General features: G+C 62.2%; 43 protein-coding genes and 1 pseudogene (1 of these 44 cut by a window edge). 24 read left to right on the forward strand and 20 right to left on the reverse strand.

Annotation, left to right across the window (positions count from 1 at the left end; translation table 11 throughout):
- The 3 genes in view from KZO25_RS04825 to KZO25_RS04835 are tightly spaced (at most 32 nt apart) and all read left to right on the forward strand, a layout consistent with a single transcriptional unit that may run on beyond the window.
- Window positions 1-470, forward strand: partial view of a malonate--CoA ligase gene (locus KZO25_RS04825; RefSeq protein WP_223136076.1) — the 3' end only. The gene continues 1,048 nt to the left of window position 1, outside the view; 470 of the gene's 1,518 nt are visible here — the last part of the coding sequence; its start codon lies off the left edge, out of view; it ends in the stop codon at window positions 468-470.
- 32 nt (window positions 471-502) lie between these two features.
- Window positions 503-1,129, forward strand: a complete 627-nt coding sequence (locus KZO25_RS04830) for a 2-hydroxychromene-2-carboxylate isomerase (protein WP_223136077.1) — start codon at window positions 503-505, stop codon at window positions 1,127-1,129.
- Window positions 1,117-1,722, forward strand: coding sequence for an SHOCT domain-containing protein (locus KZO25_RS04835; RefSeq protein WP_223136078.1), 606 nt, complete (start codon window positions 1,117-1,119; stop codon window positions 1,720-1,722). The genes KZO25_RS04830 and KZO25_RS04835 overlap by 13 nt, the downstream gene beginning before the upstream one ends.
- On the opposite strand, the gene KZO25_RS04840 is transcribed toward KZO25_RS04835, so the two are convergent.
- Together KZO25_RS04840 and KZO25_RS04845 are read right to left on the reverse strand one after the other, a co-directional pair.
- The gene (locus KZO25_RS04840; RefSeq protein WP_223136079.1) at window positions 1,719-3,146 is read right to left on the reverse strand and encodes an amidase; all 1,428 of its coding nucleotides are present in this window, start codon (window positions 3,144-3,146) and stop codon (window positions 1,719-1,721) included. The genes KZO25_RS04835 and KZO25_RS04840 overlap by 4 nt on opposite strands.
- 161 nt (window positions 3,147-3,307) lie before the next feature.
- On the reverse strand, window positions 3,308-4,300 hold the full coding sequence (locus tag KZO25_RS04845) for a 5'-nucleotidase (protein WP_223136080.1): 993 nt from the start codon (window positions 4,298-4,300) through the stop codon (window positions 3,308-3,310).
- A gap of 172 nt (window positions 4,301-4,472) precedes the next feature.
- Between KZO25_RS04845 and recC the strand changes: the two genes are divergently transcribed.
- The 6 genes and pseudogenes from recC to KZO25_RS20215 all read left to right on the forward strand — a co-directional run.
- Window positions 4,473-8,174 (forward strand): exodeoxyribonuclease V subunit gamma, encoded by a 3,702-nt coding sequence (gene recC, locus KZO25_RS04850; protein WP_262488842.1) that lies wholly within the window; start codon window positions 4,473-4,475, stop codon window positions 8,172-8,174.
- Window positions 8,171-12,118 carry an exodeoxyribonuclease V subunit beta gene (recB, locus tag KZO25_RS04855; protein WP_223136081.1) on the forward strand — a complete coding sequence of 1,316 codons (3,948 nt, stop codon included), beginning with the start codon at window positions 8,171-8,173 and terminating at the stop codon, window positions 12,116-12,118. The genes recC and recB overlap by 4 nt, the downstream gene beginning before the upstream one ends.
- On the forward strand, window positions 12,115-14,637 hold the full coding sequence (recD, locus tag KZO25_RS04860; RefSeq protein ID WP_223136082.1) for an exodeoxyribonuclease V subunit alpha: 2,523 nt from the start codon (window positions 12,115-12,117) through the stop codon (window positions 14,635-14,637). Before recB ends, recD begins: the two co-directional genes overlap by 4 nt.
- 105 nt (window positions 14,638-14,742) lie before the next feature.
- Complete coding sequence (locus KZO25_RS04865; RefSeq protein WP_066444310.1) at window positions 14,743-14,997, forward strand: type II toxin-antitoxin system HicA family toxin; 255 nt, start codon at window positions 14,743-14,745, stop codon at window positions 14,995-14,997.
- Entirely contained in the window at window positions 14,994-15,329 is a 336-nt protein-coding gene (locus tag KZO25_RS04870) for a type II toxin-antitoxin system HicB family antitoxin (protein ID WP_223136083.1), read from the forward strand. Before KZO25_RS04865 ends, KZO25_RS04870 begins: the two co-directional genes overlap by 4 nt.
- Before the next feature lie 9 nt (window positions 15,330-15,338).
- Window positions 15,339-15,564 (forward strand): annotated as a pseudogene (locus tag KZO25_RS20215) (ATP-binding domain-containing protein); the annotation flags it as partial.
- A 480-nt stretch (window positions 15,565-16,044) separates the two neighbouring features.
- On the opposite strand, the gene KZO25_RS04875 reads toward KZO25_RS20215, so the two are convergent.
- From KZO25_RS04875 to KZO25_RS04890, 4 genes are all read right to left on the reverse strand, one after another.
- Window positions 16,045-17,439 carry a hypothetical protein gene (locus tag KZO25_RS04875; RefSeq protein ID WP_223136084.1) on the reverse strand — a complete coding sequence of 465 codons (1,395 nt, stop codon included), beginning with the start codon at window positions 17,437-17,439 and terminating at the stop codon, window positions 16,045-16,047.
- 83 nt (window positions 17,440-17,522) lie between these two features.
- Entirely contained in the window at window positions 17,523-18,161 is a 639-nt protein-coding gene (locus tag KZO25_RS04880) for a superinfection exclusion B family protein (protein WP_223136085.1), read from the reverse strand.
- 103 nt (window positions 18,162-18,264) lie between these two features.
- Complete coding sequence (locus KZO25_RS04885; RefSeq protein WP_223136086.1) at window positions 18,265-18,963, reverse strand: hypothetical protein; 699 nt, start codon at window positions 18,961-18,963, stop codon at window positions 18,265-18,267.
- 221 nt (window positions 18,964-19,184) lie between these two features.
- Window positions 19,185-19,517, reverse strand: coding sequence for a DUF427 domain-containing protein (locus KZO25_RS04890; RefSeq protein ID WP_223136087.1), 333 nt, complete (start codon window positions 19,515-19,517; stop codon window positions 19,185-19,187).
- Between the two features lie 141 nt (window positions 19,518-19,658).
- Between KZO25_RS04890 and KZO25_RS04895 the strand changes: the two genes are divergently transcribed.
- Window positions 19,659-20,468, forward strand: coding sequence for a potassium channel family protein (locus KZO25_RS04895; protein ID WP_262488843.1), 810 nt, complete (start codon window positions 19,659-19,661; stop codon window positions 20,466-20,468).
- 184 nt (window positions 20,469-20,652) lie between these two features.
- Here KZO25_RS04895 and KZO25_RS04900 read toward each other — a convergent pair whose 3' ends face one another.
- The 4 genes from KZO25_RS04900 to KZO25_RS04915 form a co-directional block, all read right to left on the reverse strand.
- The gene (locus tag KZO25_RS04900; RefSeq protein WP_223136088.1) at window positions 20,653-21,540 is read right to left on the reverse strand and encodes a DUF6544 family protein; all 888 of its coding nucleotides are present in this window, start codon (window positions 21,538-21,540) and stop codon (window positions 20,653-20,655) included.
- Between the two features lie 73 nt (window positions 21,541-21,613).
- Window positions 21,614-22,627 (reverse strand): sensor domain-containing diguanylate cyclase, encoded by a 1,014-nt coding sequence (locus tag KZO25_RS04905; RefSeq protein ID WP_066444283.1) that lies wholly within the window; start codon window positions 22,625-22,627, stop codon window positions 21,614-21,616.
- Window positions 22,628-22,766: 139 nt separating this feature from the next.
- A complete protein-coding gene (locus KZO25_RS19930) occupies window positions 22,767-23,057 on the reverse strand; it encodes a methyl-accepting chemotaxis protein (RefSeq protein ID WP_316935482.1) in 291 nt (96 codons plus the stop codon).
- 246 nt (window positions 23,058-23,303) lie between these two features.
- Window positions 23,304-23,702, reverse strand: coding sequence for a GFA family protein (locus KZO25_RS04915; protein ID WP_223136089.1), 399 nt, complete (start codon window positions 23,700-23,702; stop codon window positions 23,304-23,306).
- Window positions 23,703-23,854: 152 nt separating this feature from the next.
- On the opposite strand from KZO25_RS04915, the gene KZO25_RS04920 reads away from it, so the two are divergent.
- Entirely contained in the window at window positions 23,855-23,962 is a 108-nt protein-coding gene (locus tag KZO25_RS04920) for an antibiotic biosynthesis monooxygenase family protein (RefSeq protein WP_235588919.1), read from the forward strand.
- A gap of 292 nt (window positions 23,963-24,254) precedes the next feature.
- Here KZO25_RS04920 and KZO25_RS04925 read toward each other — a convergent pair whose 3' ends face one another.
- The 5 genes from KZO25_RS04925 to KZO25_RS04945 all read right to left on the reverse strand — a co-directional run bounded on the left by KZO25_RS04925 (window position 24,255) and on the right by KZO25_RS04945 (window position 28,932).
- Window positions 24,255-25,034 (reverse strand): M15 family metallopeptidase, encoded by a 780-nt coding sequence (locus KZO25_RS04925; protein WP_223136090.1) that lies wholly within the window; start codon window positions 25,032-25,034, stop codon window positions 24,255-24,257.
- Window positions 25,035-25,038: 4 nt separating this feature from the next.
- Window positions 25,039-26,316, reverse strand: coding sequence for a TRAP transporter large permease (locus tag KZO25_RS04930; RefSeq protein ID WP_223136091.1), 1,278 nt, complete (start codon window positions 26,314-26,316; stop codon window positions 25,039-25,041).
- Window positions 26,313-26,807: a TRAP transporter small permease gene (locus KZO25_RS04935; protein ID WP_223136092.1), complete on the reverse strand. Its 495-nt coding sequence runs from the start codon at window positions 26,805-26,807 to the stop codon at window positions 26,313-26,315. The genes KZO25_RS04930 and KZO25_RS04935 overlap by 4 nt, the downstream gene beginning before the upstream one ends.
- A gap of 59 nt (window positions 26,808-26,866) precedes the next feature.
- On the reverse strand, window positions 26,867-27,904 hold the full coding sequence (gene dctP, locus KZO25_RS04940; protein ID WP_223136093.1) for a TRAP transporter substrate-binding protein DctP: 1,038 nt from the start codon (window positions 27,902-27,904) through the stop codon (window positions 26,867-26,869).
- Between the two features lie 92 nt (window positions 27,905-27,996).
- The gene (locus KZO25_RS04945; protein WP_223136094.1) at window positions 27,997-28,932 is read right to left on the reverse strand and encodes a LysR family transcriptional regulator; all 936 of its coding nucleotides are present in this window, start codon (window positions 28,930-28,932) and stop codon (window positions 27,997-27,999) included.
- 247 nt (window positions 28,933-29,179) lie between these two features.
- Here KZO25_RS04945 and KZO25_RS04950 point away from each other — a divergent pair, with 247 nt between their 5' ends.
- Window positions 29,180-29,518, forward strand: coding sequence for a multiprotein-bridging factor 1 family protein (locus tag KZO25_RS04950; protein WP_223136095.1), 339 nt, complete (start codon window positions 29,180-29,182; stop codon window positions 29,516-29,518).
- Window positions 29,508-30,761, forward strand: a complete 1,254-nt coding sequence (locus KZO25_RS04955) for a type II toxin-antitoxin system HipA family toxin (RefSeq protein ID WP_223136096.1) — start codon at window positions 29,508-29,510, stop codon at window positions 30,759-30,761. Before KZO25_RS04950 ends, KZO25_RS04955 begins: the two co-directional genes overlap by 11 nt.
- Window positions 30,762-30,786: 25 nt before the next feature.
- Here KZO25_RS04955 and KZO25_RS04960 read toward each other — a convergent pair whose 3' ends face one another.
- Window positions 30,787-31,002 carry a DUF2945 domain-containing protein gene (locus KZO25_RS04960; protein WP_114479831.1) on the reverse strand — a complete coding sequence of 72 codons (216 nt, stop codon included), beginning with the start codon at window positions 31,000-31,002 and terminating at the stop codon, window positions 30,787-30,789.
- Between the two features lie 139 nt (window positions 31,003-31,141).
- On the opposite strand from KZO25_RS04960, the gene KZO25_RS04965 reads away from it, so the two are divergent.
- A complete protein-coding gene (locus KZO25_RS04965) occupies window positions 31,142-31,474 on the forward strand; it encodes an antibiotic biosynthesis monooxygenase family protein (RefSeq protein WP_066444243.1) in 333 nt (110 codons plus the stop codon).
- 21 nt (window positions 31,475-31,495) lie between these two features.
- Window positions 31,496-32,149, forward strand: coding sequence for a 5'-methylthioadenosine/S-adenosylhomocysteine nucleosidase (locus KZO25_RS04970; protein WP_223136097.1), 654 nt, complete (start codon window positions 31,496-31,498; stop codon window positions 32,147-32,149).
- A gap of 50 nt (window positions 32,150-32,199) precedes the next feature.
- Here KZO25_RS04970 and KZO25_RS04975 read toward each other — a convergent pair whose 3' ends face one another.
- On the reverse strand, window positions 32,200-32,562 hold the full coding sequence (locus tag KZO25_RS04975) for a DUF86 domain-containing protein (RefSeq protein WP_066444240.1): 363 nt from the start codon (window positions 32,560-32,562) through the stop codon (window positions 32,200-32,202).
- Complete coding sequence (locus KZO25_RS04980) at window positions 32,555-32,845, reverse strand: nucleotidyltransferase family protein (protein ID WP_201025346.1); 291 nt, start codon at window positions 32,843-32,845, stop codon at window positions 32,555-32,557. Before KZO25_RS04980 ends, KZO25_RS04975 begins: the two co-directional genes overlap by 8 nt.
- A gap of 228 nt (window positions 32,846-33,073) precedes the next feature.
- On the opposite strand from KZO25_RS04980, the gene KZO25_RS04985 reads away from it, so the two are divergent.
- Complete coding sequence (locus KZO25_RS04985; RefSeq protein ID WP_223136098.1) at window positions 33,074-33,715, forward strand: DsbA family oxidoreductase; 642 nt, start codon at window positions 33,074-33,076, stop codon at window positions 33,713-33,715.
- Between the two features lie 61 nt (window positions 33,716-33,776).
- Here KZO25_RS04985 and KZO25_RS04990 read toward each other — a convergent pair whose 3' ends face one another.
- Complete coding sequence (locus tag KZO25_RS04990; protein WP_223136099.1) at window positions 33,777-34,970, reverse strand: hypothetical protein; 1,194 nt, start codon at window positions 34,968-34,970, stop codon at window positions 33,777-33,779.
- Window positions 34,971-35,279: 309 nt separating this feature from the next.
- On the opposite strand from KZO25_RS04990, the gene KZO25_RS04995 reads away from it, so the two are divergent.
- The 8 genes from KZO25_RS04995 to KZO25_RS05030 all read left to right on the forward strand — a co-directional run bounded on the left by KZO25_RS04995 (window position 35,280) and on the right by KZO25_RS05030 (window position 44,211).
- Complete coding sequence (locus KZO25_RS04995) at window positions 35,280-36,689, forward strand: coniferyl aldehyde dehydrogenase (RefSeq protein WP_223136100.1); 1,410 nt, start codon at window positions 35,280-35,282, stop codon at window positions 36,687-36,689.
- Window positions 36,690-36,798: 109 nt separating this feature from the next.
- Window positions 36,799-37,293, forward strand: a complete 495-nt coding sequence (locus tag KZO25_RS05000) for a DUF962 domain-containing protein (protein WP_223136101.1) — start codon at window positions 36,799-36,801, stop codon at window positions 37,291-37,293.
- Window positions 37,294-37,557: 264 nt separating this feature from the next.
- Window positions 37,558-37,893 (forward strand): hypothetical protein, encoded by a 336-nt coding sequence (locus tag KZO25_RS05005; protein WP_066444233.1) that lies wholly within the window; start codon window positions 37,558-37,560, stop codon window positions 37,891-37,893.
- A gap of 381 nt (window positions 37,894-38,274) precedes the next feature.
- Window positions 38,275-38,799 (forward strand): phasin family protein, encoded by a 525-nt coding sequence (locus KZO25_RS05010; protein WP_066444230.1) that lies wholly within the window; start codon window positions 38,275-38,277, stop codon window positions 38,797-38,799.
- Window positions 38,800-39,071: 272 nt separating this feature from the next.
- Complete coding sequence (locus KZO25_RS05015) at window positions 39,072-39,638, forward strand: TetR/AcrR family transcriptional regulator (RefSeq protein ID WP_223136102.1); 567 nt, start codon at window positions 39,072-39,074, stop codon at window positions 39,636-39,638.
- The gene (locus KZO25_RS05020; RefSeq protein WP_223136103.1) at window positions 39,635-40,825 is read left to right on the forward strand and encodes an MFS transporter; all 1,191 of its coding nucleotides are present in this window, start codon (window positions 39,635-39,637) and stop codon (window positions 40,823-40,825) included. Before KZO25_RS05015 ends, KZO25_RS05020 begins: the two co-directional genes overlap by 4 nt.
- A gap of 187 nt (window positions 40,826-41,012) precedes the next feature.
- Window positions 41,013-42,458: a uracil-xanthine permease family protein gene (locus tag KZO25_RS05025; RefSeq protein ID WP_223136104.1), complete on the forward strand. Its 1,446-nt coding sequence runs from the start codon at window positions 41,013-41,015 to the stop codon at window positions 42,456-42,458.
- Between the two features lie 91 nt (window positions 42,459-42,549).
- A complete protein-coding gene (locus KZO25_RS05030) occupies window positions 42,550-44,211 on the forward strand; it encodes a methyl-accepting chemotaxis protein (protein ID WP_223136105.1) in 1,662 nt (553 codons plus the stop codon).
- A 156-nt stretch (window positions 44,212-44,367) separates the two neighbouring features.
- Here KZO25_RS05030 and KZO25_RS05035 read toward each other — a convergent pair.
- Window positions 44,368-45,773: OmpA family protein (locus KZO25_RS05035; protein ID WP_223136106.1), on the reverse strand; the 1,406-nt coding region annotated here is incomplete at its 5' end.

Raw genomic sequence — 45,773 nt, forward strand, 5'->3', positions numbered from 1 at the left:
GCATGCTCGAGATTCGCGGCCCCAACGTCTTCATCGGCTACTGGCGGATGCCCGAGAAGACCCGCGAGGAGCTGCTGGAGGATGGCTTCTTCGTCACCGGCGACCTGGCCATGGTCGACGAGCACGGCTACGTCCATATCGTCGGCCGCGACAAGGACATGGTGATTTCCGGGGGCTACAACGTCTATCCCAAGGAGGTCGAGCAAGTGATCGACGAGATCGAGGGGGTGAAAGAGTCCGCCGTGATCGGCGTGCCCCACCCGGACTTCGGCGAAGGCGTCACCGCCGTGGTGGTGCCGGAAGCCCACGCCCGACTCGACGAACGGGATGTCATCGACTTCCTCAAGGACCGGCTGGCGAAGTACAAGCAGCCCAAGCGGGTGCTCTTCGTCGACGCGCTGCCCTACAACACCATGGGCAAGGTGCAGAAGAATGAGCTGCGCAAAAATTACCAGGACATCTATCGTTAGGGGACATCGAGACAGCACCGGGAAGCATCGATATGTCCAAGCGCATCACCTACTACTTCAGCCAGGTATCGCCCTGGGCCTATCTGGGCCATGCCCGGCTGGGTGAGATCGCCGCCCGCCACGGCGCCACCATCGACTACGTGCCGATCACGATCAGCGCAATATTCCCCAGGACCGGCGGCCTGCCGCTGCCCAAACGGTCGCCCGAGCGCCAGGCCTACCGCATGGCGGAGCTGAAACGCTGGCCGCAGCAGATTGGCATCCCGCTCAACGTGGAACCGAAGTACTTCCCCACCGACGACCGTCCAGCGGCGCGCCTGGCACTGACCGCCAAGGCCCAGGGACACGACATTGCCAAACTGTCACTGGCGATATTCAGGGCCTGCTGGACCGAGGATCGCGATATTGCGGACCTCACCACCCTAGGTGATATCGCCGACACCTGCGGCCTCAGCAGCCAGGCGCTGCTGGAGGCGTCGGAATCGGAAATGGGGCAGCGTCGGCTCGATGACGCCTGCGAACAGGCCATCGCGGCCGGCTGCTTCGGCGTCCCTTGGTACAACGTCGAGGGGGAACCCTTCTGGGGTCAGGACCGGCTTGAGCTGGTGGATAAAAAACTGGCGGGCGAACTTGGAGCAGAACCATCATGCACTCACTAAATTCCCAGGTCGTCGATGCACTTGCCAAGCGGCATGATTTCAGTCGCGACGCCATTGCGCACATGGTTTCGGCCGTGGCCGACGGTGATGGCCAGATGGCGATGTTTTCGCACCCCGAGTTCGGCGGCCCCGGCCAATGGATGCAGGGCGGCATGCTGATGCTCAGCGGCCCCATCGACCATCCCTTGAACGCCCGTGTGGATGCGCTATGTCGAGAGATTGGCGAGATGATTGGCGAGATGAAGGATGCGTCAGGTGATGAATTGGGTGGTGAGTCAGGTGATGAGACAGCTGCCCAGCAGTCGGCTTGGGCCGCCGCGGAAGAGAACACGACCTGGTGGCCATCGGCACTCGGCGCACCCAACGCGACCGGCGAACAGAACGGTTTACGCTACGCCTACTTTGCTCAGGCTCGGCGCCTCGTCGTGCAGACCGGGGAGTCCGTCCGGGTTTATGACTGCCTGGACCATCGTATTGAGGGCATTGCCCAGCAGCAGGGAAGCCAAAGCCGATTGACGCTGACCAGCCAGCACGGGAACGTCGACCTCGCGGGCCTGCCGGTCATTTCCACCGACAGGCACCCGCCTAACTAGGAGACGAACGGATCTACCGGCGTGCACGGCCCGAATGCCGCTTCAATGACGTCGGCAGCCTCCAGCACCAGGTCGTCGCGAAAGCGGTCGGCGTAAAGCAGGACGCTCATCGGTGCGTTGTCGATAGGCCGGGTCGGCACCACGACGGCGGGGAAGCCGAGCAGGTTGCCGGGGGTCACGAACCACTGCATGCCCAGCATCAGGTCACTGCCGGCTGGCGAGACGACATCGGCATCGTGCATGAACGGTGCCGACGGCCAGACGGGCCCCAGGACTAACGGATACTCCGCAAAGAACGCCGCCCAGGCCCGGCCGAGACGCGAACGCTCCTGATGCAGCGCGGCATGCGTCACCGACGGATCGATCCTGGCGATCAGGGCATCCATGAGCATGGCGGCCTCCGCGCTGAGCGTGGGCCGTATCGACTCGGCCGTGAGGCTCAGGTCGGACATCTGGAACTGCGTCCAGAGATGGTTGATCAGCTCGATTTCCGGCGGTATCCCCTCCTCCACCTGGTAACCGCCAGCGGCAAGCGCCTCGCCTGCCGCCCGCACGCCAGCGACAATCGCCGGGTCGATCACACTGCCAGGCAGCGATGTCACCATGGCAACACGACGCGAAACTCGCGGGCCTTCCAGCGCCACCGTGACCGAGCGAGGATCGCGCACGTGCTGCCCGTGAACCTGCTCAAGAACGAGCCTGAGATCGGCAACGCTACGGGCGATGGGGCCATCGGTCAGCATTACCTGGGCGCTCAGGAAGCCGTCGCCGGAACTACCATAAGGTATGCGCCCCTGGGTGGGCTTCAGCGCCGCGACACCGCAGCAGAACGCTGGATTTCTCAGCGAACCGCCGATGTCGTTGCCGATGCCGAGCGGCGACATGCCGGACGCCACGGCCGAGCCCTCACCACCGCTGCTGCCTCCCGCTGTCAGTTGTGCGTTCCACGGATTTAGCGTCAGCCCCCTGAACGGGTTGCTGGTGGAAATCCGCAGGCCCATTTCCGGCATGTTGGTGCGCCCGATGGGAATGGCGCCAGCGGCACGCATCCGTTCGACCACCGGCGCATCCTGTTCCGGCAATGCCTTGGCGTTCGCGGCCAGGCCCAAGGTGGTCGGGGTACCGACGCAATCGATATTCTCCTTCACCGTGATCGGCACCCCGTGCAGAGGCGGCAGATCGCGCTTGCCCGCCTTCTTGCGCTGGGCATCCGCCGCGTCCGCCGCCTCACGGGCCGACGTGCGCAGCATCACAGTGACGGCATTGAGCTCAGGGTTCACCGCCTCGATCCGCGCCAGGTGGGCATCGATCACCTCGCGGCTCGACACTTCCCCGGATCTGATAAGGGCCGCCAGTGTCGTGGCGGACTGCCGCCACAGGTCCTGCGAACCGCTCGGGGCCTGGGGAGAAGAACGCTTTTTCATGTTTTCACTTCCTTTGTGGCCGTGACACCCGGAACTGTGGCGGCACGGGATGCGATCCTGCATCGTCAAGACGTGTTGGCATCGGCGTGGGCGAATCGTCCCGCGGATAGAGAGGAAAGATGGCGCTCTGCTAAGCGGTGCCTATCTAGCAGGATAGTCGCTCATGGAAAATTATCTTCAGACAGTGGAGGGAGTGGCCGGGCAGGCTCTTCATCGCCGACAACGAGGCCCTGATTGAGCTGCCCGAACGGCACATGCACCGACGGCAGGGTATCGCTGGTGGCCGAGAGGTGGGAGGCCTGGTCGTCGAAAAAGATATGCGGTTTGATGATGCCGAGAACATGCTCCTTGGCGATGCCGCCGAGGAAATAGGCCTCGTTGACGGTCACGCCCCAGCTACGCATGGTATGAATGACCCGCTCATGGGCCGGCGCGTTGCGGGCCGTCACGATGGACACCCTGACCCTGGGGCGATAGCCACCCCGGGTTTCCTCTTCGCGCTGCTTCTCCAGCATCTGGATGTGGGCCAGCTTGCGCAGGAATACCGCCAGCAGGCCCGCCTCGGACGGTACCTGGGCATTGGCCCGCTCGTATTCGCGGAATGCCTCGATTCCCTGCTGCTGGTAGATGGTTTCGGACTCATCCGTGACCAGCACGCCATCGAAGTCGAAGGCGATGCGCAACTCCTCCTCATCGGTCAGATCTAGATCACCCGATGACAGCACCTGCCCCGCCGGGTGCCCCGCCAGGATCGCCTGGTCGACATCCTGGCGATTGGCGGAAAGGAAGAGGCTGATATTCAATGCCGGAATGAAGCGATGGGGATAGCGCCCCTGCAGGAAGATCGCCCGCGTGATGCCCAGCTCATGATGCTCGATCGACTTCATGACACGCAGCCCGGTTTCCGGATCGTTGCGCGAAAGCAGCACCACCTCGATGGGCGGATTGTCCGGGCTGAGTTCGTTCAATGAAAGCAGGCGCTTGATGAAGGGGAAGGCAACGCCGGTACCGAGTGGCGTGTTCTCGTTATCGCGCTGGTAGACGCGATAGGACGCCTCCCCCTGCTCGCGGAAGACCCGGTCGGACTCGGCCAGATCGAACAGGGCGCTGGATGCCAGCCCGATTACCAGGCGTTCACTGAGGTCATAGGCCATGGTCGTCCTTGATGAAGGAGTGCAACACACGATCTCCAGACCATGCCTCAGAGTTTTCGGCCAGACAAGCGCCTATCCGTATAGACATCACGGCTTGGAACCGCATGACTGTAAATGCTTGAACCTGTAAAACTGCAAAACTGTATTTATGGCAACATGGCTGAGTTCATGTATGCAGCAAGGACCCGCCATGCCGTTCGCCGCCCCCCAGGAGAATGCCCTTACCCCCGGCTTCATGGTCGTTCACGGCAACCGCCTGGAGGACCTGCGCGGCGTGGCGGTGGAGTGGATGAAGCGCCACCCGCTGGCGCCGCTGGAGAACGAGACGATCCTGGTGCAGAGCAACGGCATCGGCCAGTGGATGAAGCTGGCGCTGGCCGCCGACGAGGCCGACGGCGGCAGCGGCATCGCCGCCGCGCTGGATGTCACCCTGCCGGCGCGCTTCCTGTGGCAGGCCTACCGCGCGGTACTCAACCACGTGGAAGGCGACCCCAACGCGGTGCCGGCCACTTCGCCCTTCGACAAGTCGCACCTGATATGGCGGCTGCTGCGCCTGCTGCCCGAGCTGATGCCGCGCGACGAATTCGCCCCGCTGCGCCGCTTCCTCGAAGGCGACAGCGACCTGCGCAAGCATCACCAGCTCGCCGAGCGCCTGGCCGATCTGTTCGATCAGTACCAGGTCTACCGCGCCGACTGGCTCGACGCCTGGGGCCGCGGCGAGGACGTGCTGATCTCCGCCCGCGGCCAGGCCAGCCCGCTTCCCGACACCCAGCGCTGGCAGCCCGCCCTGTGGCGGGCGCTCATCGAGGACGTGGGCGACGACGGCGTGGCCTCCAGCCGCGCCATGGTGCACCGGCGTTTCCTCGAGGCGGCGCGCCAGCTCGATGGCGATAATCGCCCCGTTGGTCTTCCAAGGCGGGTGATGGTGTTCGGCATCTCGTCGCTGCCCCAGCAGTCGCTGGAAGCGCTGGCCTCCATCGCCCGCTGCTGCCAGGTGGTGCTGTGCGTACACAACCCCTGCCAGCACTACTGGGCCGACATCATCGAACACAAGGACCTGCTCCGTGCCCAGCGCTACCGGCAGCAGCGCAAGGCCGGCATGCCCGCCCGGCTCGACGTGCTCGGCCTTGGCGACGCTGACGCTAATGGCGACGGAGCGGAAAGCCTGCACCTGCACGCCCAGCCGCTGCTGGCCGCCTGGGGCAAGCAGGGCCGCGACTACCTGCGCCTGCTCGACGAGCACGATGACGCCCAGCAGTACGAGCGCCTGTTCGCCGCCGACTCGCTGCGCATCGACCTGTTCGAACCCTTCGTGCGCGAAGGGGACGGCCGACTGCTGCAGCAGCTGCAGGACGACATCCGCGAACTGCGCCCGCTGCACGAGACCCGCGAGACCTGGCCGGCGGTGGACCCCAGCCGCGACGACTCCATCGTCTTCCACGCTGCCCACAGCCCCCAGCGCGAGGTGGAGATCCTCCACGACCAGCTGCTCGCCGCCTTCAGCGCCGACCCCAGCCTCAAGCCCCGCGACGTGATCGTGATGGTGCCGGACATCGACCACTACGCGCCCCACGTGCAGGCGGTGTTTGGTCAATATGCGCGGGGCCAGCTCGACCGCGACGACCCGCGCTACATTCCCTTTACGCTCTCCGACCAGGGCAGCCGCCACCGCCTGCCGCTGCTGATCGCGCTGGAGAAGCTGCTGCGCCTGCCGGAGCTGCGCCTCTCGGTGAGCGACCTGCTCGACATGATCGACGTGCCCGCCCTGCGCGTGCGCTTCGGCATCAAGGAAGACGACGTGCCGACCCTGCGCCGCTGGATCGAAGGCGCCGGCATCCGCTGGGGGCTCAACGCCAGCCAGCGTGGCAGCCTCGACCTGCCACAGGGCATGGAGCAGAACACCTGGGCCTTCGGCCTGCGCCGGCTGCTGCTGGGCTACGCCGTGGGCGAGGCCGCCAGCGGCCCGTGGCAGGGCATCGAGCCCTTCGACGACATCGGCGGGCTGGAAGCGGCACTGGCCGGCCCCCTGGCCGCGCTGCTGGAAACCCTGGAGCAGCAGTGGCGCAGCCTACGCGAGCCCACCGACGTGACCGGCTGGGTGCAGCGCCTGCGCGCCCTGCTGGAAGCCAGCTTCCTCGCCGACACGCCCGAAGACAGCCTGATGCTGGCCCAGCTCGAACAGAAGCTGCAGGAGTGGCAGGAGAGCACCGAGGAGGCCGGGCTGACCCGCGACCTTCCGCTCTCCGTGGTACGCGAGCACTGGCTGGGGCAGATCGACGAGTCGAGCCTGTCCCAGCGCTTCATGGCCGGGGCCGTCAACTTCGCCACCCTGATGCCGATGCGCGCCATCCCCTTCAAGCGCGTCTGCCTGCTGGGCATGAACGACGGCGACTACCCGCGCAGCCAGCCGCCGATGGACTTCGACCTGATGAACGGCGACTACCGCCCCGGCGACCGCTCGCGCCGCGAAGACGACCGCTACCTGTTCCTGGAAGCGCTGCTCTCCGCCCGGGAGCAGCTCTACGTCAGTTGGGTCGGCCGCAGCATCGTCGACAACGGCGAGAAGCCGCCCTCGGTGCTGGTCGGTCAGCTGCGCGACCATCTCCAGGCCGGCTGGCGCCTCACAGATAATGACGAAAACGACGGCAGCGACTTGCTCGATTCGCTCACCACCGCGCACCCACTGCAACCCTTCAGCCGCACCTACTTCCCTACCGAGGCGCAGCAGGCCCAGCGCAACGTCTCGGCCCGGCGGCTGTTTACCTACGCCCATGAGTGGCGCGACATTCATGGCCAAGCGCATGGACAGTCACATGGCGAAGCGACGGCGGAAGCAGCGCCCCTCGACCTGGAGGCATACACACAGGACACGCCGCTGACACTGCACCAACTGGGTAATTTTTTGCGCGACCCGGCGAAGGCCTTCTTTACCACCCGCCTCAAGGTGTTCCTGGAGCGCGAGGACATCGTCAGCCTCGACCACGAGCCCTTCGCCCTGGACGGCCTCGGAAACTGGCAGCTGCAGGACCTGCTGATCCGCGAGCAGCGCCGCGCCGTGGACGAGAACCAACCCCGCGAGCCAGCCATGCTGGCCACCCTCGACCGCCTGCAGGGCCAAGGCGTGCTGGCCATGGGCGCCTTCGGCGAGCGCATGCGCGAGCAGCTCACCGAACCGATGCCGGAACTGTTCGAAGCCTATGAGGCGGCGCTGGACGAGTGGCCCCACGCCATCGAAGAGCCCGAGCCGGTGCAGCTCAACGTGCCCGGTGCCCCGCCTCTAGAGGATTGGCTCGACGAGCTGCGCCGCGACGCAGAGGGCCGCCGCTGCCGCCTGGTGCTGGTCAGCAGCAGCCTGATCAAGAAGGGCAAGTACCACTGGCAACACATCCTGCGCCACTGGGTAGCGCACCTGGCCGGTCATCTGGAAGGCCACCCTTTGACGACGAGACTGCTCTCCAAGGCGGGCCACGTGACACTGCCGCCCCTCGACCCGGAACTCGCCCGCGACCACCTGCGCGAGATCGTCAAAGCCTGGCAGGCCGGCATGCGCGAGCCGCTGCCGCTGGCCTGCGATACCGCCTTCGTCTGGCTGAGCAAACTGGGTACGCCCGATTCCGAGCGCGACAGCGACGCCTGGCACGCTGCCCGCAAGACCTACGAGGGTGACGACTACAACGCTGGCGAAGTGGGCCGCAACGCCTACCTCGCCCACCGCTCGCCAACCTTCACCCGGCTCTACGAAGCCCGCCAGGACAGACTCGGTTTTGCCGAACTCACCGAACGGCTTCTCGCCCCGGTACACCTGGCCGTCAAAGGCGACAAGAAAGAGAGCGGGAAGAAGACAGAAGAGAAGAAAGCGGGGAGCAAGGGATGAGCGAGGTCACTCAGTTAGACCCATTGGCGTGCCCATTGCACGGCAGCCGCTTAATCGAAGCCAGCGCGGGCACCGGCAAGACCTTCACCATCGCCCTGCTCTACGTGCGCCTGGTGCTCGGCGCCCGCTCGGAGGCCGACGAGGCTGCCTTCGAGCGCCCGCTGACGCCGCCGGAAATTCTCGTCGTCACCTTCACCAACGCCGCCACCCAGGAGCTACGCGAGCGGGTTCGTGCGAGGCTAGTGGAAGCCGCCGGAGTCTTTCTCTCTCCACAGGCGCCCGAAACCGCGCCCGGCCTTGCCGAAGCTTCGGGAGCAGAACAGAGCGGAGGTCATTCTGCAGGGATGCAGAATGTAGCGCCCAGGGACGGGTTCACAGCGCCTCCGCGGAGTTCTGCTGGCGAAGCGGCTGACGATGCTGAACACGGGGCGCCGGGGTCAGCCCCGGTTGCCACCCAGCAGCAAGCAGATCCACTCCTCATCGCCCTCCGCGACCAATACGATCCCGCCACCTGGCCCGCTTGCGCCCGGCGCCTGCAGCTCGCCGCCGAATGGATGGACGAGGCCGCCGTCTCCACCATCCACAGCTGGTGCTACCGCATGCTGCGCGAGCACGCCTTCGACAGCGGCAGCCTGTTCTCCCTCGACCTGGAAAACGACCAGACCGAGCTGGAGCTCGAAGTGGTGCGCGACTACTGGCGCAGCTTCTACTACCCGCTCAACACCGACGAACTGGCTAGCGTAGTACGCCACTGGAGCACGCCCGAACAGCTGCACCAGGCGGTGCGCGGGCTGATGCCTGAAGCCGAGGCACTGAACAAGGGCGCCCCGCCCCCGGTCGAAACGGTCGCCAACGCCCAGCACGAGACCGCCAAGCGCCTAGCAGAGCTCAAGGCGCCGTGGGCCACGTGGATCGAGCAATTGGGTGATTTGTTCGAAGAGGCCGCCCAGCAGAAGGCCTTCAAGGGCCAGAGCTTCAATGCCCGCAGCCGCACCAACTGGCTCGGCGCCCTGCGCGACTGGTCTCAGGGGGATGCCACCTGGCCCAGCCTCACTGACGCCGCCTGGAAACGCCTCACGCCCCAGGGCATGGCCGATATCTGGCTCAAGGGCGAGCCGCCGAACCACCCGGCCCTGGCCGCGCTGGAAGCGCTGCAGGACGAACTCAACGCCCTGCCCGATCCCTACGCCGACCTGCTAACCCACGCCGTGCACTGGTGCCGCGCGCGGCTCGACCGCGAGCAGGAACGCCGCGCCGAGATGGGCCCCAACGAGCTGCTCACGCATCTCGACCGGGCGCTTGCCGGCCCCAACCGTGAGGCGCTGGGCGCGCAGATCCGCCGACAGTTTCCCGTCGCCCTGGTCGATGAATTCCAGGACACCGACCCGGTGCAGTACCGCATCTTCGACTGCGTGTACCGCATCCGCGAGAACTCGCCTGAGACCGGCGTGTTCCTGATCGGCGACCCAAAGCAGGCGATCTATGCCTTCCGCGGCGCCGACATCCATACCTACCTGCGCGCACGCCGCGACACCCAAGGCCGCCACGTCACCCTGGGCACCAACTTCCGCTCCAGCGAGGCGATGGTCGAGTCGGTGAACCGCTGCTTCGAATTCGCCGAGGCACACCCGCCCGGTGCCTTCCTGTTCAAGGAGGCTGATGGCAGTAACCCGGTTCCGTTTCTTCCCGTGGGCGCGAAAGGACGCAAGGACTCACTTACCCGCCAGGGTCAGCCGCTGCCAGCCATGACCCTGTGGCAGCTCGACAGCGACGAGCCGCTCTCCAAGACCGCCTACCACGGCGTGATGGCCGAGCGCTGCGCCTCCTATATGGTCGAGCTGCTCAACGAAGGCCAGGCGGAGCGTACCGGCTTCAAGGATGAGGACACCCTCAAGCCGCTCAAGCCCTCCGATATGGCGGTACTGGTCAACGGCCTGGGCGAGGCGCGGGCGATCCGCCAAGCACTGGCCCGGCGTGGGGTGAAGAGCGTCTACCTCTCCGACAAGGACAAGGTGTTCGCCTCGCCGGTCGCCCCCCAGCTCGACGCCTGGCTGCGCGCCTGTGCAGCGCCTGAAGACGACCGGCTGCTGCGTACCGCCCTGGCCACCCCGGTGCTGGGGCTCGATATCGCCACGCTGGACAAGCTGAACGAAGATGAACTGGCCTGGGAAAGCCGCGTACTGCAGTTCCGCGACTACCACCGCCTGTGGCAGCGCCAGGGCGTGCTGCCGCTGGTGCGCAAGATCATCCACGACTTCGACGTGGCGACGCGACTGCTGTCGAGCGGGCCTGCCAGCGAGGGTGAACGCTTCCTAACGGATTTGTTACACTTGGGCGAATTGCTACAGCACGCCAGCCAGGAGCTCGACGGCGAACACGCGCTGATCCGCTTTCTCGCCGAATCCATCGCCCACCCCGAAGGCCAGGGCGACACCCACAAGCTGCGCCTGGAGAGCGACGCCGACCTGGTGCAGGTCATCACCATTCACAAGTCCAAGGGGCTGGAGTACCCGCTGGTGTTCCTGCCCTTTATCTGCAGCCACCGCCCGACGAAGAAGGACGACTCGCCGCTGCGCTGGCACGACGCCGAGGGCCGCCTGCGCATCAGCCTGGAGGCCGATGAGGAAACCCTGGCCACCGTCGACCGCGAGCGCCTGGGCGAGGACCTGCGCAAGCTCTACGTGGCGCTGACCCGGGCGCGCCACGCCAACTGGCTCGGCATGGCCCCGCTCAAGGGCGGCGAAGGCAGCGCCATCGGCCAGCTGCTGGCCAATGGCGCGCCCATCGGGCCCAGTGTTTTTGAAGAAGCACTGAAGCAGCTCAAGGGGGACTGCGCCGCCATCGAGATCGCCCCGGCACCGCCGGCCCACGCCCAGATCGTCACCCAGACAGAGCGCGACGATGCCCTGGGCGAAGCGCGCACGCCCGCACGCCCCGCCCGCGAGCACTGGTGGATCGCCAGCTACTCGGCGCTGCGCCTCTCGGGCGAAATGGTAAGCGCCCCAGTAAGGGCTGACTTACGTTCTACCCCCCATGACAGCGAAGCGCAGCGAAACGGCAGCCTGCCCGAGCCGGCCACCGCTATGGAGGCCACCGCGCTGGAAGTGATTGAAGAGCCCCATGACAGCGGCCAGAGCGAACCGCTGCCCTCCTTGCACAGGTTTCCGAGGGGCCCCGGCCCCGGCACCTTCCTGCACGGCATTCTCGAATGGGCCGGCGAGCTGGGCTTCGCCCGCGTGGCCCGCGATCCGGCCCTGCGCGAGGAGACCCTGGCCCGCCGCTGCCAGGTGCGCGGCTGGCAGCCGTGGCTGAATACCCTGCATTCCTGGTTCGGCACCCTGCTCGCCGCCCCGCTGCCGCTGCCCAATGGCGCAGGCAGCCTTACGCTCGAGACGCTGACGAGCTATCAGGTGGAGATGGAATTCTGGTTCGCCGCCAGCAAGGTCGACACCCGCCGGCTGGACGCCCTCGTAAGTGCTTACACACTCGCCAACCCGGATGGCAGCGAAGGTGCCAGCCTGCCGCGCCCCGCGTTGGATGCCGACACCCTCAACGGCATGCTCAAGGGCTTCATCGACCTGGTGTTCGAGCATGAAGGGCGCTACTACGTGGCCGACTGGAAATCGAACCACCTGGGGCCGGACGACAGCGCCTACAGCCCCGAGGCGATGCGCCAGGCCGTGGCCGAGAAACGCTACGACCTGCAGTACGCGCTCTACCTGCTGGCCCTGCACCGGCTGCTCAAGGCGCGGCTGCCGGGCTACGATTACGACCGCCACATCGGCGGCTCGCTCACCGTATTCCTGCGTGGCGCCAATACCGAGAGCCGCGGCGTGCACGCCGAGCGCCCCCCGCGCCAGCTGATCGAAGCGATGGATGCGCTCTTCCGGAGCGACACTCAAGCGGCGAGCGCCGCCACCCAGGCAACGGAGGCGTCGGCATGAGCAAGCGCAGCAAGAACCACGATGACGCCACCCCGGACCTGTTCGCCGATCTCGGTGAGGAATCAGGCGCCAGTAACGAGGTAGGTATTAGCAACGAATCAAACGCTAGCACCGAAGCAGGCATTGGCGACGCACCAGGCAAGAGCGAACCCACCAGGCCGGAACCGCCCCTAACCGCGCTTCACGACACCCAAGCGCTGTTCGCCCTGCTCGACCGCTGGGTGGAGCGCGGCTGGCTGCGTGCGCTGGACCGGGCACTGGCCAGCTTCTTCCAGCGTGAAGTGAGCGACGCCCCTCCCCTGCTGCTGCTCGCAGCTGCCCTTGCCAGCCATCAGCTCGGCCGCGGCCACGTCTGCCTCGATCTCGCCCAGACCCTGGCCGCGCCCGACCTGGCGCTCTCGCTGCCGCCGGAAGGCGACGACTTCAGCGACCCGCCGCCGCTGCCCAGCGACCTGCTGGCAGACCTCGACCTCGCCACCTGGCGCGCCGCCCTGAACCATCCCGCCCTGGTGGGGGACGGTAGTGGCCCCGGCAACACGCCGCTGGTGCGCAGCGAGCGCGACGGCAACGTGCGACTCTACCTGCGCCGCTACTGGCAGTACGAGCGGGATATTCGCCACCAAATCTCGGCAAGACTGGGCACAAGCGACGACGCCTTACCCTCCAGCACAAGCGGCGAAATCTGCAGGAGGAAGCTTCAGCCCACGACTGGCGCCGACAGGCGCCCGGATGATGCCTTACCCTCCAGCACAAGCGATGAAATCTGTAGGAGGAAGCTTCAGCTCACGACTGGCGCCGATAGGCGCCCGGATAACGCCACCGACACAGCAACCCTCTCCACCGCCCTCAACACCCTCTTCCCAGAGCAACATCAGCTGGACTGGCAAAAAATCGCCTGCGCCCTCGCCGCCCAGGCACACTTCGCGGTGATCACCGGCGGCCCCGGCACCGGCAAGACCACCACTGTGGTCAAGCTGCTCGCCCTGCTGCAGGCACTGGCCCTCGGCGAGCCCGCCACCAATCAGGCCCCACGCCCGCTGCGCATTCGCCTGGCCGCCCCCACCGGCAAGGCCGCGGCACGCCTCAACGAATCCATCGCCAAGCAGGTGCAGGGGCTTTCGCTGGTGGAACTGGCCGCCGCCGTGGGCCAACAGGGTGTGGATATCTCAACCCTGCGCGACAGCATCCCCACCGAAGTGACCACGCTGCACCGCCTTCTGGGCTCGCGACCGGACACCCGTCACTTCCGCCACTACGCCGGCAACCCGCTGGCGCTGGACGCCCTGGTGATCGACGAAGCCTCGATGGTGGATATCGAGATGATGGCCGCCGTGCTCACCGCCCTGCCGCCCAGGGCGCGGCTGATCCTGCTCGGCGACAAGGACCAGCTCGCCTCGGTGGAAGCCGGCGCCGTACTCGGCGACCTCTGCCAGCGCGCCGAAGGCGGCCACTACACCCCGGCCTCCTGCGACTGGCTGGAACGGGTGACTGGCACGCCGATTCCTGAACGATACCGAGACGAGAGCGGCCTGCCGCTGGACCAGGCCATCGCCATGCTGCGGGTAAGCCATCGCTTCGATGCGAAAAGCGGCATCGGCCAGCTCGCCGAAGCGGTCAACCGCCCGCTTGGTCCCGATCATGGGCAGAAGGAAAAGAAGCGCGCCGTACGGAAGATCTTCCAGCAGGGCTACGCCGATATTGCCCGTCTCGCCCTGGCGGATGCCGACGACCCAGCGCTGGACCGCCTCGTGGTGAACGGCAACCCGACAGGCTTCGCCAATAGCAGTGAAGGCCGCCACGACCGCCGTAGCGAACCCATCGCGCCACCGGTCGGCTACGGCCACTACCTTGAAGTGATGAAAGCAGCGCGCCCCGCACAACCCTTCTTCGGCGAAGGCGAAGCACGCCAGCCCTATGACGACTGGGCCCGCCAGGTGCTCGCCGCCCATGGCCACTTCCAGTTGCTGTGTGCGCTGAGGAAAGGCACCTGGGGCATCGAAGGACTGAACCCGCGTATCGGTCGCGCCCTGCGCCGCGCCGGCTGGCTCAAGGCCAGCGACCTGGAGCTGGAACAGGGCTGGTTCGAAGGCCGCCCGGTGCTCGTCACCCGCAACGACTACGGCCTGGGGCTGATGAACGGCGATATCGGCATCACCCTCACCGTGCCTGAGGCCCGCAGCGTCATTGATCCGCCCGGCCGCTCCCTGCTACGCGTCGCCTTCCCGGCAAGCGACGGCAGCGGCGACATCAAATGGGTGCTACCCAGCCGCCTGCAGGCGGTGGAAACCGTATTCGCCATGACGGTACACAAATCTCAGGGCTCGGAATTCACCCACACCGCCCTGCTACTCCCCGACGCGCCCAACCCAATCCTCACCCGCGAGCTGGTCTACACCGGCATCACCCGCGCACGCGATTGGCTAACGCTGGTGGAGACGGGCCGCGGGATGCTGGATGAGGCGGTGACGAGGGAGGTAGTGAGGGTGAGCGGGTTGGGGATAACATCAGGCCAAGATTAAGCGCCATAATCTTGATTGTGCTGCAAAGCTCCCCCTCATCCTATCGCAGGCCAGCTGTTGTGGCGCGCCCTGGCCTTTGGTACTAAAATTCAGTACCATTGGAGCATGAAACGAAAACACGCCAAGACGCTGGCCGCCATCTTCAGCCGACCTACGCCGGGATCGATCCCCTGGAGCGACATCGAGTCGCTGTTTAGGGCGCTGGGCGCAGACATCCAGGAACGGGAGGGCTCGCGTATCGCCGTTGTGCTGTTTGGCGAGGTGCGCGTGTTCCATCGGCCCCACCCCTCACCGGATACCGACAAGGGCGCAGTGGCCAGCATCCGCAAGTGGTTGGAAGAGAACGGAGAGACCCCGTGAACAACATCATGATCATCGACGGCTATCGCGCCGTCATCCAGTACGACCCGGATATCGAGATGTTCCGCGGCGAGTTTACTGGCCTTAACGGCAGTGCCGACTTCTACGCCGACAGCGTGGCCAAGCTGCGTGAGGAAGGCGGTGTTTCGCTGTGCGTTTTCCTTGATGAGTGTCGGGAGCGAGGCATCGAGCCCACTAAGTCCTACTCCGGTAAGTTCCAGGTGCGCCTGTCTGAAGAGCTGCACAAAAACGCCGTTGATGCCGCCACGGCCAAGGGACAAAGCCTTAATCAGTTCGTGGCCACCGCCATCGAGCACGAGCTTTCGACGTAACTTTAACTCCAGAGCCAAGGCTCGGATTTCACCCACACCGCCCCGCCCTGCTGCTCTCCGACGCCCCCAACCCCATCCTCACCCGGGAGCTGGTCTACACCGGCATCACCCGCGCGAGGGACTAGCTCACACTGGTGGAGACGGGGCGCGGGATGCTGGATGAGGCGGTAACGAGGTAGTGGTGAGGGTGAGTGGGTTGGGAGGTTGTAATCAAAGCCGACATCCTCAGTATTGATGATGTCGGCTTTCGGCCATAAGCGGCCATTGAGATTTTATTGATATACAACAACGACAAAGCCGCATAGCAGGCTAGTCGTACGACTGGAGCGACTTGTTAGGCACCTCGTCACTTGGTGCTCCCGGGTTCGACAGATATTAATATAAGTGATTGATTTTTAGTGATTTTGGTTTTCTTGTAGTGACACGTTTTGGCCTTCAGAGTTGCCATCTTGGCTAACATCACAGTATCGTGATGTTGTAAAGCGACGCTTCAATGGAGCTTCTATAGGCAGGTATATCAATAGGTTACTGATTCAAACAGTTGTTGTAGTGCCAATCCTGGAACCCGACTTTCAGGAAAAACAGTCACTTACGCGGTTATCTGTCGAAGTCGGGGGTGCTCATGCCCAGCTCCATCAGAAAGCTTCTATGAGTGCGCTATATATTTCCTCCGGCAGGCTTAACGCAGGCCTGTTAATACAGCCAGAGGCTTAAATCACTCATAAGGAAATCTAAACGCAAACATAATGGCTATCATCACCAAGGCTATCTCTTCTAGTTTTTCATATCTATTCTCATGTATGGCTTTTCTAACTTCAGGCAATACCATCTCTAAATCAGCAACATGGAAGTAGTGAACATCGTCGCCAACCTCCAAGACTGCCAACCTCGTCTCTATTGGCCATTTTTTAATTTCCTTTTCTTTAAACACACTACAAACCACATCGTCGTCAAATGAGTAAACAGCCCCTGCCGGAATATGGAATCTAGTTCGACGCTTAAGTTCCTGAGGCGGAGTTTCTCTTTTATCAGAACTTAGTGAAGCAGACTCAAAAATTTCACAAAAAATCTTAGCGGCCTTAATTTCCTTTCTATTCGCATGTTCTTTAAATCTGTGGAATGAAGAAAACCTAGTGCTCACTGATGCAGGATGAGAAACCAACGAGGGAATATGAATTTGAAACCAATAATTAAAAATCCCCCCCTTTATCCCGAGGTCTGAATTAGACTCCAAGTGGCTAACCACCTTTTTCAAATCTTTTTGAATCGTATCTTTAGCATGATCACCAGTAACGGCAAACGTTAAACCATTATGTTTATATGCAACTTTAGTTACATCAGCAGCAACGCAGCCAAAGACGTTCCTCCCATCACGTTTTTTGGGCATTCGTTTTAGCAGCTGAGCTTCAGCATCTCTTATTCTTTTTCTCAATTGCTTACTGCTGGCAATTCTCTTGCATTCAATATAAAAGGCTGCTTTTTTTGAAAAAGCAATAACATCAGTTTCGGTAGTAAGATCTACATGGCAGCCATATTGCAAAAAATAACTAGCGATTCTAAGCTCAAACTGAGCATTCCTAGAGTCAGAGTCTTTATCTAGTGCAGCAAAGTCACTTCCTCCTATCATGAGCTCCAACTTCTCATCACCACCTAAAGGCTCTTTGCATTTCAACCCCCTCAATATCCACATAAGCTCGTGAACTTCCCGCAACACATAAAGCTCCCAATCCAATGGGCTTTCAAACGGCCCTGCCAATGAATTTTTAAACACTCTCCAAGGATCTGCATCTTTCTCCAAAACCAAAGAAAAATAGTCCAAATATCTCTCGATTCTTGTATTTTTTAACTTTATCCCTTTTAAAGAGAGGTATTCATTAAGTTCGACTAGGTCCTGATAGTGATGGAAGTACTCTAGTGAAGGAAGCGTTTGCAATGGCAAGTTGTATTTTTTTTCTTCCATGCTTATCAATCTCTCAAACTTTGCACAACAATTAATGAAGAATTTCAGAAAACCATACAGCGGATTTGAGAAGTATTTTAGTGTCCGCTTTGGGTCGTCAACTGCCCCTACCACCTCATCAGCATAGAGAAAAATTCCACATCCGGCCATTATGCATAGCACCCAAGTATGAATAATGATACAGCGGCGGCGCACAGTACCGTCCGTTACATGCTGTTGTTGGACAACAGCTACTACATCATCCGCTCCTCAAACAGCGCAAAGTGGCGCTCTAACTCTCCCATAAAGTGCGGTCGGTTTGCCATCAGCCAAACCCTTCCGTCTTCCGTCAAATCCCATTTACCATCATCGGTATGTACAACGAAAGGGCCAAGGTCTACGAGCGTGGGGCTTAGCAACTCTTGAGTTGGTTTAGACAAAGAAACGGAGAATACAGACCCAACAGTGGTGCGAATTCCGGAAGACGCCGCCCGAACGAGAACGCCAGCGTTCAACAAAGACGCGACTGCCGGCTGCTCAAGCGGAAGCCTCAGGTTCTTCGCCCCCGCAATGAAGAATTCACGTAGAACCGCCTTTTCAGCACCATCTAGCTGCAGCATGAATTCCTGCAGAGCCGTTTCAGCAGCTTTCCTTCGGTAGTGGCTCCGGACTTTTCCATAGGACCAAATTCCAACCTCAACCGCCAGCAAAGAAAAGGATACAACGAAGATAACGCCCGCATAAGGAGCAAAATCTTCCCGGAGCTGAGCCAGAGCAAGCCGTTCCAACCAAGCCGATGGCAGGAAAAGCAGCAGCCCGGACGAAAAGGCCAACACGGCCACAAACCGCGTCGGCACCTTGGCCAAATCTGCTATCCGGGAAATCCACTCCATTCGTTCTCCTATCGCGCTGAACGCTCAGTATCGGCCGCGTATTTGCCGCAGCGAAGCGTAAGAAAATACGTCGACTGGATGCACTTGTTGGGCCCTTATTGGCTCATGCCCGCCCAGGTTTTTCAAGCTTTGATGCTTTTTCTACCACATCGTCGATCAGAATTTTTGCCCTGTCTTGAAGCTTACGCTTCTCTATGTACGCAGCTGATGCTTGGACCGCGCAAAGTCGAGAGGCCCACTCACCGTGAGCGCTATCCTGCGCGCGGTAATCTTGGGCCATGCGCATCAACAAATTGATGTACTCTCCCAAGTCACCGCCTTTTTTCGAGAACTCCTCGATAGAGCCATGCCTATCGGAGAATCCTTTTTGTAGCATCTCCAATGTAGTGCCTATCAAAGCAATACTTATCGGGTCTGCCTGTTTGATCCCAGCTTCGAGCTCATCTAACTCTTGCTCTAGTTTCGCCTCGACATCATCAGCTTCCTTTTCCTCAGAAGACTTGTGTTGTCCTTCCTTATCAGTTGAAACTGATGATTCTTGAGTGTGCGCTTCTTTTATTTTTCGCCCCCATATCTCTAACGCATTTTCTAAACGTTGCTTCTTATATGCATACTTCCTTTTCATATCCTCGGGTGGGTTTTCAAGAGTGTTGTATCTTTCAATCCAGTTCTGTAGCAATTTAACGTGGCGTGCCATCTGGTCCGCTGATAGCGTTTCAAGATCGGGGTCTCGAGCCAGGAGCTTAAAGGCTACTACGACTACGCCAATAACGATCATAGCTAAGAGTATAATTTCCATCATCAGTCACCAATTTCCCAACATTAGACGGCACGTTCTATGATTCGAAAAACGTGGCGGAACGCTTTCTTGTATTACACGCATACGGACCTCCCTAATCTTCTGAAAAAACAATACAATTAACTATAAATTGGCCATATAACACTGGCCAACGTGCCGGCCGCATAACCTCGGCGAACACGCATATTTACTTTTCCGGCATGTCCGCTTTGGGTCGTCAGCTGTCATTCCACTATTTCCTCATAGAATGCCAACCTACCCGCAATCTCCTCCATACCTTCCAACGGCCGCTCATAACTCCACGCCACGTCCTGGTGTTCGCCAAGCGAAAAGTACGCGGCATCGCCCTTGAAGGGGCAGTGGGTCACGGTGTCGGAGCGGGTCAGCAGGTCCATCCTTACATCGTCGCGAGGTAGATACTGCCGCGGCGGGTAGCCGCGTTCGCGGAGTTCAATGGCGCGGGTGGTGTCGGCGAGTGGGGTGCCATCAAGGATGACTCGCACGCGTCGGGCGTGCGGGTGCAGGGTGATGCGGGGCTCGGTGGAAGCCGTGGCCATAGAGCCATCCCTTGCGTATTGGCTGTATCGTTATGTTGCGTTGTGTTTCACACTAGCACTTAAATATGGTTTGTCCCATTCTAGCCATCAACGGGCGCCTAGGTATCCGCTCTTCGGGCTGGCGACGGGATAGGGGGATGCATGCAGCCATCGGATAGCCACAAAACCAGCCCCTATGCGGGTTGGCGCCGTCGCCTTTACCTGATGCTCGAGCCCACCGCTCGTGAGTCCCCTGGGCTATCGATCACCAACTGCATCATCTCCGGTCTGATACTCCTCGCAACTGCACTGACTGTTCTGGAGACGGAGCCGGTAGTCCGAGCGCTCGCTCCAAGCCTCTTCGTTACCGCCGAGGCAGCGCTGGCCTTGGCTTTCCTGGTCGAGTACGTCGCGCGCGTGATCGCGGCTGGTGAAGATCCTCGCTATCGCGGGCTGGCTGGACGTTTACGCTTCATGGTCAGCCCATGGGCGATCATCGACCTGCTCGCTATCTTGCCGTTCTTCCTTACCATGGGGGCAGTCAACGCCTTCGCGTTACGTCTGCTCAAGTTGATCCGACTGCTCAGGCTTGCGCGACTGGGACGCTTCTCCAACGCGATCGGCGATCTCTACCTGGCGGTGCGCGGACGCCGCTACGAACTCACGGTAAGCCTGATGGTGGCGGTGGCGCTGCTGATCGTCACCAGCAGCGTGATCTATGTCCTGGAAGCCAGCCATCAGCCCGAGGCCTTCGGGAGCATTCCCAGGGCGCTCTGGTGGAGCGTGGCCACACTCACCACGGTGGGCTATGGGGATGTGACGCCGGTGACCGCGGCTGGGCAGCTGTTTGCGGGCCTGACCGCCATCGTCGGCATTGGCATGATCGCCATGCCGACCGGCATCCTGGCTGCCGCCTTCAGCGATGCCATGCAGAAACGTCGGGAGCAGGCTGAAAGCGACAACAGCGAGTGACAAGAAAGGGGGCGGCCCCTCGATACTGCTAGTAGTGAGGGTCACGCATGACTTTCAACTCACCGCGCGGGCATGACCATGTGCCGGCCGCGCCAAGCCCCAAGCAATGACACTCATCCGAATGGTACAGAAGAATCCTGAAACCCTTGAGCATCCCGCTGATCTTGCCGAGTACCATTGAGCACTACCGCACCGGAAACCGCACCTCCTCCACCCTCGCCCTGAAGAACGGAAAGTACGCCTCCGTTCCGAAGTGATTGCCACCGTCGACCTTGGTGGGCAGGGTGAAGCCTTCGAAGTCCTGGAAGCCGTCCAGGTAACCTCCGAAGGGCTGGAACCGCCACTCCTTCTCGGCGTTGGCATTGCTCCATCGTGGGAACTTCACCCAGAACGGTTGGCCGTTTTCGGCTACGGCGATCTCTATCGATTGCTCCAGGGTACCGTTCCTAATCACCGCTCGTGCCAGGTTGGGCTCGCCGGTCTCTTCCCAGCGCACGCCGGCCTCTTCCCAGCGCACTCCGTGCTGGGGCAGCAGAGCTGCCGGGGCCCAGAAGGCGGCTTCCGCCACGGCTCGGCCGAACGAGGCGCGCAGGTGGTTGTCGTCGCCCCCGGCCCTGGCGACGGGCAGCGTGCCGTCGAGCCAGAAGCGCGTCCAGGAGCGGCCTTCCGCCATGCCGTCCGAGCCGCTCATCTGCATCAGCCCGGCTCCGGCCCGTTCGAGACGCCAGATGAAGCCGTGCGGCGGGGCGAGTAGCTGCCGTGCCCGCATAGGGCGGTAGCCAGGTGCCTCCTTGGTGCCGAGACCGATCTCGCCCGTCATGTGGATTTCGCTGACGACGTGAAGCGGCGTGCCCGGGGCGATGGTATAGCGGAAGTAGCGCCGGGCGGCGTCGGGAAGGCCTTCCACCATGGCGGGGTCGAACACGTCAACGCTGGCTGGCGCCTGGGCTTGCAGCCAACTCCAGGCCTGCTCCATCGCACGGTTATCGGCCACTCGCCAGGCCTGCATGGCCAGTACGCCGGTGAGTATCAGCGCCAGCAGCAGGGCTGCGACCGTTGCCAGGAATGCCATTTGCCTGCTCCTTCGCTCCACTGCCGTTCTCGTTTCAGCTTTCAGAAACGTCCACCTGCTTCATGGAAAGCGTTTAACCGGATGCTTTTCGATGATACTCCCGCTTGGCTGCGAGTAGCCTTTGGTCGGCGCGGGCGGCGAGGCTTTCCAAGGTGTCGTCGCGGCGCAGCGTGGCAATCCCCACGCTGATCGTGATGTCGGTCTGCTCGTGCGTTAGCTGCTGCAGGCGCTTGGCGGCGACGCGAGCGTCTTCATTGTTGCTCTCGGGCAGCAGGATCAGAAATTCATCGCCGCCGAAGCGGCCCAGCAGGTCGTTTGCACGCAAGGCGTTCTGCAGGCTCGCGGCAACGCACTTGAGCGCAGCATCCCCGGCGTCGTGGCCTTGGGTGTCGTTGACCTGCTTGAAGGCGTCGAGGTCGACCATCAATACGCTGAGCGAAGTGTCATAGCGCCTTGCCCGTTCAATTTCGCGCTGGCCCAGGGTCTCGATATGTCGGCGGTTGTAGCAGCCGGTAAGGAAATCGCGGGTCGCCATCTCCTCGAGCTGGGCATTGAGCAGCCTGAGCTCGCGGTTGGCGTGCTGCAACTCCGCGGTGCGCTGCTCCACGCGAGCTTCCAGCGCCTGGTTGTGGCGTTCAAGCGCTTCCCGGGCCTGGTGCAGCTCGGTCACGTCTTGAGAGATGCCAAAAATATGGGTGACGCGCTGCGGATCTTCGGCAGCATTGTGCAGCGGCACGATCAGCGTCAACCAGTAGCCGTACTGCTCGTTGCCATGCTCGTCGAAGAAGACGGCATGCTCTTGATAGCGCATCGGCTTGTCCCGCGCCACGCATTCGCGATAGCGCGTATAGATCGCCTCGGCCGAAGCAGCGGGCATGAACGCCGGCAGCGGCTGGCCCAGGCACTCACGGCCAACGGTGTCGAGCTGTGCGGGGTTGGCTGCCTCGACCGTGAAGTGGCCGTCGTCCTCGACACGTACCAGGAACATGTTCTCGGGGAAGTGATTCCACAGCTCGCGAATCAGCGGATGCCTCATGAGGGCATCGTGGAAGGATTGCAGTGTCTGCTGAGGGGGTTCAACAGCCATGGGATCATCCGCGGCGATATTTTCACTACCTTTACAGTAACCACCTGGCCTGGCAAGTGTCGCCAACTGGCGTTGCGCCAGCGTTGGAGTGCATCCAGAGCCGGCGACCGTCCCTGGCCGCGGCGGGACAATGGGTACGTTACATCTTCAACTGGTCCAGCCGCTTCATCAGGTCGGTGATCGTTTTCGCTGAGCTGCTGGTGTCGTCAGCTAGTCGACGCACATTATCTGCCACGACGGCAAACCCCTTGCCCGCCTCACCGGCACGCGCCGCCTCGATACCTGCATTGATGCTCAGCAGCTGCAGCATTTTCAATGCGCTGACGATCTGTTCAGTCTCCTTGGCCATGTTCCTGCTAAGCGCCGTCAACTGCTCTTCGTTCTGCTTGCGCGACTGAATGTCCGTCACAACGCCTTCCAGGTAGATCACGTTGCCGTCGGTATCCTTTATGCCACCGCCATACTCGCTCACCCACCATTGAGTAATCGCTCACCGCTCCATGATCGCGATAAAACTGCCTCCTGGGATATTGTCCGGAGGTACCGGACACCGGTCTGGAGCTGTCGCCCGTGTCGCAAATATTTCACTGCCAGACCCGCCAAACAGCACTATGCCGAGGCAACTGCTGGCAGTCCAGCTCGATATATTGAACGCCTGTGCTGGCACCCTGCGGGTTCAACGGGAGGATTCAGGGTACTTCGGCAGCGCGTCTTCGAGATCGAACCACTCCGCCTTGGACGAGACCCAGGCGTGGTAGCGCTTGCTTGGCGATATCGGCGTATCCAGGGTGCCCAGCCGTAGCCGCTTGGCTTCGGGCCGGTCGTCACGGGCGCTGTAGAGCGGACTGCCGCATTCGGCGCAGAACACCCGCGCCTTGTTCGGCGTGGCGCGGTACTCCTTGAGGTATTCCGCGCCCTGGGTGATGCGAAAATCGGCCGAGCAGATCGGCGCCACGGCGGCGAAGGCGGAGCCCTGGGCCTTCTGGCACTGCTGGCAGTGGCACATCGAGACTTCATCAATTTCTCCGCTGACTTTGTAGCGGACCTTGCCGCACAGGCAGCTTCCCTTGAGCATCGGCCTCTTCTCCCCGGTGGCTTTCGCTTACGATACCCGTTTCGGTATCGAGCGCTACTTTCGCCGTGAATGCCGATGCCCTTGCCCCTTGTCGACGTCGGTGTCATCGTCAAACGGTCACCATCAGCCGCCTGACCGCAAGGAGCATTATCGTGTTCATCGCCATGAATCGTTTTCGGGTCAACCCCGAGAGAGTGGAGGAGTTCGAGCAGATCTGGCTGGAGCGGGAGAGCCACCTGCAGGGCTGCCTTACCATTTGATCGAACTCGATTCGCTCGAAGCGTCGAGATGGGGCGGCCTAGCCAGATCTTTGCCAGCGCCGGCTTCGATGGGAGTGACTGGGTGATTCGGATTGCTGGAAAAGCGGTGGTCGTTGGCACCGGCATGCTGAAAAGCGCGCCAGGCAAGACGCTGCCAGGCCAGTTGGATTAATGGATGATGCCTTGCGTTCACCTCATAGTGCGATGGGCAAAACCTCGCAGCTCGCTTCACCGCGGTCAAGTCTTAGCTATCACGCGAGGGGTCACGAATGATCGTCGCTGATGGTAAACGCTACCCATCTGCAAACTGCCGGCGCCAGCGGTTTTCGATCGTGTCGAGCTCGGCCGGGCCGTAACGGGCGACACCGCCCCCGCTGTAGTGTGCCCAGAGCTGATCGCCGTAATCGTAGTGCCACCACTCACTCGGCAGGTTGGTAAACCCCGCTTCATGCATCACGTGGTAAAGCAGGCGTCGGTTGTTCCGAGCCTGGCGCTGTGCCGCGCTCGGCGCCTTTAGCGTCTCGAAGTGATCGGTATGCGAGGCCGGGATGGCTTCATCGAATTGCGTGCCCATGTCGAGGGGCATGCCGTCAGCATCGCAGAGGGTGACATCCACGGCGCCCCCGGTTAGATGCGGGCTCGGTGCCAGCGGATCGCGACTCGGCAGCGACACGAACTCACGCGTACGCACCATGAGCTCACCCTCGTCGAGAGACGGATGATGATGGTGGATCGCTTCATGCAGCGTATCGAACAGATACTGCTGCACGCGCCACGGCCGCCAGCCATCGAGCACCACCATGCCGATTCCCTCGGGTAGCCGCCGGGCGGCCTGAAGCAGCGCCCGATAGACCCCTTCGCGCACGAAGCACTCGGGCACGGCGCCGGGGATGCCCAAGCGAGCATAGGCGGGGAATACCTTGATGGGTTCGGGTGCGAGACTCATCGGAATGAGACGCTCACCGCATTCGGTGATCGGGAGCGCCGACACACGCTCCCACTCGGGAGCGTCCAGGCTGGGGACCCTGTGCAATGGGATGCCGTCGGCAGTTGGGGAGTTGGAGGTCGGCATGGTCTTATCCAAGGACATTAGGCAGCCACAAGGTGAGCGGCGGGAACAGGATCAGCAGCAGTTGGACCGCGATGGCCGTCAACACGAACGGCCAGATGGTCCGAAACAGCGAGACGATCTCCAGCCGGCTGACTGCCGCTGCCACGAACACGCAGGCCCCCATGGGTGGCGTGATCAGGGCGATGGTAATGTTGAGCGTGATGACGATGCCCAGATGCACGGGGTCGATCCCGGCCATCATGGCGACCGGCGTAAAGATCGGCGTGAGCAGCATCAGCGACGAGACCTCCTCCATGAACATTCCGGTGATGAAGGTGATGCCGCTGAGCATCAGCAGGATCAAGAAGGCGTTATCGATATAGGGCGAGAGCAGTGAGACGAACTGCGCCGGTACCTGGGCGTAGGAGAGTAGCCAGCTGATGGTGGCCGATGCCGCCATGATCAGGAAGATCGCCGAGGTGAGACGCGAGGTATCGACAATCGCCTGCCAGAATTGAGGCAGCCTGAGCCCTCCCAACACGATGCCACACAGCGCGACATACAGGGCGGTCAAGGCACCCGACTCGGTCGGTGTGACAAAGCCCATGACGATGCCCGCCACGATGATGAATGGCGCCACCAGTGCCGGCAGGGCGGCGACCGCTGCCAGACCCAGCTCCTTGGCCTTCGGCAACTGGCCGCGCTTCGGCAGGCCGTTGCGCCACGCATACCAGGCGTTCATTGTCATGAACGCCACTCCCAGCAGCAGGCCCGGGATCACCCCGGCCAGGAACAGGTCCCCCACCGAGGTGTTGGTCAGCGACGCGTAGAGAATCATGAAGATACTGGGAGGAATGATGGGCCCGATCAGCGAGCTGCCCGCCGTGAGACCAGCCGCGAAGGCGCGCGAGTAGCCTTCCCGCTCCATTGCCGGTACCAGCAGCGAGCCCAGCGCCGAGGTGTCGGCCACCGCCGACCCATTGACGCCGGCAAAGAACACGCTGGAGACAACGTTGACATGGCCCATGCCCCCGCGGAAGTGCCCCACCAGCAGGCGGGCCAACCCCATCAGGCGCTCGGTCAGCCCACTGACGTTCATCAGGTTACCCGCCAGGATGAACAGTGGAATCGCCATCAGCGAGAAGACATTGATGCCACCAAAAAACTGCTGAGGCATCATGCGCGGAATCATGCTCGGGTCGACGAATAGAAAACCGACCAGCGCCGTTGTGAGCAGTGCGATGAACAAGGGCAGGCCGAGCAGCACATGGCCCAGAAATACCGCCAGCATGGTCAGGATCATGATGCGGCATCCTCCGTCGCGACCCGCAGGGGGGCGGGGCCGTACCAGAGCACATGCCAGGCCAGCAAGGCAAAACCGATGGGCAGCGACATGAGCGGTACCGTGCGGCTGACGCCCAGCCCCGAGGTGGTAAACAAGCTGACAGAGTGGGCGTAGCGATAGCTGACCCAGGCGCCTCCCAGCGCAATGCCAAGCGTCAGCAGCCACTGGTAGATATTCAGCAGGCGGGTCAGTGAAGACGGCAGCAGTCGCTCGATCAGCGCGACACGCATATGACTGCCCTCTACCCAGACAGCACCTGCGGCAAGCATGACGGTGCCGATGATGAGAAACCGGGCGAGCTCATCGGTCCAGATCGGTGCGCCACCGGCGAAGTAGCGCATGAAGACGCCATACAGGATGACGCCCAGGTTGATCAGCAGCAGGCTGGCGGCGATTGTCAGCGACAAAGGTCGGCTGATCGCCAGCACGCGATGGCGCAGTGACGACATGGAAAGGTCCTGTGGTGAAAAGGGGCCGAGTGCCCGGCCCCGAAGGAAACCCGCTGGAATCAGTCGATCAGGTCGCTCATGCCGGCGTCCTCGAGCGCCATGTCGATCCAGCGCTGCTCGATGCCACGTTCGGCCAGCCACTCAAGGTAAGCCGGCTGGCCAATGTCACGGAAGGCTGCCAGATCGTCCTCTGAGGGGCGGATCACCTCCATGCCCTGCTCTTCGAGGAAGGCGATACGCTCCTCCACCTGCGACTCGTTGTGAACGCGGGCGTTATGGTTGGCCTCGGCAACGGCTTCCATGAAGGCGTCACGCACGTCGTCCTCCCAGCCTTCGATCATCTGGCTGTTGCCGACCAGGAACTGGTTGGAGTACTGGATGTTGGCCAGTGTCAGGTAGTCCTGCACTTCGTAGAGGCTGCCCAGGATGATGTACATCGGCGGGTTCATCTGGCCGTCGGCCACGCCGGTGCGCAGCGACATGTACACTTCGGTCCAGGGAATCGGTGTGCCAGATGCCCCGAAGGATTCGTACAGGGCGACCTGGCTGGGATCCATGGCACGGAAACGTAGCCCCTCGAAATCATCGGGATGGGTGATCGGCTTCTCGTTATTGGTGAAGGCCAGGAAGCCCCCCTCCTCTACCACCGCCAGCATATCGACACCGGCACGCTCTTTGAGCGTCGCCTCGACCTCACGCCAGTAGTCGCCCTCATCGAAGAAGGCACGAGCGTCGTCGAAGTCATCGAACAGGAACGGAATCGCACTGACGAAGATTTCATCGACCAGCGGGGAGACGCCTGCGAACGACGCCACGTTCAGCTTGGGCGTGTTCATGGTCTGCTCCATGCGGTCCTCTTCTTCCCCCAGCATGCTGTTGGGATAGAGTTCCAACTGGATTTCGCCACCGGTCTTGTCTTCTACCAGCTCCTTGAGGTTGGTGGCAAAGACGTGGACGGCGTTCTTGTCGGGATCGGGTGCGCCGTTGTAGCTCAGGTTGATGGTGGTCGCGGCCATGGCCTGGCCGGTGAGCAGCACGCTGCCCAGCAGGCAGGCAGACGCCAGGGCAGTCAGCGGAAAAGGCTTCGAGACGGTCATCGACAAGCTCCTTGTTATTGGAAAGACATTAGCAGGGTATGGATTGATCCGTTGACTATGCAATACCCAAAGCGTTGTTAAAAAAGCAACGATCAGGCCTGCTCGGCCAACAGCCTTGGCGCATCGCCGCGGAAGAACCGCATCCCCTGGCTGAGGTGGGTCAGGCAGGTTTGAGCGGCCACGCTCAGCTCGCGTCCGTCCAGGCTCACTATCTGGGCACGCGCCTCGCTCATGATGGGATACGACAAGGGCAGGTGCCGAATTTCATCGCGCTGAATTTCATCCAGCACCGACAGTTCCGGCATGAAGGTCACCCCGATGCCGGATCGAACGAAGTTTTTCAGCACCGCCACCGAATTGGTATGCAACCTGGCCTTGAGGTGCACACGCTCCTGATGGGCCACCATGTTGACCATCTGGCGCATCCCGAAGGGGTTGTCCATCAGGGCCAGGGGCCAGTTCGCCAAATCCCGTAACGTTAGAGGACGCACCAGTTCCAGGAGGGGGTGGTCGGGGGGAACGATCAGATCCAGTGGCTGACGCGTCTCGACATGACAGTGAAGCGATGGATCGACGGGCGGGGCATAAAGCAAGGCAAGGTCCACCTCGCTGTCCTTCAGCAGCGACATGGCCTCATTGACACCGGCCATGCGGATTTCCACTTCGATGCCGGGAAAGGCGTTCATGAAGGCATTCATCGGGGCGTCGATGAGATCGGCAATAAAGCCTTCACCGACGGCAATGCGCACCTCACCACGGGCCACGCCCTGCAAGGCAACCAACTGCGATAACACCGCCTCCTCCGCAGAGCGCTGCGCGTGAAAATGCTTAACCAGCAGCTTGCCGGCTTCCGTGGTACGCATGCCGCCGCCATAGCGCTCGCATACCCGCACACCCAGGTCCTCCTCGAGCTGCTTGAGCTGGCGACTGATGGCCGAGGGATCGATATTCAGGTGAGCAGCAGCACGTCGCAACGAGCCGCGACGAATCACTTCGTTCAGGTAGGCAAGCGCACGGGGATTCAGCATGAAGGATCTTCCTGGTGACGATGTGGGGTTGAGCACGCTGTTGCGCTCGACTGCCGCTTACCCTATACCAAGATCCTCGCCCCCGCCGTCGACCGCCTGGGTGAGGCGATAACCGGTGGCCTGTTGGCGCGCTGAGCGCTAGCGGAATCAGGACAGCTTGATAGCGAAAGCGGCACAGCTGGTGCAAGGTGAGCGGCAGTGACATTAAATTATCGATAATGCCATAAACCGACACTATACTGTCGGAATGAAAACCAGACATGTCACCCTCTGCCCCCAAGCTTCCCTCTCGTTGCGCCTGTTCGCCGGCTTGATCGAGGAGGGGCGGCTACGCAAGGGTTGGACCCGAGACGAACTCGCCGAGCGGGTGGGCGTCGGCGTGGTCACGATCCGGCAAGTGGCCAAAGGATCTCCCCGGGTGGCTATCGGTACCTACTTCGAAGCAGCCGCGCTGGTCGGTGTCTCGCTTTTCACCGACAACGTCGACACCCTACGGCGCGAGCACGCCACCCAGTTGGAGCGGCTGACGTTGCTGCCCAAGCGCGTCAACCGACAGCAGCAAGAGCCCATCGACGATGACTTCTAGCCAACGCGCCTATGTCTGGGTCTGGCTGCCCGGCCAGACGATGCCAGTCGCTGCCGGTCTCGTGGAGCGCGACGACCAGGACCGTTATCGCTTTGCCTATGGCCGACGCTATCTCGCACGCGACGACGCCATCGGTCTTTTTCCCCGCGAGCTTCCCCTGCGGCCAGGTAGCCAGGAACAGGCCGACGGCACGCTGCCTTCCTGCCTGCGCGACGCCTCACCAGACGCCTGGGGGCGCCGTGTCATCATCAACCGCCTGACCGGCAAGTCAGGCGATAGCGCCGCTGAGGCCGACTTCAACGAAATGGTGTACTTGCTTGAGTCCGGGTCGGATCGGATCGGCGCGCTCGACTTCCAGCTCTCACCCACCGAATACCAGCCACGGGAGCATCAGGACGCCACCTTGGCGGAATTGCAGGAAGCCTCCGCCTATGTCGATGCAGGAGAACCTCTACCCCCCGCTCTAGAACAGGCAATCCAGCACGGCAGCAGCATCGGCGGTGCTCGCCCCAAGGCCCTGCTGAATGACCGAAATCGCAAGCTGGTGGCCAAGTTCTCATCCAGCACCGACCTCTATAGCGTGGTGAAGGCCGAATTCGTTGCCATGCGACTTGCCAAGCTGGTAGGGCTCGACGTGGCCCCCGTGGAAATGACCCGCTCGCTGGGCAAGGACGTACTGCTGGTGGAGCGCTTCGACAGGATGAGAGTCGCTGGCGGATGGTCCAGAAAGATCGTGCTCTCGGCCCTCACACTGCTCGGCCTGGATGAGATGGCGGCTCGCTATGCCAGCTATGAAGACCTCGCCCATCGCATTCGCGCGGAGTTCGACGCGCCCGACCAATCACTACGCGAGCTATTCGGACGCATCGTCTTCAACGTGCTGTGCGGCAATACCGATGATCACGCGCGCAACCATGCCGCCTTCTGGGATGGCGAGACCTATCGACTGACACCGGCTTATGACATTTGCCCGCAATCACGAACCGGCGGCGAAGCCTCGCAAGCGATGTTGCTGCACGGGCAGGAGAGGCGCAGCCAGCTTGTCCACTGCCTGGCAGCGGCAGAGCAACTTGGCCTGGCCCAAATGCAAGCCAAAGCGATCATCGATCATCAACTCGCCACGATCCGCGAGCAGTGGGACAGCGTGTGCGATGAAGCCGAGTTTAGCCCGGTCGATCGTGCCTTCCTCTGGGGCAGGCAGTTTCTTAACCCCTTCGCGCTGGAGGGATATACGCAGTCATGACCCAGGCGCCTCAGCAATAACTTCGCTATTCATCGATCTTGGTCAGCGCCGAGTCCTTGTGCATGGCGATGTGATCGGTCTTGTCGCTCTTGATCTCGTACTGCGGTTCCTCTTCGCTGGCATGGCGCTTGTGTCCCTTGTACTCCGTGTCCTTGGTATGCACGCGGATGATCTTCCCGCTGACGTGCCCCGCCTCGGAGTTCCATTTGACGTGGTCGCCTACCTTGAAGCGCTTGGCCATGGTTCGCCTCCCATCACTAATGAGCGGTTCACCGTGCTGGTAGCGTAACCCAGCGAATGGCGGTGATCTTGCCCCTCATCGGCGAAGGTGTCATCGTCAAACGGTCACCATCAGCCGCCTGACCGCAAGGAGCATTATCGTGTTCATCGCCATGAACCGTTTTCGGGTCAACCCCGAGAGAGTGGAGGAGTTCGAGCAGATCTGGCTGGAGCGGGAGAGCCACCTGCAGGGCCTGCCCGGTTTCGTCGAGTTTCATATGCTGCGCGGCCCCGAGAAGGAGGACCACGTGCTCTACGCCTCGCACACCATCTGGCGCTCGCGCGAGGACTTCGAGGCCTGGACGCACTCCGAGGCGTTCCGCGCAGCGCATGCCAACGCCGGTCAGAGCAAGCGCGAGGGGCTCTACCTGGGCCCGCCGAACTTCGAAGGGTTCGAGGTCATCCAGACGGTCGGCAACGCGAGCGATGCCTGAGGCAAAGATGAGGATCGAAGCATGAGCGCGGCTCAGCACACGCCACCACTGACGCAACTGGGCGGCCACAACGTCCTCTTCGCGATGGCTGCCAACGCCGAATACGGCCCGCATCTCAAGCAGCGTTTCACACCGCTCATAAGTGGCGTGGGCCCCGTGGAGGCGGCCGTCGAGCTTACCGCTGCTCTTGCAGCCCTGGCCCAACGCGGGCATCTGCCGGATCTGGTGGTGTCGCTGGGCTCGGCGGGCAGCCGGGTGCTGGAGCAGACCGAGGTCTATCAGGCGACTTCTGTCTCCTACCGCGACATGGATGCCACGCCGCTGGGCTTCGAGAAGGGCGTCACGCCCTTTCTCGACCTGCCGGCGACGCTCCCGCTGCCACTGCGCATTCCCGGCATTCGCGAGACCACGCTCTCGACCGGCGCCAATATCGTCTCAGGCTCGGCCTATGACGCCATCGCCGCCGAGATGGTGGACATGGAGAGCTACGCCTGCCTGCGAGCCTGCATGCGCTTCGACGTGCCGCTGGTCGTGCTGCGCGGCATTTCGGACGGCAAAGCGGAGCTGCACCACGTCGACGACTGGACGGAGTATCTGCATGTCATCGACGAGAAGCTGGCCGACGCCGTCGACCGCCTGGGTAAGGCGATAGCCGGTGGCCTGTTGGCGCGTTGAGCGCTAGCGGAATCAGGACGGCTGGGTTGAGAAGAACGGCGACACTTGCATTACTCGCCTGCTTGCTGAGCTTTGATTACACGTAATTGCTCCAGCAACTCGGGGATATTGTCCTGGATGATGCTCCATACGGTATCGTCATCAATACCCAGATAGGCATGAATAAGGCGATTCCTGGTAGCAACGATCATCCGCCAGGGGATATCCGGATACTGCTGACGAACCTCTTCGGGAATGCGGGTTGCCGCTTCGCCGATCAGCTCAAGGTTACGCAATGTAGCGTCGTAGGTAAGGTCGTGGGCGGTGAAGCTATCCTGATCCAGGCCTTCCGTATAGGACAGGATTTTCTCGGCAAAGCCGATCATGTCAACGATGTAGAAGCGCCATTCGCGCATGGTGCGGGCTTCAGACACGTACAGCCTCACGCTCGATATAGGGCCTGAGTTCAGGACGTAGCGCCTTGTCAGTCACCAGGTCCACTGGATGGCCCAGCAGGTCCTCCAGGTAGAACTGCACCCCGAAATAACGAGCCGAGGTCGCTGGGCCATCAAAGCTCACCAGGATATCGATATCGCTGTCTTCACGGGCCTCATCGCGAGACATGGAACCAAAAAGTGCCAACGAGGTTACGCCGTATTCGCTGGACAGCGTCGTCAGGTGATCTCGTAATAGTTGCAAGGTCTTGGTTCTGTTCATGTCCCGATCCCTCAGAAACGTCGAGGTTTCTCTCTGGTTCAATTCACCGCTCTAGGCATAGCCTAACATGGGGTAGCGCAAGTCCCCAGCAGATAGCCTTGCGACCCCCGATGTCTCGCAGTGCTTCCAACTCAGCCTGCGTCAGGTGCCCCGCTGCGTTAAGGAGGCGTCAATCACGACCTTGAGATGGTAGGGTTCGAGGGAACCCTACCCAATGGCTCAGCGACCATGCCCCACGTCGACATCACCGTGATCTCCGATGCCATCTGCCCATGGTGCTTCATCGGCAAACGCCACCTCGACCTCGCCCTGGCCGAACTGCCCGAGGAATTCAGCGTATCGGTGGCCTGGCACCCCTTCGAGCTCAACCCCGACATGCCCGCCGAGGGCCTGCCGCGGCGTGACTACCGTACCGCCAAGTTCGGCTCCTGGGAGCGCTCCCGGGCGCTCGACGCCCAGGTGGAGGCCGCTGCCGAACAGGCCGGCATCACGATCCACCACGAGCGCATGACGCGAACACCCAATACCTTCGACGCCCACCGGCTGATCTGGCTCGCCGGGGAACATGGCGTCCAGTCGGCGGTGGTCGGCGCGCTCTTCCGGTGCTACTTCATCGAGGGTGAGGACATCGGTGACAGCGCGGTACTGGCCAACGCCGCACGAGCCGGCGGGCTAGCGGATATCGACATCCCCGCCTTTCTCGCCAGCGACCAGGGCCGGGCCGAGGTAAACGCCGGCCTCGACGAGGCTCGGCGCCTGGGAGTGAGCGGTGTGCCCACCTTCATCTTCAACGGCACCACCGGCCTGTCGGGCGCCCAACCGCCCGAGGCACTGCGCCAGGGGATTCTCGAGGTGGCCGGCAGAAGTTAAAGGGCGGTGCCAGCGTCCCGATGGCCCACACCACCCGGCTAGGTGAACTGGAGCAAGGACATCAGGATGTCGGCTGCTGCTTAAGTCGATACAGCACCTTATCCGGGTGCCCGTCATCGTCGGTGTAGACCACAAAGGCCTTGTAGTGATCGAAGAAGGTGCCGGTGAAGAAGATCCACTCGTCGGGGCGGAAGTTGATGATGTTGTCCAGTTTTACGTCCTCCTCCTCGAAGAAGTCCTCGCCAGTCAGGGTCATCAACAGCTCGCGGAAGTCGTCGGCGGTGGCCTCGTCGAGCACGAAGCCGGGGTCGAGCAAGCCGCCGAAGAAGGCACTCAGGTCCGTATCGCTTGAGGGACGCTGGAAGGGCCGCAGTCGATCACCATCCTGGTAGAAGAAATGCTCACGAGTGCTCCGCCAACCACTGTCGTCGGAGAGCGAGGCAAAGGTGTCGTAGTCGTAGCGATAGACGGTGCGCTGCACAATATCATTGTTGTCCGGCGTCACGACCGGCTCCACCTCCAGGCGCATATCCTCCATGAACAGCGCCTTCACCTCGGCCAGCTCTTCCTCGCTGACGCTTGGCGCGGAGGCATCCACTAGATCGTCACGCCCCCAGTCGACAACCCGCATCGAGGAGTCCCGGCTCAGCTCGCCCTCTAGCCTCAGGGATATCTCGGTTCCTTCCTGCGGCTGCTCATCTATCCCTGTCAGGCGGCCATCGAAAGTCAGGCTCCATTCCAGGGTATCCTCTGCCGCCTGCTCGAAGTGAACGCTTCCGGCATCGGCCAGCACCTCACCCAGTCCTTCGCGACGTTCTCCCAGTATTCCCATCGCCATGAAGGTATCACCATCGATGGTCTCGACGTCCGGGCCTACCAAGGCTGCCTCACCTTCCACCATCGCGGTCTCAGCATGGGGTGACAGCACCATGCACAGGTACTGCAGTTCGTCGCCTTCGCTTCTCAGCATGAGCATGGTGCCAACAACCAGTCCGCTGCTGCTGTCGTTGAACCAGCCCTGGCCGTAAACGCGCCAGCGCTCGTCCTGTCGCTCCCAGGCGCCAACGATGGGGGGCGCCATCTGCGGATCGTCGCTATCGAGCATGGCGATGATCTCGGCATCAGACATCTCCTCTGGCGGCGGCGAACAGAGCGTCGGGTCCACCATCTCGATCAGCATACCCGGGGGCATTCGCTCCTCGAGCGGGTCGGCACTGGCTGGCGCCATCACTGCCACCAGCAGACCAGCACCCATAAGACTGGTGGTCCAACGGGCGCCTGTAGATGAAAGAGCTGAAAACGCCATCTTACACTCCTCATTGTTATTGGCCGGTAAGTGCGCTCTTCAGCGGCAGCGCACTTGTGATAAAGCTACCAATGCACTGCGGATCACTCCCCGTTCAAATGAACGGTATCTCTGGGGCCAGCTTCGGCAAGAACCTTACGGATCTGACGTTGCTCGGGAGGCAGATCAGCCTCGATGGGGATACTGTGGTAGTACTGACGCATCGAGCGGACTGCAAGGGTGCTGCCGCGCCTTGGTGGCGATATAAGGAGTTATCACATGACCTCTGAGCCTGCCGTCGACCTGGCTCCGTTGCTCACCGCTCAGCGTGCGGCCTATCGCCGGGACGGAGCGCCATCACTCGCCGAACGCCGCGCCGATCTTTCACGCCTGCGCGCCGCGCTGATCGAGAGCCGCACCCGGCTGGAAGAGGCCATCAACGCCGATTTCGGTCATCGTTCGCGCCACGAGACCAGCATCATGGAGCTCGGGAGCACGATCAGCGGGATCGACTATCTGCACAAGCGCCTGCGCCGCATGATGCGCCCGGAAAAGCGCCATGTGGCCATTCACCTGCAGTTCGGCTCGGCACGGGTGGAGTACCAGCCGCTGGGGGTCGTCGGGGTCATGGCGCCGTGGAATTACCCTCTCGTGCTCGCCTTGATGCCGCTGGCAACGGCGCTCGCGGCCGGCAACCGGGTGATGTTGAAACTGTCGGAATTCACCCCGACGATCAACGCGCTGCTCGAGGAGTTACTCGGCGCGCTGTTTTCGGCGGAACAGGTGGCGGTGGTCAACGGCGATGCAGCGGTTGGCGCTGCCTTCTCCGCCCTGCCATTCGATCATCTGGTCTTCACCGGCAGCACGGCGGTCGGACGCAAGGTCATGCAGGCGGCCAGCAAGCACCTGGTACCGGTGACGCTGGAGCTGGGCGGCAAGTCGCCCGTGATCGTCGAGAAAGGTCATCCACTCGACCATGCCTGCACCGGGATCGTGTTCGGCAAGCTGGTGAGCGGTGGCCAGACCTGCATCGCGCCCGACTATGCCCTCGTCCATGAGGGTGACCTTGCCGGGTTCCTCACCCGTTACGAGGCGGCCGTGGCCGCCGCCTACCCCGACGGACCGGCGAGCGAGGATTACACCTGGGTGATCAACGACCGGCACCTGGCCCGCCTGAACGGCCTGCTGGAGGATGCCCGCACCAAGGGCGCGACGGTACGCGAGATCGGCCGCGAGGCGCCGGGTGCGAATCCCCGCGCTATGCGCCCGACGGTGGTACTCGGCGTCACCGACGACATGACCATCGCCCATGAGGAGATCTTCGGGCCGATCCTGCTGGTGTTCCCCTACCGCACGCTCGATGAGGCTATCGACTTCGTCGAGGCGCTCCCCCGCCCGCTGGCGCTCTACTACTTCGGACACGACAAGGCGGCGCAGCGCCAGGTACTCGACGGCACGACGTCGGGCAATGTGACCATCAACGGCACGCTCATGCACATCGCCCAGGACGACCTGCCGTTTGGCGGCGTCGGCGCGAGTGGCATCGGCGCCTATCACGGCATAGAAGGTTTCCGCCGGCTGAGCCATGCCAAGGGTATCTACGTGCAAGGCCGCTGCAATGTAGCGACGCTGCTGCGTCCGCCATTCGGCAGGATGGCAGAGTGGCTGCTGCGCTTCGTGCTGCGTTGAACCTGGGTGGTGCCGTACCGACTCGGCTGCACATACCCCACGGCAAGGCCATGCAAAAGTCTAGAATGAACATGACTCAGAGGCTTCCGAGTATAACGAGGGCAAGACCATGCGTAGCCTGCAGCAATTTCTCGACGACTACGGCGAGAGCCATCGCCATCCGGTGAACCAGTGGGTGCATATCGCCTGTGTGCCGGCAATCCTGTTCTCCACCCTGGGCTTGCTATGGCTGGTGCCGATTGGCCGCTGGCTGGGCCTGGAAACCGGAGCGGCCGAGTGGGTCAACGGGGCCACCCTGCTGGGCCTGCTTGCCGGAGTGATCTACCTGCGCCTCTCCTTCGGCGTATTGCTGATGATGGTCGTCTGGTTCGCCCTTTCCGTAGGAGGCATCCTCGCCATCCAGGGTGCGGGGTGGTCGCTGTTCTGGATATCGCTGATCACCTGGGTTGCGGCTTGGGCGGCGCAGGTGTGGGGCCACAAGGTGGAAGGCAAGAAGCCATCCTTCATCGAAGACCTGGTCTTCCTGCTGATCGGCCCGATCTTCGTCACCTTCGAAGTGGCGCACAAGCTGGGGCTGCGCGTCCCTCGCCCGGCCGGCCACTGAGCCGCCAAACTGACCGAGTGAAATCGAGACTGCGCCTTCGCCTTGCCGGCGCTGATGGAGGACCTGATCGCCGACCTGGACCAGGCCCTGGCCGAGGAGTAGCACGATCCAGCACGCGTCAGGAAGCAATGCCGTTGCACGCCCGGGAGGGGTGAGCGGGCGTGCGGATGGCGCGCATTTTTCAATTGAGCTCTCCGCCTTGTCTCAGGCAGGATGGGGAACAGGTTGGCAAGATAAGCAACGGCATACCGCTGGAGGAGCCACATGCAACCGCTGAGCTATTATTACTACAACGTGCTGGAAGGTCTCGAAAAGCCGTGCGACGTGCCTTCGACCCAGGTTCAAGAGGGCTACGATATCCTCTACCGACATGGCGGGCGCATCGAGATTGACCTGATGCGCAAGGCCGAGGATGGTCATGCCCAGGGCAAGCCCTACCATTGGTACGAGGCCCTCGATGACGAGCAGCGGGCGAAACTGCACAAGGCCCTGGATGACGAAAATCCCGCGAAGATCCTCAAGATCATTCAGCGCAACGGCTATGCCGGCGTGCTCTACCACCATGCCTGGCATCACTTCCGGGAGCCGGGAGTCGCCTAAGCCCCCTCTCCGCAAGTACCTACAGGGCTCGCGATCTAACGCGGGCCCTTATTCCAAGCCCTAGGCACTGTCTAAAAAGTCGGCGAGCGATGGCCAAGGCTAGTACTTTGACCTGATTTTTACGAAATATGACCGTGTGTAGACAGTTTTCGGACAATGCCTAGTGCTGAATAACGCTGATTTGGATGTCGTTGGGTGTGCTACCGCACAGAAATACTCTCTTTGACTGTTTATAGTTGGAGTGTTGTAGCCGTAGCTTTCAGCCCGAGAAGGATTCTACACAAACAGGCGACATCAGCATCAGCTTGTTGAGGACCGACTTGCTGAATTGCAATTTAATTTATTACTTCACTTGTTTGTTACAAGACAAGGAGAGATTACATGAGTGCTGAAAAAACCAAGTCAGATGCCAACCAGTCTAGCGATCGGAGCAGCGAAAACACCAAGAGGCAATTCGACAATGCCGTTTTGGAGCCGGTGCGTGCTTACGGAGTACTGACCACTGATTACTTTGAGAAACTCTTCTCAGTTCAGTTCGATTCCGTTCGCGCCTTTGCAGACAAGAATCTGGCGCAATCCCGCTCCTGGCTTGAAGTGAAGGATTCCGACAGTTTTCGGCAGGTAATCGAACAGCAACAGCAAGCTGTCCGGGAATTGAGTGAGCAGATGAAGGAAGACGCTGACAGGATCCAGGCCTTGAGTCAGGATTACCTGAAGGAGACCCAGCAGCTGACGTCTGAGAGCATGCAGTCAGGCAGCAAGCAGCTCGAAGAAAACATGCAGAAAGGGAAGGCTCAAGTAGAGAGCCACTTCCAGAAGGGCAAGGAAGAAATGAGCGATGCTCAACAGAAAAGCCAGCGGCAGGCCGACAACAGCAAGAAGTCGGCCAGCACGTCGGATAAGTAATGCTGATTGCTTGATAAGTAAGTGGTAACGTGCAGGGCCGCTTTCCCGGGAAAGCGGCCCATTTTATTGTCTGGCTGTAACCTCCTTCTCTTCATTTCACGCTGCTTCATGACCAGCGCCACATCCCCGTGTTCGCAAAAGGAGCAGTATCTGTCATCTCCCTGGAAGAGGCTCAGCAATGGGCCAGGCCGGGGTCGCTTGACACCACCGCGTCTCCTGTACTTAGATAGGCCTAAATTTAGATAGATCGGTCTATATAGGAATTGCATCCGATGCCAGCTTCCAAGCGCGACCAGTTGCTCGCCACGGCCGAGCGACTCTTCTATGAACAGGGCTTCCACGCCACTGGCATCGATCGCATCGTGGCCGCCGCCGGGGTGGTACGCATGACGCTCTACAACCACTTCGCTTCCAAGGAGGCTCTGGTGGCGGCGGTTCTGTCGGCCCGCCATGAGCGTTTCATGGCCAGCCTCGATGCGGCAGCGGCCTCCGCCTCGCCGGGCGAGGTGACACCTGCCCTGGTCGACGCACATGGCCACTGGCTGGAGCGGTACAGCCAGCATGGCTGCATCATGGTCAAGGCGATGGGCGAGTTCGCCGAACACAGCACCGAGATCCATGCCCTGGCGGCAGCCGCCAAGTCCGATCTGCTGGCACGCCTGGAAACCGCCGTGGTGTGCGATGGCCTGGACCACCACGCCGGCCTGGCGCGACATCTGTTCATGGTGCTGGAAGGCAGCAATACGACGGTGGCCCTGCTGGGCCCGCAGACGGCCCTGACCGACACTCGAGCGGTGGTCGATGCCCTCCTCGCAGCGGCCCGGAGCGAGACCCCATGAGGCCCCTCTCCCCCCTCGGCATGGCAGCCCTCGGAAGCGGGGTCATCGCCATCACCTACGGCCTGGCCCGCTTCGTGTTCGGGCTCTTCCTGCCTTCGATGCGCGACGAACTGACAATCTCCGCGACCATGGCAGGGGTAATCGGCGCCCTGCCTTTCCTGAGCTTCGTCTTCGCCATTCTCGCCGCGCCTTGGGTGACTCGCCGACTCGGGGTACGCCGCACGGGGGTGGCGGCCGCCGGCCTGGCCGGGGTAGGCCTGATGACCATCGCCCAGGCACCTTCATCGCTGCTGTTGGCCGCCGGCGTGCTGCTCTGCGGGATCAGCACCGGGCTGTCATCGCCGGTCATGGCCCAGGCGGTCTATCGGGTCGTACCGCCCGATCTGCGCGGACGCGTCAACGCCACCATCAATGCGGGCACCAGCCTGGGGATCGCGCTCGCCATGCCCGCGGTGCTGCTCTGGGCGGAGGCCTGGCGCAGTGCCTATACCGGATTCGCCGTCCTGGCGGCCCTGGCCGCACTGGCCGCCTTCTGCTATCTGCCTCGGGATGACCGGCGCACCTCACTCTCGCGCCCCCGACTGCTCGCCGCGCCGGTAAGCCGGGCGCAATGGCTCGGTATCGCCCGGCTGAGCGGCCTTGCAATTGGCATGGGGTGTGTGAGTGCAGCCTACTGGGTGTTTGCCCCCGATGCGGTGATCAACGCCGGGGGGCTCGCGTCGAGCCAGACTGCCTGGATGTGGCTGGCGGTGGGAATCGGAGGGCTGACGGGTGCCGGCGCCGGGGATCTCATCTCGCGCTTCGGGCCGGCTGCGAGCCATGCTGCCGGCCTCACGGTGATGTCTGTCAGCCTCGCGATATTGGCTATCGATCCCGGAAACTTCGCTCTCGCCCTGTCATCCGCGGCCCTGTTCGGTGCCGGGTACATGATCCTTACCGGTTTCTACCTGGTCAGGAGCACCCAGATCATGACCGAGGCGCCCGCTTTCGCCCCGGTGCTGCCGCTGCTCGCTACTTCGGTCGGCCAGGTTGCCGGCTCTCCGCTGGCCGGCTGGCTTGTCGGAGCCGAAGGCCATGTCACCACCTTCCTGCTCTTCGCCACCCTGGGGCTCGCTGTCGCCGGGCTGGGGTCGTGGTTACTGAAGGAGAAACCCGACTCAGCCCCTGCCAGCCATCCTTGCCAATAGACCCTGCCATTAACCCCCTGCAACAAGCCCCGCCCAGCCTATCGCCAGCGACGCAAGTGCGCTGGTGTTCCTTATGCGCTGCCGGACCTGGATGTGAAAAATATTTCTAGTATACAATTTTATCAGATACTGTAGACACCACAGCTAGCAGATGTACTACAAATCCAAGAACAGATCGGAAGTCCTCATGCCCAAGCAGCAGGTCAATACGTCCATCTTTGACTTTCACGGCAGGCCGCCCCTGGGCAAGGCCTTGCCCCTCTCGCTTCAACATGTGCTGGCCATGATCGCCGGCGTCATCACCCCGCCGATCATCGTTGCAGGGGTCGTGGGTGCCAGCGTGGAAGAGCGGCTACTGCTGATCCAGATCGCGGTGCTGGCCTCCGGCGTCAGCACGCTTTTCCAGCTCTACGGCGCCTGGAAGTTCGGCGCTCGCCTGCCCGCCATCTTCGGGGTGGGCTTCGCCTATGTGCCCACCCTGGTCGCCGTGGGCGGCCAGTACGGCCTGGCCGGCATCCTCGGAGCCCAGTTGATCGGCGGCATCTGCATGATGGTGGTGGGCTATTTCATCCAGTACATCCGCCACCTGTTCCCACCGGTGGTAGCCGGCACCGTGGTGCTGGTGATCGGCTTGTCGCTGTATGACATCGCGGTGCGCTACATGGCGGGCAGCGGTAACGTCGAAGCCCCGGGTTTCGGCGAACCGCTCAACTGGCTGGTGGCCCTGGTCACGCTGGCAACGGTGCTGGTCGCCTCGCAGTTCGGCAGGGGGGTGGTGAAGCTTTCGGCCATCATCGTCGGCATGGTGGTGGGCTACGCGCTGTCGCTGCTGCTCGGCATGGTCAGCTTCGAGGCGGTCGCCGATGCCGGCTGGGTGGCGGTGCCCCATTTCATGCCCTTCGAGCTGGAGTTTCACACCTCGGCGATCATCGCCATGGTGATCATCTGCGTGATCAATTCCGTGCAGACCATCGGCGATCTATCAGCCACCACGGTGGGGGGCATGAACCGCGAGCTGAAGACGCGCGAGCTCACCGGGGGGCTGCTGGGCAACGGCTTGACCACCACGCTGAGCGCCTTCTTCGGCGCCCTGCCCACCGCTACCTTCAGCCAGAACGTCGGCATCGTGGCAATGACCCGCGTGATCAGCCGCTTCGTCCTGGCGCTTGCCGGCGGCTTCATGCTGCTGGCCGGGTTGAGCCCCAAGTTCGGTGCCCTGGTGACGACCATCCCCTACCCGGTACTCGGCGGTGCGACCGTCATCGTTTTCGGCATGATCACCATGACCGGCATCAAGCTGCTGATAAAGGACGAGCTGTCGGCGCGCAACATGACCATCGTCGGCCTGGCGCTGGCCCTGAGCCTGGGTATCTCACAGGTGCCCGAAGCGATAGCCCAGCTCCCCGAGTGGATACAGAGCGTGATCGGTGGCTCCCCCATCGTGGTCGCGGCCATTACCGCCTTTACCCTCAATCTCGTTCTGCCCCGAGTCAGCCTGGCCGACGAGGAGCGCGAGCGAGAACAGATGGCCCGCGCCGACGAGGAGAGCAACTGCAGCACAACCCAGGACCGGGAAGCAGCCGCTGACTCCCATCGCCAGGAAGGCTCGGCTGGCAAGGCCAGCAACAGCTGAGGTCGGTTCAGCCCGGCCCACCGGCGGGCTGAGCGCCTCCCATCATCGCGATGCAACTCGAGCCCTGCCCCGGGGCCACCAGGAGTCACAAGTGAAAAGCCTGAGCCATCTTTCCGTGAAAATGAGCTGGACGCTGGTCCTGCTCGCCTTCCTCACCCTGTTGATTGCGCTGAGCGCCATGGGGCTCTATGCGGTCAACCACAGCCAGCGCAGCTTCGATACCTTCAGTGCGGTGAACGTCAGCCAGCAGGCCGCCCTCAACCGTGCCAATTCGATGCTGCTAAGCGTACGCATCGACATGGCCGGCGTTTACGAAGAGCTGCTGGAGAGTTCCGTCGCAGGCACCACCGCCCAGACCACCGATGCCCAGAGTCTCGGCGAGCGGCTCGAGGCGGTAGGCGACAACTTCGAGCGCTTCCTGGAACTGCCCGTTCGCCCCGAACACGCGGAGTTGATGAGCCCCATCGAAGCCAGCTTCAACGCGATGATGGAGGACAGCCTGCAGCCGCAGGCCGAGGCCCTTGCCGCTGGCGATCTTGCCACCTACCAGACGCTGCGCGAACGGGCCTCTACCGATAACGCCAGCTTCTACCAGGCCGCCGTCGGCTTCTTCCACCAGGTGGAAGCCGAAGGCGCCGAGCGCGCGGAGAACTTCGGCACGGTGGTCACCACCGCGCAGCGAGTGATCGTGGTTGTCTTCATCGTCGCCCTGATCGTGATCGGCGTCGTCTACCGTGGCGTCAGCACCAACCTGATCGGGCCGCTGGACCGTATCGTGCAACACTTCCAGCGCATGGCCAGCGGTGACCTTTCCGCGACAATCGAATCACGCGGCCAGAATGAAATCGGCAAGCTCTTCTCGTCGTTGGCGGCCATGCAGCGGGGCCTCTCGACCACCGTCGCCACGGTGCGCGACAGCAGCGCGGAAATACTCGCCAACTCCAGCGAGATCGCCAGCGGCAACCGCGACCTGGCGGCACGCACCGAGCGCCAGTCCGCCTCGCTGACGGAAACCGCCTCGAGCATGGAGGAGATGACCTCCACCATGGAGCGCAACAGCGAGAACGCCGCGCTTGCCAGCGAGATGGCCCGAGAAGCGGCCGAACGAGCCGACCAAGGCGGTGATGTCGTCGCCAACGTGGTCACGCGGATGCAAGAGATTCGCGAAAGCTCGCAGCAGGTCACGGAGATCATCGGGCTGATGGACTCCATCGCCTTTCAGACCAATATCCTGGCCTTGAATGCCTCGGTGGAAGCGGCCCGCGCCGGCGAGCATGGCCGGGGCTTTGCGGTGGTGGCCAACGAGGTGCGCAAGCTCGCCACGCGAAGCGCAGACGCCGCCACGGAGATCCGCCAGCTCATCGAGACCTCCGTGCGCCAGGTCGAGGCCGGCACCCAGCAGGCGGACAGCGCCAGCAGCACCATGGGCTCGATCATGACCTCGGTGCAGCGCGTCAACGAGCTGATGAACGAGATCGCCGTGGCCTCCAATGAGCAGCGCGCCGGCATCGGCGAAGTCAACACCGCGGTGGGCGACATGGACAACACCACCCAGCAGAACGCCGCACTCGTCGAACAGGCAAGCCTGGCCGCAAGCCAGCTTCAGGCGGAGGCGCAGCGCCTGGATGAAGCGGTGGCGCGATTCAAGCTGGCAGACCGGTCTCAGGAACCCGCCACCCTGGCGGCCCTGCCGTCCCATTCTGAGGCGTGCGCGCCAAGGCTGGCGGACCAGAGGGGCCTGGTGCCGGCCTGAGTCTCGCTCGATAAAAGCATGCCCCGGGAGTGCATTCGTGCGCGGTTCCTATGAGCCGCGCCGAGTCACTGAGATATGAACTGGCGCTCGTGGCAAAGCGCTTACGAGAAAGCCGACAGAGCGCATTGTCTGTCGGCTTTTGCGGTGCTGCCTTTCCTAGAGGCTGACTAACCCTGCATCGATCAGCGGGGTGATGCGCCGGACGCTCGCGCGTCGGTTTACCTGGCTGGGGCCCTGCGTATCCAGTTTCAGATAGCGCTCACCATAGCCCTGCACGATCAGGTTTTCCGGGGGTATGGCGAAGTATTCGGTCAGTGCCAGGGCAACAGCTTCTGCTCGCCGGTCAGACAGCCCGAGGTTCATCAGGTCCGACCCCACGGCATCGGTATGGCCTTCGACCAGGAAGATCTCGTTCGGGTGCTGCTCGATGATATCGGCCATGGTGTTCCCGATCAGCCTCAACGCTTCGGCCTCGGAGGGCTGGATGGCCGACGAGCCGGTCGCGAACTGGATAACATCGAGATCGATACGCGGCATCATGTCTCGGAGTCGTGAGTTTTCGCGTACCTGACGGAGCGTGAAGACGCGATCGAACTCCTGTACCGGCGGTGCCAGCAATGCTTCGCGCAGGATGTCCTCATCAGCACGCCGGTAATCGACCACGTAGCGTTCTTCCGGCAGGTCGTAGCGCAGGGGTGGCAGGGATTCCTCGAGGTCGACGGAAGATACCCAGCTATCGGCCTTGCGCGTTTCGTCGATCAGCACGATGGCGGTGTCATCGGGCAGATAGCGGGTGCGCTTGAGAACGAAGCCACCGGAATCGCGAATGGTCACGATCCGGCTGCCATCCTCGCGAGTGACCGTTGAGCGGGTGATGCCATCGGCAAAGGATTCTGTGGTCTCGGTTACCCCAGGACGGCGCAGCAGGAGATTCTCGTCCTTGCGCACATGCAGTTCGCCATCGCGCTCAACGATCATGCGATCGCCTTGATTCTCGACGACCCGACCACCGAGCTGGGGGATCAAGGCGCCTGCGACAGCACCTACCGCGGCGGCTCCCAGGTATTTCCATATCTGGTTGTCGTCACCATCGGCTTCTGACGCCGTGGCCTGGGCGTCTTCGTCGCTGGTACGCGTGGTATCCGCAGTCACGACCGATTCGGATGTCTCACTGGCTTCCTGGGTCTCAAGGGCGGCGGCAGAGGCTAGGGCGGCGGCTTCGGCCTCGGCCAGAGCTTCCGCATCCGCCTTGTCACTGGCCTCCTGCTCGGCCAGGGCGTCGGCTTCAGCCTGTTCGATGGCCTCTTGCTCGGCGACGGAGCGTGCCTCGGCCTGCTCGGCGGCCTCCTGCTCGGCCAGGGCGTCGGCTTCAGCCTGTTCGGCGGCTTCCTGCTCGGCCAGGGCGTCGGCCTCGGCCTGCTCGGCGGCCTCCTGCTCCGCCAGGGCGTCGGCTTCGGCCTGCTCTGCGGCCTCCTGCTCCGCCAGGGCGTCGGCTTCGGCCTGCTCGGTGGCTTCCTGCTCGGCCAGGGCGTCGGCTTCGGCTTGCTCGGTGGCCTCCTGCT

Source organism: Halomonas sp. ANAO-440, from assembly GCF_019915905.1.
Taxonomy (GTDB): Bacteria; Pseudomonadota; Gammaproteobacteria; order Pseudomonadales; family Halomonadaceae; genus Halomonas; species Halomonas chromatireducens.

Bases quoted from the DNA above. Each gene is read 5' to 3' on its own strand.
- KZO25_RS04845 (WP_223136080.1), bottom strand. From the start codon at position 4,300: ATGGCCTATGACCTCAGTGAACGCCTGGTAATCGGGCTGGCATCCAGC.
- recB (WP_223136081.1), top strand. From the start codon at position 8,171: ATGAGCGAGGTCACTCAGTTAGACCCATTGGCGTGCCCATTGCACGGC.
- KZO25_RS04880 (WP_223136085.1), bottom strand. From the start codon at position 18,161: ATGGAGTGGATTTCCCGGATAGCAGATTTGGCCAAGGTGCCGACGCGG.
- KZO25_RS04955 (WP_223136096.1), top strand. From the start codon at position 29,508: ATGACTTCTAGCCAACGCGCCTATGTCTGGGTCTGGCTGCCCGGCCAG.
- KZO25_RS05020 (WP_223136103.1), top strand. From the start codon at position 39,635: ATGAGGCCCCTCTCCCCCCTCGGCATGGCAGCCCTCGGAAGCGGGGTC.
- KZO25_RS05025 (WP_223136104.1), top strand. From the start codon at position 41,013: ATGCCCAAGCAGCAGGTCAATACGTCCATCTTTGACTTTCACGGCAGG.
- KZO25_RS04895 (WP_262488843.1), top strand. From the start codon at position 19,659: ATGCAGCCATCGGATAGCCACAAAACCAGCCCCTATGCGGGTTGGCGC.
- KZO25_RS04840 (WP_223136079.1), bottom strand. From the start codon at position 3,146: ATGAAAAAGCGTTCTTCTCCCCAGGCCCCGAGCGGTTCGCAGGACCTG.
- KZO25_RS04930 (WP_223136091.1), bottom strand. From the start codon at position 26,316: ATGATCCTGACCATGCTGGCGGTATTTCTGGGCCATGTGCTGCTCGGC.
- KZO25_RS04945 (WP_223136094.1), bottom strand. From the start codon at position 28,932: ATGCTGAATCCCCGTGCGCTTGCCTACCTGAACGAAGTGATTCGTCGC.
- KZO25_RS04835 (WP_223136078.1), top strand. From the start codon at position 1,117: ATGCACTCACTAAATTCCCAGGTCGTCGATGCACTTGCCAAGCGGCAT.
- KZO25_RS04950 (WP_223136095.1), top strand. From the start codon at position 29,180: ATGAAAACCAGACATGTCACCCTCTGCCCCCAAGCTTCCCTCTCGTTG.
- KZO25_RS04865 (WP_066444310.1), top strand. From the start codon at position 14,743: ATGAAACGAAAACACGCCAAGACGCTGGCCGCCATCTTCAGCCGACCT.
- KZO25_RS04875 (WP_223136084.1), bottom strand. From the start codon at position 17,439: ATGGCCGGATGTGGAATTTTTCTCTATGCTGATGAGGTGGTAGGGGCA.
- KZO25_RS04985 (WP_223136098.1), top strand. From the start codon at position 33,074: ATGCCCCACGTCGACATCACCGTGATCTCCGATGCCATCTGCCCATGG.
- KZO25_RS05010 (WP_066444230.1), top strand. From the start codon at position 38,275: ATGAGTGCTGAAAAAACCAAGTCAGATGCCAACCAGTCTAGCGATCGG.
- KZO25_RS05005 (WP_066444233.1), top strand. From the start codon at position 37,558: ATGCAACCGCTGAGCTATTATTACTACAACGTGCTGGAAGGTCTCGAA.
- KZO25_RS04990 (WP_223136099.1), bottom strand. From the start codon at position 34,970: ATGGGTGCTGGTCTGCTGGTGGCAGTGATGGCGCCAGCCAGTGCCGAC.
- KZO25_RS04960 (WP_114479831.1), bottom strand. From the start codon at position 31,002: ATGGCCAAGCGCTTCAAGGTAGGCGACCACGTCAAATGGAACTCCGAG.
- KZO25_RS04935 (WP_223136092.1), bottom strand. From the start codon at position 26,807: ATGTCGTCACTGCGCCATCGCGTGCTGGCGATCAGCCGACCTTTGTCG.
- KZO25_RS04915 (WP_223136089.1), bottom strand. From the start codon at position 23,702: ATGCTCAAGGGAAGCTGCCTGTGCGGCAAGGTCCGCTACAAAGTCAGC.
- KZO25_RS04830 (WP_223136077.1), top strand. From the start codon at position 503: ATGTCCAAGCGCATCACCTACTACTTCAGCCAGGTATCGCCCTGGGCC.
- KZO25_RS04995 (WP_223136100.1), top strand. From the start codon at position 35,280: ATGACCTCTGAGCCTGCCGTCGACCTGGCTCCGTTGCTCACCGCTCAG.
- KZO25_RS04885 (WP_223136086.1), bottom strand. From the start codon at position 18,963: ATGATGGAAATTATACTCTTAGCTATGATCGTTATTGGCGTAGTCGTA.
- KZO25_RS04905 (WP_066444283.1), bottom strand. From the start codon at position 22,627: ATGGCTGTTGAACCCCCTCAGCAGACACTGCAATCCTTCCACGATGCC.
- recC (WP_262488842.1), top strand. From the start codon at position 4,473: ATGCAGCAAGGACCCGCCATGCCGTTCGCCGCCCCCCAGGAGAATGCC.
- KZO25_RS04925 (WP_223136090.1), bottom strand. From the start codon at position 25,034: ATGCCGACCTCCAACTCCCCAACTGCCGACGGCATCCCATTGCACAGG.
- KZO25_RS05015 (WP_223136102.1), top strand. From the start codon at position 39,072: ATGCCAGCTTCCAAGCGCGACCAGTTGCTCGCCACGGCCGAGCGACTC.
- KZO25_RS04970 (WP_223136097.1), top strand. From the start codon at position 31,496: ATGAGCGCGGCTCAGCACACGCCACCACTGACGCAACTGGGCGGCCAC.
- dctP (WP_223136093.1), bottom strand. From the start codon at position 27,904: ATGACCGTCTCGAAGCCTTTTCCGCTGACTGCCCTGGCGTCTGCCTGC.
- KZO25_RS04900 (WP_223136088.1), bottom strand. From the start codon at position 21,540: ATGGCATTCCTGGCAACGGTCGCAGCCCTGCTGCTGGCGCTGATACTC.
- KZO25_RS04980 (WP_201025346.1), bottom strand. From the start codon at position 32,845: ATGAACAGAACCAAGACCTTGCAACTATTACGAGATCACCTGACGACG.
- KZO25_RS04890 (WP_223136087.1), bottom strand. From the start codon at position 19,517: ATGGCCACGGCTTCCACCGAGCCCCGCATCACCCTGCACCCGCACGCC.
- recD (WP_223136082.1), top strand. From the start codon at position 12,115: ATGAGCAAGCGCAGCAAGAACCACGATGACGCCACCCCGGACCTGTTC.
- KZO25_RS05000 (WP_223136101.1), top strand. From the start codon at position 36,799: ATGCGTAGCCTGCAGCAATTTCTCGACGACTACGGCGAGAGCCATCGC.